Source organism: Mycobacterium sp. PSTR-4-N, from assembly GCF_022348085.1.
In the GTDB taxonomy this organism is placed as follows: domain Bacteria; phylum Actinomycetota; class Actinomycetes; order Mycobacteriales; family Mycobacteriaceae; genus Mycobacterium.
In genome coordinates this window covers 55720-112043 of the sequence record NZ_JAKRFN010000022.1, presented here as the reverse complement: position 1 = coordinate 112043, position 56324 = coordinate 55720, and the positions used below count along the sequence as shown (strand labels likewise).

52 protein-coding genes (1 of these 52 running past the window's edge) are annotated in these 56324 nt (G+C 68.7%); 29 read left to right on the top strand and 23 right to left on the bottom strand.

What is annotated here, in order from left to right:
* Window positions 1–169: 169 nt before the first annotated feature.
* Complete coding sequence (locus tag MHN84_RS23925; protein ID WP_241206998.1) at window positions 170–1297, bottom strand: adenylate/guanylate cyclase domain-containing protein; 1128 nt, start codon at window positions 1295–1297, stop codon at window positions 170–172.
* Between the two features lie 32 nt (window positions 1298–1329).
* Between MHN84_RS23925 and MHN84_RS23920 the strand changes: the two genes are divergently transcribed.
* The 3 genes from MHN84_RS23920 to MHN84_RS23910 are packed head-to-tail and all read left to right on the top strand — an operon-like array spanning window position 1330 to window position 2747.
* On the top strand, window positions 1330–1842 hold the full coding sequence (locus MHN84_RS23920) for a DNA-deoxyinosine glycosylase (RefSeq protein ID WP_241206997.1): 513 nt from the start codon (window positions 1330–1332) through the stop codon (window positions 1840–1842).
* A 4-nt stretch (window positions 1843–1846) separates the two neighbouring features.
* On the top strand, window positions 1847–2284 hold the full coding sequence (locus MHN84_RS23915) for an HIT family protein (RefSeq protein WP_241206996.1): 438 nt from the start codon (window positions 1847–1849) through the stop codon (window positions 2282–2284).
* A gap of 4 nt (window positions 2285–2288) precedes the next feature.
* Complete coding sequence (locus MHN84_RS23910; RefSeq protein ID WP_241206995.1) at window positions 2289–2747, top strand: nitroreductase family deazaflavin-dependent oxidoreductase; 459 nt, start codon at window positions 2289–2291, stop codon at window positions 2745–2747.
* On the opposite strand, the gene MHN84_RS23905 is transcribed toward MHN84_RS23910, so the two are convergent.
* A complete protein-coding gene (locus MHN84_RS23905) occupies window positions 2744–3793 on the bottom strand; it encodes an LLM class flavin-dependent oxidoreductase (RefSeq protein WP_241206994.1) in 1050 nt (349 codons plus the stop codon). The genes MHN84_RS23910 and MHN84_RS23905 overlap by 4 nt on opposite strands.
* Before the next feature lie 15 nt (window positions 3794–3808).
* Window positions 3809–4651 (bottom strand): uracil-DNA glycosylase, encoded by an 843-nt coding sequence (locus MHN84_RS23900; protein ID WP_308192987.1) that lies wholly within the window; start codon window positions 4649–4651, stop codon window positions 3809–3811.
* A gap of 128 nt (window positions 4652–4779) precedes the next feature.
* Here MHN84_RS23900 and MHN84_RS23895 point away from each other — a divergent pair, with 128 nt between their 5' ends.
* From MHN84_RS23895 to MHN84_RS23880, 4 genes are all read left to right on the top strand, one after another.
* Window positions 4780–5457 (top strand): sensor domain-containing protein, encoded by a 678-nt coding sequence (locus MHN84_RS23895; RefSeq protein WP_241206993.1) that lies wholly within the window; start codon window positions 4780–4782, stop codon window positions 5455–5457.
* Window positions 5458–5485: 28 nt separating this feature from the next.
* Window positions 5486–6721, top strand: a complete 1236-nt coding sequence (locus tag MHN84_RS23890; RefSeq protein ID WP_241206992.1) for an MFS transporter — start codon at window positions 5486–5488, stop codon at window positions 6719–6721.
* A gap of 10 nt (window positions 6722–6731) precedes the next feature.
* The gene (locus MHN84_RS23885) at window positions 6732–8099 is read left to right on the top strand and encodes an FAD-binding oxidoreductase (protein WP_241206991.1); all 1368 of its coding nucleotides are present in this window, start codon (window positions 6732–6734) and stop codon (window positions 8097–8099) included.
* A 99-nt stretch (window positions 8100–8198) separates the two neighbouring features.
* Window positions 8199–8993, top strand: a complete 795-nt coding sequence (locus tag MHN84_RS23880) for a DUF1906 domain-containing protein (RefSeq protein WP_241206990.1) — start codon at window positions 8199–8201, stop codon at window positions 8991–8993.
* On the opposite strand, the gene MHN84_RS23875 is transcribed toward MHN84_RS23880, so the two are convergent.
* A complete protein-coding gene (locus MHN84_RS23875; protein ID WP_241206989.1) occupies window positions 8987–9277 on the bottom strand; it encodes a hypothetical protein in 291 nt (96 codons plus the stop codon). The two genes, MHN84_RS23880 and MHN84_RS23875, sit on opposite strands and share 7 nt — an antisense overlap.
* Here MHN84_RS23875 and MHN84_RS23870 point away from each other — a divergent pair.
* Window positions 9276–10055 (top strand): IclR family transcriptional regulator, encoded by a 780-nt coding sequence (locus tag MHN84_RS23870; protein ID WP_241206988.1) that lies wholly within the window; start codon window positions 9276–9278, stop codon window positions 10053–10055. The two genes, MHN84_RS23875 and MHN84_RS23870, sit on opposite strands and share 2 nt — an antisense overlap.
* A 6-nt stretch (window positions 10056–10061) precedes the next feature.
* Here MHN84_RS23870 and MHN84_RS23865 read toward each other — a convergent pair whose 3' ends face one another.
* Genes MHN84_RS23865 through MHN84_RS23855 form a run of 3 tightly spaced genes read right to left on the bottom strand, consistent with a single transcriptional unit; the run spans window position 10062 to window position 13597 of the window.
* Entirely contained in the window at window positions 10062–10994 is a 933-nt protein-coding gene (locus tag MHN84_RS23865; RefSeq protein ID WP_241206987.1) for a hydroxymethylglutaryl-CoA lyase, read from the bottom strand.
* Window positions 10991–12184, bottom strand: coding sequence for a CaiB/BaiF CoA-transferase family protein (locus tag MHN84_RS23860; RefSeq protein WP_241206986.1), 1194 nt, complete (start codon window positions 12182–12184; stop codon window positions 10991–10993). Before MHN84_RS23860 ends, MHN84_RS23865 begins: the two co-directional genes overlap by 4 nt.
* A gap of 12 nt (window positions 12185–12196) precedes the next feature.
* On the bottom strand, window positions 12197–13597 hold the full coding sequence (locus MHN84_RS23855; protein WP_241206985.1) for a GntP family permease: 1401 nt from the start codon (window positions 13595–13597) through the stop codon (window positions 12197–12199).
* 234 nt (window positions 13598–13831) lie between these two features.
* Here MHN84_RS23855 and MHN84_RS23850 point away from each other — a divergent pair, with 234 nt between their 5' ends.
* Window positions 13832–15073 carry a cytochrome P450 gene (locus tag MHN84_RS23850; RefSeq protein WP_241206984.1) on the top strand — a complete coding sequence of 414 codons (1242 nt, stop codon included), beginning with the start codon at window positions 13832–13834 and terminating at the stop codon, window positions 15071–15073.
* Window positions 15070–15636, top strand: coding sequence for a TetR/AcrR family transcriptional regulator (locus tag MHN84_RS23845; protein WP_241206983.1), 567 nt, complete (start codon window positions 15070–15072; stop codon window positions 15634–15636). The genes MHN84_RS23850 and MHN84_RS23845 overlap by 4 nt, the downstream gene beginning before the upstream one ends.
* Here the strand turns inward: MHN84_RS23845 and MHN84_RS23840 are convergent.
* Window positions 15620–16756 carry an acyltransferase gene (locus MHN84_RS23840; protein WP_241206982.1) on the bottom strand — a complete coding sequence of 379 codons (1137 nt, stop codon included), beginning with the start codon at window positions 16754–16756 and terminating at the stop codon, window positions 15620–15622. The genes MHN84_RS23845 and MHN84_RS23840 overlap by 17 nt on opposite strands.
* Before the next feature lie 6 nt (window positions 16757–16762).
* Entirely contained in the window at window positions 16763–18463 is a 1701-nt protein-coding gene (locus MHN84_RS23835) for a DEAD/DEAH box helicase (RefSeq protein ID WP_241206981.1), read from the bottom strand.
* Between the two features lie 49 nt (window positions 18464–18512).
* Between MHN84_RS23835 and MHN84_RS23830 the strand changes: the two genes are divergently transcribed.
* From MHN84_RS23830 to MHN84_RS23815, 4 genes are all read left to right on the top strand, one after another.
* On the top strand, window positions 18513–19103 hold the full coding sequence (locus tag MHN84_RS23830) for an LppP/LprE family lipoprotein (protein ID WP_374238414.1): 591 nt from the start codon (window positions 18513–18515) through the stop codon (window positions 19101–19103).
* 61 nt (window positions 19104–19164) lie between these two features.
* The gene (locus MHN84_RS23825; RefSeq protein ID WP_241206980.1) at window positions 19165–22581 is read left to right on the top strand and encodes a TM0106 family RecB-like putative nuclease; all 3417 of its coding nucleotides are present in this window, start codon (window positions 19165–19167) and stop codon (window positions 22579–22581) included.
* Window positions 22578–23954, top strand: coding sequence for an FAD-binding oxidoreductase (locus tag MHN84_RS23820; protein ID WP_241206979.1), 1377 nt, complete (start codon window positions 22578–22580; stop codon window positions 23952–23954). Before MHN84_RS23825 ends, MHN84_RS23820 begins: the two co-directional genes overlap by 4 nt.
* 10 nt (window positions 23955–23964) lie before the next feature.
* Entirely contained in the window at window positions 23965–25356 is a 1392-nt protein-coding gene (locus tag MHN84_RS23815) for an NAD(P)/FAD-dependent oxidoreductase (protein ID WP_241206978.1), read from the top strand.
* Here the strand turns inward: MHN84_RS23815 and MHN84_RS23810 are convergent.
* Both MHN84_RS23810 and MHN84_RS23805 read right to left on the bottom strand, forming a co-directional pair.
* The gene (locus MHN84_RS23810) at window positions 25353–27005 is read right to left on the bottom strand and encodes an MFS transporter (protein ID WP_241206977.1); all 1653 of its coding nucleotides are present in this window, start codon (window positions 27003–27005) and stop codon (window positions 25353–25355) included. The genes MHN84_RS23815 and MHN84_RS23810 overlap by 4 nt on opposite strands.
* Window positions 27006–27079: 74 nt before the next feature.
* Entirely contained in the window at window positions 27080–28363 is a 1284-nt protein-coding gene (locus tag MHN84_RS23805) for a multidrug effflux MFS transporter (RefSeq protein ID WP_374238413.1), read from the bottom strand.
* A 154-nt stretch (window positions 28364–28517) separates the two neighbouring features.
* Between MHN84_RS23805 and MHN84_RS23800 the strand changes: the two genes are divergently transcribed.
* Both MHN84_RS23800 and MHN84_RS23795 read left to right on the top strand, forming a co-directional pair.
* Complete coding sequence (locus MHN84_RS23800; RefSeq protein WP_241206976.1) at window positions 28518–29261, top strand: hypothetical protein; 744 nt, start codon at window positions 28518–28520, stop codon at window positions 29259–29261.
* Window positions 29262–29504: 243 nt separating this feature from the next.
* Window positions 29505–33278 carry a multifunctional oxoglutarate decarboxylase/oxoglutarate dehydrogenase thiamine pyrophosphate-binding subunit/dihydrolipoyllysine-residue succinyltransferase subunit gene (locus tag MHN84_RS23795; RefSeq protein WP_241207008.1) on the top strand — a complete coding sequence of 1258 codons (3774 nt, stop codon included), beginning with the start codon at window positions 29505–29507 and terminating at the stop codon, window positions 33276–33278.
* Between the two features lie 108 nt (window positions 33279–33386).
* On the opposite strand, the gene MHN84_RS23790 is transcribed toward MHN84_RS23795, so the two are convergent.
* Window positions 33387–33752 carry a DUF732 domain-containing protein gene (locus MHN84_RS23790; protein WP_374238412.1) on the bottom strand — a complete coding sequence of 122 codons (366 nt, stop codon included), beginning with the start codon at window positions 33750–33752 and terminating at the stop codon, window positions 33387–33389.
* A 137-nt stretch (window positions 33753–33889) separates the two neighbouring features.
* Here MHN84_RS23790 and MHN84_RS23785 point away from each other — a divergent pair, with 137 nt between their 5' ends.
* Entirely contained in the window at window positions 33890–34711 is an 822-nt protein-coding gene (locus MHN84_RS23785) for an SDR family oxidoreductase (RefSeq protein WP_241206975.1), read from the top strand.
* 1 nt (window position 34712) lies between these two features.
* On the opposite strand, the gene MHN84_RS23780 is transcribed toward MHN84_RS23785, so the two are convergent.
* The 4 genes from MHN84_RS23780 to MHN84_RS23765 all read right to left on the bottom strand — a co-directional run bounded on the left by MHN84_RS23780 (window position 34713) and on the right by MHN84_RS23765 (window position 39475).
* Window positions 34713–36584 (bottom strand): S9 family peptidase, encoded by a 1872-nt coding sequence (locus tag MHN84_RS23780; RefSeq protein ID WP_241206974.1) that lies wholly within the window; start codon window positions 36582–36584, stop codon window positions 34713–34715.
* A 103-nt stretch (window positions 36585–36687) separates the two neighbouring features.
* The gene (locus tag MHN84_RS23775; RefSeq protein WP_241206973.1) at window positions 36688–37332 is read right to left on the bottom strand and encodes a TetR/AcrR family transcriptional regulator; all 645 of its coding nucleotides are present in this window, start codon (window positions 37330–37332) and stop codon (window positions 36688–36690) included.
* 149 nt (window positions 37333–37481) lie between these two features.
* Window positions 37482–38309 (bottom strand): glycine betaine ABC transporter substrate-binding protein, encoded by an 828-nt coding sequence (locus MHN84_RS23770; RefSeq protein WP_241206972.1) that lies wholly within the window; start codon window positions 38307–38309, stop codon window positions 37482–37484.
* Window positions 38310–38332: 23 nt separating this feature from the next.
* Window positions 38333–39475, bottom strand: coding sequence for an NADP-dependent malic enzyme (locus tag MHN84_RS23765; RefSeq protein ID WP_241207006.1), 1143 nt, complete (start codon window positions 39473–39475; stop codon window positions 38333–38335).
* 183 nt (window positions 39476–39658) lie between these two features.
* On the opposite strand from MHN84_RS23765, the gene corA reads away from it, so the two are divergent.
* A complete protein-coding gene (gene corA / locus MHN84_RS23760; RefSeq protein WP_241206971.1) occupies window positions 39659–40765 on the top strand; it encodes a magnesium/cobalt transporter CorA in 1107 nt (368 codons plus the stop codon).
* Between the two features lie 3 nt (window positions 40766–40768).
* Here the strand turns inward: corA and MHN84_RS23755 are convergent, their stop codons facing one another.
* Together MHN84_RS23755 and MHN84_RS23750 are read right to left on the bottom strand one after the other, a co-directional pair.
* A complete protein-coding gene (locus MHN84_RS23755) occupies window positions 40769–41353 on the bottom strand; it encodes a suppressor of fused domain protein (RefSeq protein WP_241206970.1) in 585 nt (194 codons plus the stop codon).
* Between the two features lie 2 nt (window positions 41354–41355).
* Window positions 41356–41871, bottom strand: coding sequence for a general stress protein (locus tag MHN84_RS23750; RefSeq protein WP_241206969.1), 516 nt, complete (start codon window positions 41869–41871; stop codon window positions 41356–41358).
* Between the two features lie 133 nt (window positions 41872–42004).
* Between MHN84_RS23750 and MHN84_RS23745 the strand changes: the two genes are divergently transcribed.
* Window positions 42005–42586 (top strand): DUF4190 domain-containing protein, encoded by a 582-nt coding sequence (locus MHN84_RS23745; protein ID WP_241206968.1) that lies wholly within the window; start codon window positions 42005–42007, stop codon window positions 42584–42586.
* Between the two features lie 17 nt (window positions 42587–42603).
* On the opposite strand, the gene MHN84_RS23740 is transcribed toward MHN84_RS23745, so the two are convergent.
* Entirely contained in the window at window positions 42604–43572 is a 969-nt protein-coding gene (locus tag MHN84_RS23740) for a CoA ester lyase (RefSeq protein ID WP_241207005.1), read from the bottom strand.
* Between the two features lie 25 nt (window positions 43573–43597).
* Here MHN84_RS23740 and MHN84_RS23735 point away from each other — a divergent pair, with 25 nt between their 5' ends.
* The 4 genes from MHN84_RS23735 (at window position 43598) to MHN84_RS23720 (ending at window position 48007) form a co-directional block, all read left to right on the top strand.
* Window positions 43598–44893 (top strand): magnesium transporter MgtE N-terminal domain-containing protein, encoded by a 1296-nt coding sequence (locus MHN84_RS23735; protein WP_241206967.1) that lies wholly within the window; start codon window positions 43598–43600, stop codon window positions 44891–44893.
* On the top strand, window positions 44890–45432 hold the full coding sequence (locus MHN84_RS23730) for a DUF1003 domain-containing protein (RefSeq protein WP_241206966.1): 543 nt from the start codon (window positions 44890–44892) through the stop codon (window positions 45430–45432). Before MHN84_RS23735 ends, MHN84_RS23730 begins: the two co-directional genes overlap by 4 nt.
* Window positions 45433–45523: 91 nt before the next feature.
* On the top strand, window positions 45524–46813 hold the full coding sequence (locus MHN84_RS23725) for a lytic murein transglycosylase (protein WP_241206965.1): 1290 nt from the start codon (window positions 45524–45526) through the stop codon (window positions 46811–46813).
* A gap of 36 nt (window positions 46814–46849) precedes the next feature.
* Complete coding sequence (locus tag MHN84_RS23720; RefSeq protein ID WP_241206964.1) at window positions 46850–48007, top strand: Mrp/NBP35 family ATP-binding protein; 1158 nt, start codon at window positions 46850–46852, stop codon at window positions 48005–48007.
* 4 nt (window positions 48008–48011) lie between these two features.
* Here MHN84_RS23720 and tatB read toward each other — a convergent pair whose 3' ends face one another.
* The 4 genes from tatB to sigE form a co-directional block, all read right to left on the bottom strand.
* A complete protein-coding gene (gene tatB, locus MHN84_RS23715) occupies window positions 48012–48422 on the bottom strand; it encodes a Sec-independent protein translocase protein TatB (protein ID WP_241206963.1) in 411 nt (136 codons plus the stop codon).
* 6 nt (window positions 48423–48428) lie between these two features.
* The gene (locus tag MHN84_RS23710) at window positions 48429–49916 is read right to left on the bottom strand and encodes a S1C family serine protease (RefSeq protein WP_241206962.1); all 1488 of its coding nucleotides are present in this window, start codon (window positions 49914–49916) and stop codon (window positions 48429–48431) included.
* 95 nt (window positions 49917–50011) lie between these two features.
* Entirely contained in the window at window positions 50012–50419 is a 408-nt protein-coding gene (rseA, locus tag MHN84_RS23705; protein ID WP_241206961.1) for an anti-sigma E factor RseA, read from the bottom strand.
* Window positions 50420–50505: 86 nt separating this feature from the next.
* Window positions 50506–51318 (bottom strand): RNA polymerase sigma factor SigE, encoded by an 813-nt coding sequence (sigE, locus tag MHN84_RS23700; RefSeq protein ID WP_374238411.1) that lies wholly within the window; start codon window positions 51316–51318, stop codon window positions 50506–50508.
* Window positions 51319–51497: 179 nt separating this feature from the next.
* Between sigE and MHN84_RS23695 the strand changes: the two genes are divergently transcribed.
* From MHN84_RS23695 to MHN84_RS23670, 6 genes are all read left to right on the top strand, one after another.
* Window positions 51498–52178, top strand: a complete 681-nt coding sequence (locus tag MHN84_RS23695) for an O-methyltransferase (RefSeq protein ID WP_241206960.1) — start codon at window positions 51498–51500, stop codon at window positions 52176–52178.
* Window positions 52179–52303: 125 nt separating this feature from the next.
* Window positions 52304–52960, top strand: coding sequence for a TetR/AcrR family transcriptional regulator (locus tag MHN84_RS23690; protein WP_241206959.1), 657 nt, complete (start codon window positions 52304–52306; stop codon window positions 52958–52960).
* Window positions 52953–53867 carry an ABC transporter ATP-binding protein gene (locus MHN84_RS23685; protein WP_241206958.1) on the top strand — a complete coding sequence of 305 codons (915 nt, stop codon included), beginning with the start codon at window positions 52953–52955 and terminating at the stop codon, window positions 53865–53867. Before MHN84_RS23690 ends, MHN84_RS23685 begins: the two co-directional genes overlap by 8 nt.
* Entirely contained in the window at window positions 53864–55507 is a 1644-nt protein-coding gene (locus MHN84_RS23680) for an ABC transporter permease (protein ID WP_241206957.1), read from the top strand. Before MHN84_RS23685 ends, MHN84_RS23680 begins: the two co-directional genes overlap by 4 nt.
* Before the next feature lie 2 nt (window positions 55508–55509).
* Window positions 55510–56184 (top strand): isoprenylcysteine carboxylmethyltransferase family protein, encoded by a 675-nt coding sequence (locus MHN84_RS23675; protein ID WP_241206956.1) that lies wholly within the window; start codon window positions 55510–55512, stop codon window positions 56182–56184.
* Window positions 56185–56199: 15 nt separating this feature from the next.
* On the top strand, window positions 56200–56324 hold the 5' portion of the coding sequence (locus MHN84_RS23670; protein WP_241206955.1) for a DUF4126 domain-containing protein. It continues 466 nt past the right edge of the window; 125 of the gene's 591 nt are visible here — the first part of the coding sequence; it begins with the start codon at window positions 56200–56202; its stop codon lies beyond the right edge, outside the window.

Here is a 56324-nt window from a genome sequence, read left to right as displayed (position 1 = left end):
ATCAACGCCACCACCAGGCTCGTCAACGCCCGCGGCTACGGCCACCACTCCGCCCAAACACTGGCCGCAATGATCTACCTCTGCCGCGGCGGACTACACCCCCAGCTACCCACAAAAACATGAGGAGACGCACACTAGTGCGAAGGTCTGACAAAAATGGCGCCGCTGACTACTCCCCGTCCGGCTCCGCCCGGCGGGCGCGGAACAACTTCACGTCGGCCTTGAAACCCTTCAGATGCCGCGCGCCCGCGAACGACCACGTGAACCGCTCGTCGTCGCCGATCGCCTCGCGGGCACTCTCGGATACCAACACCGATCCCGGTCGAGCCGCGCTGGTGACGCGGGCCGCGAGATTCACCGGACTGCCGAACCAGTCCCCCTCGCGACTCACCGCCATCCCGGTCGCCAGTCCGACGCGCAGGCGCGGGAAATCCCCGTCGTCGTCAGTTGCGTCGACCAGTCGGAGCACCGCCTCCAGCAGCGCTACCGGCTCCGGACTGACCAGCATCACCTCGTCACCGATTGTCTTGATGAAGCGGACCGGCGCGACCGCGACCTCACGCGTCATATCGGCCAGCCGCTGCGCCAACCTTTCGAGATCCTCCGGCGGTAGTGCCTCACCGAGCTTGGTGAATCCGACAAGATCGGCGAACGCGATCGTGACCTCCCGCGCCCCCGGAAGATGGTGCCCCTCCGCGCGTTCGGTGGCGTTGACGGCCTCGGTCTCGATCGCGTGCCGCAACTGCAGCAGCAGCACGTCCTGGATCAGCGGTCCGAGCAGCGGCGCCAACTCCGAGACGAGCTTCTCCGATGCCTGCGCGATCTCCAGTTCCGTTGCGGCCGGCCGCAACACGGCCGCCAACGCCGCATAGCGCATCGCCTCGGCCGCCCGCGCCACTCCGTCTCCGAGCAGCCGGGTGATCTGCACCAGTTCGTCGGGATCGATACCCGCGGCCAGGAAGTCCCGAGTGGATTTGGCCGCCTCGGCGTCGGCGCGCAACAGTACCGCCGCGTCCGCGTCCTCGATGCGCGGCAGGCCCATCGCCCGCTGAATCCGCTCGAACAGCGCGAGGTCGACGTCGTACTTCTCAGCCGCTTCCCGCGCCGACACGTACACGCCGTCGTCGCCGATCACCCGCCGCGAGGCGAGCAGCATGGGCGACGAGCTGGCCCGGATCTGCTCCACGCTGACCCCACGCTTCAACAGCCACGGGATCAGCTCGGCCCGCTCGGCGCGCGCATCGCCCTCCAGCCCGTCGAGCAGCCCGCTCGCCTCCACATCGACGTCATCGGCCACGCGCTCAACCTACCGTGCGCTACACAGGAACCATGGCGTCTCCGATCGTGCACAGCTTTCCACCGCTCGTCGGGGACCGTCCCGAGGTCGTCATCCTCGGAAACATGCCCGGTGTCGTATCGCTGGAACAGCACCGGTACTACGCCCATCCGCGCAACGCGTTCTGGCGAATCACCGCCGCCCTCTTCGGATTCGACGCACACGCACCCTACGACGAGCGCGTCCGTCGACTCACCGACGCCGGTGTGGCCGTGTGGGATGTGCTCGCGTCGTGTCGCCGGCCCGGCAGCCTCGACTTCGCCGTCGAGCCGGCCAGCATGGTGGCCAACGATTTCGACGCGTTCTTCGCCGCACACCCCCGCATCGATCGCGTGTACTTCAACGGGGCTGCCGCGGCGAAGAACTACCAGCGCCTCGTCCATACGACGAAGTCTTTGCCCACTACGCGACTCCCGTCCACCAGCCCCGCGCACACCGCACCGTTCGAGACCAAGCTGGCTGCCTGGCGCCAGATCATCGAGCCAATGGCACAGTCGCTACCGTGAGCGGATGTCCTGCGTCTTCTGCGCCATCGTCGCCGGTGAGGCCCCGGCCATCACGATCCACGAGGACGACGACCTCCTGGCGATCCTCGACATCCGCCCGTTCACCCGTGGCCACACCCTGGTGATCCCGAAACGGCACACCGTCGACCTGACCGACACCCCGCCCGCGACGGTGGCCGCGATGGCGACGCTGGGTCAGCGCATCGCCAGGGCGGCGCGGGCGTCCGGCCTGCACGCCGACGGCAACAACATCGCGATCAACGACGGCAAGGCCGCCTTTCAGACGGTGTTCCACATCCATCTGCACGTGGTCCCGCGCCGCGACGGCGACAAGCTGTCGTTCGCGAAGGGCATGCTGGTGCGCCGCGACGGCGACCGGGAAGAGACCGGACGACTCCTGCGCGAGGCACTGGCGCAGATCGACGCCGCCGAGTTGGATTGACCAGATGAACATCTCCCAGTGGGTCGAGCAGAACGTCGGCATCCGGCTGCTGATGCTGCACGACTCCCTTTACAAGCGCACCAATGGTCGTATCGGCCATCGCATTCCGCTGCCCGGCGTCCCGCCGAGCCTGCTGCTGCACACCGTGGGCGCCAAGACCGGTAAGCACCGCACCAACACGCTGTCGTACTTCCCCGACGGAAGGCATTACTACGTCGTGGCTTCCAAGGGTGGCGATCCCCGCGCGCCCGGCTGGTATCACAACCTCAAAGCGAACCCCGACATCGAGATCAACTTCGGGCCGAAGAAGCTGGCCGTGACGGCGACACCGGTGCTCGCCGACGATCCGGACTATCCGCGACTGTGGGAATTGGTCAACCGCGACAACAGCAACCGCTACAACGGCTACCAGCGCCGCACCAGCCGCAAGATCCCCCTGGTCCGACTAACGCCGAAGAGCTAGAACAGCTCTTTGGCGAGCAGTTCAAGCGTGGCCTCCCGCGCCGGCGAGGTGGCTGGGTCCACGCCGCGGTGTGCGGAAGCGACGGGGTGAACCATCACCTCGTCGACGTCGAACGCGGACGCGAGCTCGCGGACCTGCGCGGCGGCCTCCGAAGGGCTTCCTACAACCGCTTGCCGTAGACCGTGGTCGATGACGGACTGGGCGCGCGGACCCAGATCGACCGCCTCGGCGTCCTCCACCAGATCGACGGCCGCCAGCGGTGCTCCGGTGCGCAACCGCGCCATCATCTGCAGGTTGGGCAACACCAATCGCAGTGCCTCATCGCGGGTTTCGGCCACCACCGCGTTGACGGTCAGGAACGTGACCGGCTCGGGCGTCAACTCGCTGGGCCGGAACTCGTCGCGATAGGTCTGCAGCGCCTCCGCGGTGCCCTGGCCGGAGAAGTGGTGCGCGAACACATAGGGCAGACCCTTCGCCGCGGCGAGGTGCGCCGAGTACATCGATGAGCCCAGCAGCCACAACCTGGGCTCCGATGCGGCCGCCGGCGTGGCTTTGAGGATGTAGTTGTCCCTCATCAGGTCGCGCGGCAGAGCGACGCGCACTCCCTTACGGCCCATCAGCGCGACGACATCGTCGAGGTACTCGGGGAATGCCTCGATGTCGCGATCGTCGCGACCCGCGGCACCACGCAGCGCCATCGACGTGACGGGATCGGAGCCCGGGGCACGGCCGATGCCCAGGTCGATGCGGCCGGGGTGAGCGGCCTCGAGCAGCGCGAACTGCTCGGCCACCGCCAGCGGCGCATGGTTGGGCAGCATCACCCCGCCCGAGCCCAGCCGCAGCGCCGACGTGTGCGCAGCCAGGTGTGCCAGCAGGACCGGGGGGCTGGTCGCCGCGACCGACGGCATGTTGTGGTGCTCGGCCACCCAGTACCGGGTGTAGCCGAGGCGATCGGCGGCCTGGGCCAGGCGCGTCGTCGCGGCCAGCGCATCCGAGGTGGTCTGGTCGGAGCGGACGGGGACGAGGTCGAGGACAGAGAGACGCATTGAACGTGTAACGCCTCAGGGCCCCGCGACGTTCCCTTCTGTGCGGGCGCGGATGAAGATCTCGTCCATCATCGCCGGGGTCAACCGGCCGGTGAAGGTGTTCTGCTGGCTGGGGTGATAGCAGCCCAGCAGCACGATCTCGCCCTGCGGGGGGTGCAGGGCCGCCGTCAAGCCGTGCCCGAACTTGGGGGCGGGAGTTCCGACGGTGGCGCCCGCGCGACGGATCATCGCCAGCGCCGCCTGCCACGCGATGCCACCGAGTGCGACGATCACCCGGACGTAGGGGCCGACCAGGCGCCACTCCGCGTCCAGCCACGGCGCGCACGTGTTGCGCTCGACCGGGGTGGGCGCGTTGCCCGGGGGCGCGCACCGGACCGCAGCGGCGACGCGAATATCGTTGAGCGACAGCCCGTCTCCGCTGTCGACGGCCACCGGCTGATTCGCCAGCCCGGTGCGGTGCATGGACGCGAACAGGAAGTCGCCGGATCGGTCACCGGTGAAGACGCGGCCGGTGCGGTTGGCGCCGTTGGCCGCGGGGGCGAGCCCCACGACCAGGATGGCCGGCCGCGTCGAACCGAACCCGGGCGCGGGCCTGCCCCAGTACGGCTCCTCGGCGAACGACTTCCGCTTGACCACCGCCACCTCTTCGCGCCACGCCACCAGGCGGGGGCACGCCCGGCACACCGACACACCGGCATCCACCTGCTTCACCGTCGTGGCTGCGGACGCGAGTGCGGCCACCTCCGCCGGCGACCCGGCCACCGGCGTGCGCGTTGTCGCGGGATCTCCCGGCCATCCCGAGCCAGGGCGCACCGGCGACTCGAACGGTCGGCCCGTGCGGGGGTGAGGCAACCTCACCGGTCGACCAGTTCGTTACCAGAAAGCACAGTTCATCGTTACCACGAAACACCGTTTACCTCACCTGTCCGGCGGGCAGTACGGCTCACCATGGATCGCCTGGGAACCCGAGCGAGGTGGGGAGAATCATGCGACGAGCGAAAGCGGCCGTCATCGGCATCTGCATCCTGGTGACGGGGTGCGGTGCGACCGTCAGCAACGCCGAGTCGCCCGCGCCCAGAACGATGATCCCGCGCCCGTTGACCGAGCGGGAGCTCCCCAAACTGCTGCTGACCCCCGAACAGGTGGCGCACACGATGGCGTCGCCCCCGATGACGGTGACCGAGTCGCAGTCGGCGATGTCGGACAACAGCGCGATCATGGCACCGCCGGAGTGCCTCGCGCTCGACGGTGCCGCCGAGGCGGCCGTCTATTCGGCCAGCGGCTTCACCGCCGAGCGGGATCAGAGCCTCAACGACGGCGACGCGTTCAAGCACTACACCAAGCAGGCCGTGGTGCTGTTCCCCTACCTCGAGAAGGCCGCCGAGTTCTTCGACGCGTCGGTCCAGCAGTGGCCGGCCTGCCATCAGTACACGCACACCCAGAGCGGAACGACGTGGACGGTGGGCGAGATCCGCAACGCCGACCACGTCCTGAGCACGGTGTCGACCCTCCAGGAGGCCGCCGCGCCGGGCTGGGGATGCGGACGGGCGCTCGCCCAGGCCAACAACGTGATCGTCGACGTCAACACCTGCAGCGCGAATCCGGCCGATACCGCGGTCGCGATCGCCCAGCAGATCGCGGCCAACGTCGCCGCGACGTGGTAGCCGACGAGGAGCTTGCTACCGTGCGGCGATGAGCCGGCGCGGCCCCCTGCTGCTGATCTTGTTCGCCGCATTGATGGCGGGCGCAGGCAACGGCATCTCGCTGGTCGCGTTCCCGTGGCTGGTGCTGCAGCGCACCGGCTCCGCGCTGGACGCCTCGGTGGTCGCGATGGCCGGGACGCTGCCGCTGCTGGCCGCGACGCTGATCGCCGGCGCCGCCGTCGACTTCCTGGGCCGCCGCCGCGTGTCGATGATCTCCGACGCCCTGTCCGCGCTGTCGGTGGCCGCGGTCCCGGTGCTCGCTCTGCTCTTCGGGGTGCAGACCATCAACGTCGCGGTGTTGGCCGGATTGGCTGCTCTCGGTGCGCTTTTCGATCCAGCGGGGATGACGGCGCGCGAGACGATGCTCCCCGAGGCCGCCCAGCGGGCGGGGTGGACGCTCGATCACGCCAATTCGTTCTACGAGGCGGTGTTCAACCTGGCCTACATCGTCGGGCCCGGAATCGGCGGTCTGCTCATCGCCACGCTGGGCGGGATCAACACGATGTGGGTGACCGCGGGCGCCTTCGTGCTGTCGATCGCCGCCGTCGCGGTGTTACGGCTCGAAGGGGCGGGGACACCCGATGCGTCGGCACGCGAAGGCGGAGTGTGGGCCGGCATCGTCGAGGGACTGCGCTTCGTGTGGCGTCACCGGGTACTGCGCACGCTGGCGTTCGTCGATCTCGCGGCGACGGGGCTCTACATGCCGATGGAGAGCGTGCTGTTCCCGAAGTACTTCACCGACCGCAACGAGCCCGCCCAGCTGGGCTGGGTGCTGATGGCCCTCAGTGTCGGTGGACTGGTCGGCGCGCTGAGTTACGCAGTGCTGTCGCGGTTCACCCGGCGCCGCACCGTGATGATGGTCGCGGTGCTGACCCTAGGGGTCGCGATGACGATCATCGCGTTCCTGCCGCCGTTGCCGCTGATCCTGGTGCTGTGCGCGGTCGTGGGCTTCGTCTACGGCCCGATCGCCCCGATCTACAACTACGTCATGCAGACCCAGGCGCCGCCGCATCTGCGCGGGCGCGTCGTGGGCGTGATGGGATCGCTGGCCTTCGCGGCCGGGCCTGTCGGACTGATCGTGGCCGGACCGTTGGCCGACTCCGCCGGACTGCAGGCGACGTTCCTGGCACTGTCGCTGCCGATGCTCGCGCTCGGCGTGGCCACGCTGTTCCTGCGGCCATTACGAGAGCTCGATCGCGGGTCGCAGCCCGGACAAAGCTCGTAGCATCGATCGAGTGGCTTCCGATGTGCTCGACGACCTGACCGCCTCGCTGCCCGAGGGCACCGTTGTCACCGACCCCGACATCGTGGCGTCGTATCGGCAGGACCGTGCCGCGGACCCGAGCGCCGGCACACCGATGGCCGTGGTGCGACCCCAACGCACCGAGGAAGTGCAGACCGTCCTGCGCTGGGCCAGCGCCCACCGTATTGCGGTCGTCCCCCGCGGGATGGGCACCGGATTGTCCGGCGGCGCAACGGCTCTCGACGGAGGGATAGTGCTCTCGACCGAGAAGATGCGCGACATCTCGGTCGACCCGGTCACCCGCACCGCCGTCGTCCAGCCCGGGTTGCTCAACGCCGAGGTCAAAAAGGCCGTGGCCGAGTACGGGTTGTGGTACCCACCCGACCCGTCGTCGTACGAGATCTGCAGCATCGGCGGGAACATCGCCACCAACGCCGGCGGCCTGTGCTGCGTCAAATACGGCGTCACCACCGACTACGTCCTGGGTATGCAGGTGGTGCTCGCCGACGGCACCGCGGTGCGACTCGGCGGTCCCCGCTTGAAAGACGTTGCGGGACTGTCGTTGACGAAGCTCTTCGTGGGCAGCGAAGGCACCCTGGGAGTGGTCACCGAGGTGACACTAAAGCTGCTGCCCGCACAGCACGGCGCCTGCACGGTGGTGGCGTCCTTCGATTCGGTCGAGGCGGCGGCGCGCGCCGTCGTCACGATTACCGGCACGATCCGGCCGTCCATGCTCGAGTTCATGGATGCCGTGGCGATCAACGCGGTGGAAGACAAACTGCGCATGGGACTGGACCGCAACGCCGCCGCGATGATGGTCGCCGCGAGCGATGATCGCGGACCCGCCGGCGCCCGTGATGCCGAGTACATGGCCGAGGTGTTCACCGAACACGGTGCCACAGAGGTCTTTTCCACTTCCGACCCCGAGGAGGGTGAAGCCTTCGTCGCCGCCCGGCGGTTCGCGATCCCCGCGGTGGAAGCCCGGGGGTCACTGCTGCTCGAAGACGTCGGCGTACCGCTGCCCGCGCTGGCCGATCTGGTCGGCGGCGTGGAGAAGATCGCCGCCAATCACGACCTGATGATCTCGGTGATCGCGCATGCCGGCGACGGCAACACCCACCCGCTGATCGTCTTCGATCCCTCGGATGCGGCGATGGAGCAGCGCGCTCAGCAGGCGTTCGGCGAGATCATGGACCTCGCGGTCTCGCTGGGCGGCACGATCACCGGCGAGCACGGGGTGGGCCGGCTCAAGAGACCGTGGCTGGCGGGCCAGCTCGGGCCCGAGGTGATGGAACTCAATCGGCGGATCAAGATCGCCCTCGATCCGCACGGCATCCTCAATCCCGGCGCTGCGTTCTGACGAGCCGGACATAACTCGAGTTACGCCGACATCGGTCGGAGGCTCAGCCCTCCCGCGTGGCACCACCGATATCAGGAGTCACACGGTTAACATCACGCCGTGTCTGATCTGCCCGACGCCCGGCGCACCCGAGCGGTGTCGCGGCGTGATGCACTGCGCTTCGCCGCCGCCGCGTCCGCCGGCCTGGGCGCCGCCGCCCTCGGTACGGGCGCCCCCACGGCGTCGGCAGCAGCCCCCACGCTGATCGACTTCGCCGCCGCACAGATTCCCGCCGAGGCCATCCGCGCCGCCGGCCACGCCGGAGTCGTCAACTACGTGTCGCTGTCGCGGCCCGGATCGAACTTCGGCGCCAAACCGATCACGCTGCCCTACGCGCGCTCGCTGAATGCGCAGGGCCTCGTGATCGTCAGCAATTACCAGTACGGAAAGCCCGGCGGTACAGCGCCGTCCGACTTCACGCGCGGGTTCGCCGGTGGCGTCGCGGACGCGAAAACCGGCTGGGGCCTACACACCGCGGCAGGAGGCGGACGCAGCGCGCCGATCTTCTTCACTATCGACGAGGACATCAGCCGCGACACCTGGACCACCGTGGCCCTGCCCTGGTTTCGGGGCATCAACTCGGTGATCGGAGTGCAGCGCACGGGCGTGTACGGCGGCATCGACGTGTGCCAATGGGCGATCGCCGACGGTGTCGTCGGCGCGTCCAGCGTGCCCGGGTACCGGTGGGCCTGGCAGACGAAGGCGTGGTCGGGCAACCGCATCCACCCGCAAGCCGTGCTCTACCAGCGCATCGTGGACACGGCGTCGAACCCGGGCCCGTTGGTCGGCGGCATGCGCGTGGACGTCAACGACGTGATGGCCCGCGATGTCGGGCAGTGGAACCTGCATCAGTGATGCCAGCTGCGTATCCCATCGATGAGGATGCGCAACAACCCTTCTCGGTGCACCGGATCGCGATCGCGTTGCTCGCGTATCCAGGCGATCGCTCCCGCCACGTCGATCACATTGCCGGGCTCGACATCCTCGCGCAGACGATCGAGCGCACGCAGGCTCCGACCGACACCTCCGGGGTGCGTCAGCGGATCCGAAGGCGGCGGCTCGCGGTATGGCGGCCGGAACGTGGCCATTGTGCTCAGGACGGCTGGTTGCAGCATCGTGGACCGGTAGATTCGAGACATGGCCCAGGGTGATGCCGCATCGAAGCAGCAGCCGCTGCTGGTTCTCGGGAAGATCACCGAGATCCTGGACGCCTTCACGCTGGAGCGGCCGGCGATGACGCTCGGTGAGATCCAGCAGGCCACCGGACTGCCCGCCTCCACGGTGCAACGACTGGTCAGCAATATGGCCACTCAGGGTCTGCTGGACCGCGCTGGTGACCAGATCCGCATCGGCGTCCGCGTCGCCTACTGGGCCGCAACGGCGACGAAGGATCTCGACGTGCTGTCGGTGGTCAATTCGGTGCTCAAGGAGATTCGCGACAAGACCGGCGAGACGGCATGTTTCTTCAAACCCGAACGGGACTTTCGGGTCTGCGTCGCGATCGCCGAGACGCACCATGCGCTGCGCCGCGAGATGTACGTCGGGCATATCATTCCCCTGCATGCTGGTTCGGCGTCACGGGTACTGCTCGCGTGGAATCCCGAACTCGCCGAACGGATTCTGGCGGGCCCGCTCGAGCAACTCGCGGACGGTACCGTCACCAGCCCGGACGAACTCCGTCAGCTCGTCGCACAGGCGAGAGCCGACGGGTACGCGATCACGGCTGGTGAGCGCGAGGACTCCGCGTCGGGGTTGTCGGCGCCCGTGTTCGACGCCGCCGGCGATATTCTGGGCGCGGTGACCATCAGCGGGCCGACGCTGCGGATGTCGCGAGCGCAGTGTGAGGAGTGGGTGGATCTCCTCGTCGGATACGCCGAACAGATCACCCGCACCATCGGCGGCCGCGTACCACGCTGACGGCGCTCAGCTGATCACCCATTCGAAGGCGTCGGCCTTCGATCGGGCACCCTGCACAGTCCGCGACCGGTTCGGCTCGTCCACGTCCTCGAGCAATCGCTCGGTCTCACCCACGAGAGCGGCCAGTACGTCCGGTGTGAACCACGACTGCCTCAGGGCGTACAGGATGTCCTCGGTGGAGGTGTTTCCGCTGGCCCCCGGTGCGAACGGGCATCCGCCGAGACCGCCGAGGGACCCGTCGACCATGGTGGCGCCGGCCTCGACGGCCGCCAACGTGTTGGCGACGCCGAGGCCCCACGTGTCGTGACCGTGGAACACGATGCGCCGCGGTGGAGTTGACGTGCGAACTGCGGCCACGAGAGAGGCGACCTGCGCGGGAACCGCTTGCCCGAGGGTGTCGCAGAGCACGATGTCGGCGGCTCCCTCGGTGCGCAGATCAGCGGCGATGTCGAGGACCCGTTGCGGATCGACCGGACCGTCGAAGGGGCATGTGAACGCCGTGGCGATACACAATTGGACCGCACCGCCGACTCGCTCGGCCCGCTCGATCGCCTCGGGCATAGCGGCGATGCTCGCCTCGGTGTCTCGGCCGATGTTCGCACGGTTGTGCGCGTCCGAAGCCGAGAAGCAGTACTGGAAGTTACGCGCCCCGGCTGCGGCGGCCTTTTCGACGTGCCGCGGTGTCGCGACCCACACCCAGCATCTCGACAGCTCGTCGGGAGTGAGTGCGGCGAGCACGTCGAGAGTGTCCGCCAGGGGCGGGACCAGTTCCGGGCGGGCCATGGACCCGATCTCGAGAGCGGGCACGCCCAGTGCGAGCAGGGTGCGGACCATCTCCACCTTGCGCTGGGTCGGCAGGCGCTTGCCCGTGAGTTGCAGACCGTCGCGCAGGGTCACGTCGCGCAGTTCGACGCCGGGCGCGTACTCGTAGCCGGTCACGCCACGCCTCGCGGGCGGCCGAGCAGGTCAGCGAGCACTTCGTCGGTGTGCGCACCGAGGTCGGGTCCCACGCTGCGGATGGCCAGCGATCTACCGCCGACGACGGGCACGACCCCCGGGAACCCGACCGATGTCGTCCCGTTCCCGGCGTCGACGTCGAACTCTTGAATCATGTTGCGCGCCCTGTATTGTTCGTCGGTACAGATGTCGGCGGCGGTGTAGATGGGACCGCTGGGCACACCCGCGGCATCCAGAGCGGCGAGCGCCTCGTCGCGCGGCAGTGTCCGGGTCCAAGCGGCGATGGCGTCGTCGAGTTCGTCGCGCCGGTCCCATCGCCTCGCGTTGGTCTGCAGCCCGGGGTCGTCGGCGAGGTCGGGACGTCCGATCAGACGCATGAAGCGACCGAAAATCGAGTCGCCGTTTCCGGCGATGATCACGCTGGAGCCGTCGGCGCACGGGTACGCGTTGCTCGGCGCAATGCCCTCCATACGACCGCCGACACGCCTCCTGGTGACGCCGTAGGCGAGGTGGTCGGGCACCAGCGACTCCATCACAGACAACACCGCCTCGTTGAGCGCCACATCGATGACCCGTTGGTGCAGTGGCACATTCGCGCGTTGCCTGTGTAGCAGTGCGGTGACCGTGCCGAACGCCGCATAGATACCCGCGATAGAGTCGCCGATCGACACACCGACCCGTACGGGCGGGCGATCGGGGTCGCCGACCAGTTCGCGCAGACCGCCGACTGCCTCGGCCACCGCCGCGAAGCCCGGCCGCTCCGACATCGGACCGGTCTGACCGAACGCCGAGATGCGCGTGATCACCAGATCGGGGTTCACCCGGTCGAGTTGCTCCGGTCCCAACCCCCACTTCTCCAGGGTGCCGGGCCGGAAATTCTCGAGCAGAACGTCGACGTGTCCGATCAGCTCCAGCACGGTGCGCCTGCCCTCGTCGGTCTTGAGGTCCAGCACGATCGACTTCTTGTTGCGGTTGATGGTGCGGAACAGCATCGACGTGTCGCCGGCGTAGAGCCGCCAGTTGCGCAGTTCGTCACCGGTCCCGGGACGTTCGACCTTGATGACCTCGGCGCCGAAGTCGGCGAGCATGCGCCCGGCCGTCGGCGCGGCGATGTAATTCCCGAGTTCGAGCACGCGGATGCCGGCAAGGGGTTGATAATCGTTGTCAGACATGACTTTCCGTTACTAGAAGACGAGGGACAGCGGCAGGATCAGCAGCAGGGCGACCACCGACGCGACGGACACTCCGACCGAGCAGGTCTTCAGCGTGCCGCGGGTGGTCTGCCCCATCAGCGACTGCAGAAGCCAGAACGTGTTGCTGGTGACGTGCACCAGGAACAGCGATCCGGCACCCGCGGCGAGTGCGATCAGGACAGGGTCGAGCCCGATGATCGGAGCGACCGGCGCGAGAATGCCCGCGGACGTGATGGCAGAGATCGTGACGGAGCCCACCGCGACGTGCAGGATGGCCGCGATGGCCCAGACCATCAGCAGCGGTGCGGCATGGGTGGCCTGGAAGTACTCACCGAGGATGTCTCCGAGGCCGGTGGCCTTGATCGTCGCGGCGAGCGAGCCCCCGACGCCGGTGAGGATCAGGATCTGTCCGCTCTCCTTGAATCCGGTGGCGATGGACTTCTCGACCGCCGCGGCGCCCAGCGCGTAGCGGGACACGAAGCTGGTGCCGACCAAACCGATGAGCAAAGCAATCACCGGCGACGACACGAACGTGACGAACGCATTGTGGATGTCGGCCGCCTGGAGTACGGCGCCGGTCGCAATCAGTGCGAGCGAGCAGAGCAGTGGCGCGAACAGGACGAGCAGTGGGGTCTGAGCGCGCACCCTGGTCTCGGCGGTGGTGGCCACTCCGCCCCCACCGACACTTCCCTCGACGGGCTCGTGGTCAGCGACGAGATCGGTTGCATCGTCTTCGGCTCCGAGGAACTCCCCTTCGTCACGCTCCTCGTTCCACCAACCGTGGTTGAACAGGAACGACATGATCGCCACCGAGATTGCGACGGTCGGGATCACGATGAGGACGCCGAACAGCAGCATCTTGCCCAGCGGTACGCCGAGCAGACCCGCGAGCGCGAGGGCGCCGACGCCCGGCACGGTCAGCACGATGCCACACTCGAGTCCAATTGCCATCGCCGCCGCCATGCGCGCCGTACCGTTGCGGCCGATCTTGCGAGCCAGGTTGCGGGCCAGTGGAGCGGAGATCACCAGCAGGACGTCGAGGAAGATCGACTGCAGAAATGTGGCGATCGTCAGCGACAGTGCATACGGCATGCGCTTGGCGCCGAACACCCGAAGCAGCGTCTCCACCAGACGCTGGATGGCTCCGGTGCGTTGCAGCATCGCGCCCATCAGCACGCCGAACGCGATCAGCAGGCCGACCTCGGCCATGATGTCGCCGAAGCCCGTCATGATCGACTCGATCGTCTTGTCCACGCCCAGCCCCGCCGCCAGGCCCAGATAGGCCGAACCGACAACGAGCGATACCACCGGGTTGAACTTGAACCTCACGATGAGCACCACAACGGCGACGATGGCGATCGCCGTGTGGGTGATGACAGCCGCTTGCGACATGGCTTCCTTTCCGTGGCGTCGACCTGAAACACATTTGCATTCCAGTGTGATGCCGGACACTTGCTTACTCACATTATGAACATGAACCCACTATGTAGGTCAACGCCGAATTGGAGGTTTCAGCCGGAAGGCTGCGCACCTACTGCTTTCTGGGATGGCTACGCACGTGTTGCCACCACGATTTCGCATCCCACACCCTTGACACAGGTCCGCGCGACGTCGTATTCATGAGACATGTCGACGGCGATGTCTCACGACGCTTTGGCCCAGTTCACCCTCGCCACCGCTGACACCTGGGCCGACCCCTGGCCGATGTACCGCGCGCTGCGCGACCACGACCCCGTCCACCACGTCGTTTCCGTCGACCGGCCGGACCACGACTACTACGTGCTCTCCCGGCACGCCGACATCTGGTCTGCCGCGCGCGACCACCAGACGTTCTCCTCGGCCCAGGGGCTGACCGTGAACTACGGCGAGCTCGAGATGATCGGCCTGGCCGACAATCCGCCGATGGTCATGCAGGACCCGCCGACGCATACCGAGTTCCGGAAGCTGGTGTCTCGCGGCTTCACCCCGCGCCAGGTCGAGGCGATCGAGCCGACGGTGCGCCAATTCGTCGTCGAACGCATCGAGGGGTTGCGTTCGCGCGGCGGCGGCGACATCGTCGCCGAACTGTTCAAGCCCCTGCCGTCGATCGTCGTCGCCCACTACCTCGGCGTGCCCGAAGCCGACCGCGGCAAGTTCGACGGCTGGACCGAGGCGATCGTCGCGGCCAACACCGCTGACGGCGGCATCGGCGGTGCACTCGACACCCTCGGCGACGCACTCGGCGAGATGATGGCCTACTTCACCGCCCTCATCGAGCGTCGCCGCGACGACCCCGCCGACGACACCGTCTCCCACCTGGTGGCCGCGGGAGTCGGCGCCGACGGAGACATCGCCGGCGTGCTGTCGGTTCTCGCATTCACGTTCACGATGGTCACCGGCGGCAACGACACCACCACGGGCATGCTCGGGGGCTCGGTGCAGCTGCTGCACCAGCGCCCCGATCAACGCCGACTCTTGGTCGACGATCCCGCCCTGATCCCCGGCGCCGTCGACGAATTCCTGCGACTCACCTCCCCGGTGCAGGGCCTGGCCCGCACCACCACCCGCGACGTCACGATCGGCGATCGCACCATCCCCGCGGGCCGCAAAGTCCTGTTCCTCTACGGCTCGGCCAATCGCGACGAACGCGAATACGGCTCCGACGCACAGGAACTCGACGTCACCCGCAATCCGCGCAACATCCTCACGTTCAGCCACGGAGCGCACTTCTGCCTGGGCTCGGCCGCGGCGCGTATGCAGTCCCGAGTCGCGCTGTCCGAGCTGCTGGCCCGTATCCCCGACTTCGAGGTCGACGAAGACGGCATCGTCTGGGCCGGTGGCAGTTACGTGCGCAGGCCGCTGTCGGTGCCGATCACGGTGACCCGGTGAGCGGCAGTGACTGGCTGGCCGCCCAGCGCATCGAGATCGCTGCCGACCGCATCCTCGACGCCGCAGGCGAGCTGTTCGCCGACAAGCCCGCCGCGACCATCGGAATGAACGAGATCGCCGCGGCCGCAGGCTGTTCCAGAGCCACGCTGTACCGCTACTTCGAGAACCGCGATGCGCTGCACACCGCGTACGTCCACCGGGAGACCCACCGGATCTACCGCGAGCTGACCGATCAGATCGCCGCGATCACCGATCCGGAGGAGCGGCTCGTGCGGGGCATGCTCGGCTGCCTGCGCATGGTCCGGGAGAATCCCGCGTTGGCATCCTGGTTCACGGCCTCTGCCCGACCACTCGGTGGGGAGATGGCCGAGCAGTCACCGCTGATCGCCGCGGTGACCCAGACATTCGTCGGCTCGCTGGGAGACGACGGTCGCGTCGAAGCGCGAGCCCGATGGCTGGTGCGGATCCTGACCTCACTGCTGCTGTTTCCCGGCCGCGATGACGCCGACGAAGCCGAGATGCTCGCCGAATTCGTCGTGCCGCGCGTCATCGCACGCGGGTGAACCGGTGCAGCAGCCACGCCAGCGGCACCGTGACCACCATCGTGCCCAGGAACAGCAGCCACACCGAACCGTTGTAGATCGGATACCGCAGGATCTCGACCATCACGACTTCCATCGTCACCAGATGGATCAAGAAGATCTCGTAGGAGATCTCACCGAGGAACACCATCGGCCGGCTCGCGAGGAGCTTCGCGTACAGACCGGTGTTGCCCAGCGCCAACGGGGCGACGACCAGCGTGGCGATCACCGCGTAGAACGCGCTCTTGGCCAACGCTTCCCACAGCAGCGCCGGCGACGTCGTCGGCTCCCCGCCGATGGGTGTGGACACGATGAGATAGCTGATCACCGCCACCGGCAGGCAGGCCATCGCATACGCGCGCACCCGCATCGCCGCCAGCACCGCGAGCACCATGCCGCCGACGAACCACGACAGATACCCGGGCAGCCACAGGCGCGCCCCATCGGGCAGGAACGACGTGGTGTGCACCAGCGTGAGCCACGCCGGTGACAGCGCCGCGAACGCGGCCAGCCCGGCCAGCAGCAGCCACGGCCGCCAGCGCCGACGGCTCAGCACGACCAGCAGCAGATAGGCCATCGGCGGCAGCGCCACATAGAACGCCGCCTCGACGGCCAGGCTCCACATCTGCGTAAGACCCTGGTGCAGAAACGAATACAGATAGTTGTCGGTGTAGATCTGGGTGAGGGTCAGATTACGTATCAGACCCTCCCAGGTGTGCCCGGGGTTCGGTCCGGCCGTGCGGAAGTGGTAGACCAGGTAGGCCGCCAGGACGGTGACCACGTACGCGGGCATGATGCGGCGCACCCGATGCCACGCATAGCGCCGGACCGACGGCGCGGATTCGCCCGCGGCGCAGGCGTTCACCCACGGCGCGAACAGCAGGAAGCCCGACAGCACGAAGAAGATCGGCACCCCGATCTCCATGCGGGAGAACACCAGCCCGACGTAACCCTGCCCGTAGTGGCCGGTGGTGTAGGCCGCATGGGTGAGCACCACCAGAAGTGCCGCCACGGCGCGGATGCCGGTCAGCGAATCCACCCGGCCGGTCGGGGTCACCGACTCCAGGCCGCCCTGGGCGTCGGCGTCTCGTGACAGCGTCATAGGGCGCTAGTGCGACTTGCGGCGTGCCTTCGGCCCGCGATCGGGTTCCAGATTGATCAGCTGACCTTGAATCCTGGTGTTCTCCAGCTTCTTCAGCGTCTCGCGCGAGAGGTTGGCCGGCAGCTCGACCAGCGAGTAGTCCAGCTTGATCGCGATGTGACCGAAATCGCTGCGATGCAGACCGCCCTCGTTGGCGATCGCGCCGACGATCGCACCGGGCATCGCCTTGTGCCGCTTGCCCACCGCGATTCTGTAGGTCGCCAGATCGCTGCGCCGCTCCCGCTGCTTGCGCGGGCCGCGATCGTCGCGGTCGGAACGGTCCGGTCGGTCCTTCTTGTCGCGGCGCTTCTCCGGCGGCGGCTCGGTCATCAGGAACGCTTCACCGTCGCGGCTCTGCAGCGCCAGCGCGGCGGCGATGTCGGCCATCGGCACGTCGTGGTCGCGCTCGTAGTTCTCGATCAACGTCCGGAACAATTCGATGCCCGGCGCGGCAAGCGCCTCGGTGATCGAATCGCGGAACTTCTGCACCCGCCGCTCGTTGACGTCCTCGACCGACGGCAGCTCGATCTCGACCAGCTTCTGCCGCGTCACCCGCTCGATGGCACCGAGCAGGTGTCGTTCGCGGGGTGTCACGAACAGCAGCGCGGTGCCCGACCGGCCCGCACGGCCGGTGCGCCCGATCCGGTGCACATAGGACTCGGGGTCGTGCGGAATGTCGAAGTTCACGACGTGCGAGATGCGCTCGACGTCCAAGCCGCGGGCGGCGACGTCGGTGGCGACCAGGATGTCGATCGAGCCGTCCTTGAGCGCGTTGATCGTGCGCTCCCGGACCGCCTGCGGGATGTCGCCGTTGATCGCGGCCGCCGCGAAGCCGCGGGCCTTCAGTTTCTCGGCCACCTCCTCGGTGGCCTGCTTGGTCCGGACGAAGACGATCATCGCGTCGCCCTGCTCGGTCTCGAGCAGCCGGGTCAGCGCGTCCATCTTCCGGGGATACGACACCTGCAGGTAGCGCTGGGTGATGTTCTCGGCCGTCTGGGTCTTCGACTTGACCGTGACCTCGACCGGGTCGTGCAGGTACTTGGCGGTGATCTTCTTGATCGCCGGCGGCATGGTCGCCGAGAACAGAGCGACCTGCTTGTACTCCGGGGTGTCGGCCAGGATCCGCTCGACGTCCTCCGCGAAGCCCATCTGCAGCATCTCGTCGGCCTCGTCGAGCACCATGTAGTCGAGGTGGCTGACGTCGAGCGTGCCCTTCTCCAGATGGTCGATCACCCGGCCCGGGGTGCCGACGACGATCTGGGCGCCCCGCTTGAGGCCGGCCAGCTGCGGGCCGTAGGAGCTGCCGCCGTACACGGGCAGCACGTTGACGTTCAGATGGGCGCCGTACCGGCTGAACGCCTCGGCCACCTGCAGCGCGAGCTCCCGCGTCGGGGCGAGCACCAGCGCCTGCGTGGCGCGGCTCGAGGTGTCGATCTTGCTCAGGATCGGGATGGCGAACGCCGCGGTCTTGCCGGTTCCGGTCTGGGCCAGTCCGACGACGTCGGAGCCGGCCAGCATCGCGGGGATGGTGGCCGCCTGGATCGGCGACGGCGATTCGTAGCCGACGTCGTTGACCGCCTGGAGCACAGAGGGGTGGATGTGCAGGTCGGCGAAGGTCGTGTCGCCTGACACATCCGTGCTGGCGGGGGTCACATCCGAGGAGGTCATCGTGATGGCAGTCTAGTGCCCTTTTCGGCTTCCTCCCGCCGCGCGCCTGATGGCCGGTGTCGAGGCGGGCCCGGTACGGTCGCCTGTTGTGAAGTGGGCAGCAGTGATGGGTGCCGCAGCCCTCGTCCTCACGGGCTGCGGTTCAGGTGATTCGACAGCATCGAAGACGCCGGGTCCGACGGTCTCGGAAACCTCGCCGGCTGCGCCGGCGCCCACCGTGGCCCCGGTCGGGCCGCCGCCAGGTCCGGCCCCCGCCGCGGATCCGTGCGCAGTCGACCTGGCCGCCCCGGAGATCGCGCGGGCGGTTTCCGAGCTCCCCCGCGATCCGCGCAGCAAGCAGGGGTGGCGCCCCGCGCCGGTGGCCGGCAACTACAACGAGTGCGCGCAGCTCTCGGCGGTGATCGTCACGGCCAACACCAATTCGGAGAACCCGAACACCCGCGCCGTGCTGTTCCACCGCGGCAAGTTCATCCCCACCGGTGTGCCCGACACCTACGGCTTCAACGGTCTGGACAGCACCGGCACCACCGGCGACACCGTCGCGCTGAAGTACTCCGGCGGCATGCCCGGGCTGGACAGCATCGTGAAGTTTCGCTGGAACGGCAGCGGGGTGGAGCTGATCGGCAACACGCCGCGGTGACGTCTGCCGGCGCGCTCGGTCGAACGGGTGGGGCGTCGGTGGGCTGTCCTACAGTGGCGGCGTGTTCGTCATCGACGGCCGAGTGGTCTACAGCGCCTCCGATCTCGCCGCGGCCGCCCGCTGCGAGTACGCGCTGCTGCGCTCGTTCGACGTCAAGCTCGGCCGCCCCACGGCGGCCACCGGGGACGACGAGATGCTCGCCCGCACATCGCAATTGGGTGACGAGCACGAGCAGCGACACCTCGATGAACTGCGCGCCGATGCAGAGATCACCGTCATCGGCCGGCCGGACCACACCCTCGCCGGCCTGACCGCGGCGGCGCAGCAGACGCTGCGGGCGATCGAGCGGCGGGCGCCGGTCATCTACCAGGCCGCGATGTTCGACGGCAGATTCGTGGGGTTCGCCGACTTCCTGTTGCTGGAAGAGTCTGAGCACGGCCCGCGCTATCGCCTGCGCGACACCAAGCTGGCGCGCTCGGTGAAGGTCGAGGCCCTGCTGCAGCTGGCCGCCTACGTCGACACGCTGGCCGCAGCGGGCGTGCCCGTCGCGCCGGAGGTCGACCTCCTCCTCGGCGACGGCGCCACCGTCAGCTACCCCGTCGACGAGCTGTTGCCGGTGTATCGGCCCCGCCGCGCCGCGCTCCAGCACCTGCTCGACCGGCACGAGGCCGGCGGCCTCCCGGCGGCGTGGGAAGACGAGTCCGTGCGCGCCTGTTTCCGCTGCGCGGACTGCGAGGAGCAGGTGCGCGCGCACGACGATCTGCTGCTGGTCGCGGGCATGCGGGTCAGCCAGCGTGCCCGGTTGCTCGACGCCGGCGTCGTCACGGTGCACGAACTGGCCGCACATAAAGGCCCCGTCGCCGACCTGTCCCCCCGCACCGTCGACGCGCTGACTGCGCAGGCCCGGCTGCAGCTCGCCGACCGGATCGACGGCAAGCCGCCGTACCGCGTCGTCGATGCGCAACCGCTGATGGTGCTACCCGACGCCGACAAGGGCGATCTGTTCTTCGACTTCGAGGGTGACCCGCTGTGGACCGCCGACGGCCACGAGTGGGGCCTGGAATACCTCTGGGGTGTGCTGACCGTCGCCGACGAGTTCTCCCCGCTGTGGGCGCATACCCGTGCCGATGAACGCGCGGCGCTGATCGCGTTCCTCGACATGGTGCGCAAGAGGCGGCGACGCTACCCGCGCATGCACATCTACCACTACGCGGCGTACGAGAAGAGCACGCTGCTGCGGTTGGCGGGCCGCTACGGAGTCGGCGAACGGGATGTCGACGAGCTGCTCCGCGAGGGCGTGCTGGTGGACCTCTATCCGTTGGTGCGCAAGAGCATTCGGGTCGGTACCGAGAACTACAGCATCAAGAGCCTGGAACCGCTGTACATGGGCAACGAGTTGCGCGACGGTGAGGTGACCACGGCCACCGCATCCATCACCGAATACGCCCGCTACTGCGAGCTACGGGATGCCGGCGACGCCGACGACGCCGCGACGGTGCTCAAGGAGATCGAGGAGTACAACCGCTACGACTGCCGCTCGACGCGCCGGCTGCGCGACTGGCTGGTGGCACGCGCCATCGAGGCCGGCGTGCCGCCGCGCGGTCCCGTGCCGGTCGACGGCGCGAGCGCCCAGACGGCCGAACCCGACGCGGTCGAACGCCGACTGCGCAAATTCGCCGGCGACGGTGTGGAACCGCGCACTCCGGAGCAGACGGCCGTCGCGATGATCGCTGCCGCCAAAGGTTTTCACCAGCGCGAGGACAAACCGTTCTGGTGGGGCCACTTCGACCGGGTGAACAATCCCGTGGAGGAGTGGGCCGACGCCAGCGGAGTGTTCCTGGTCGACGACCACACCATCGCCGAGGACTGGCACACACCGCCGAGGGCTCGGAAACCTCAGCGCCGCTTGACCCTTCGGGGCGAGATCGCCAACGGTGACCTGGACCGAGAGATGTACGCGCTCTACGACCCGCCCGCACCGGCGGGCCTGGCCGACGACCCCGACCGGCGGGGTTTCGCCACGGTTTCGGTGGTCGAGTGCGACAACGTCGACGCCCCCACCGAGGTGACCGTGATCGAGCGGCAACCCAAGGACGGCGACGTCTTCACACAGGTGCCGTTCGCGTTGACCCCCGGGCCACCGATCAGCACCAAACCGTTGGCGGAATCGATCGCCGCCACCGCGCGCGACGTCGCCGATGCGCTACCGCGGCTGCGCCCCAGCGCGATGACCGACCTGCTGCTGCGCCGCGCCCCGCGCACCCGCAGCGGCGCCGCGCTGCCGGGCTCCGGTGTCGTCGTCGACGACATCACCGCCGCGCTGCTCGACCTCGACGCGTCCTACCTGGCCGTGCACGGCCCGCCCGGGACCGGCAAGACGTTCACCGCCGCCCGGGTCATCGCCAGGCTCGTCAACGACCACGGCTGGCGGATCGGAGTGGTCGCGCAGGCCCACGCCGTTGTGGAGAACCTCTTCGCCGGCATCCTGCGGGCGGGGGTCGACGGTGCCCGGGTGGCCAAGAAGAAGTCCGCGGGCGCACCATGGCGGGACATCGACGAGAAGGACTACCCGGCGTTCATCGACGACCATGAGGGCTGCGTGATCGGCGGTACCGCGTGGGATTTCGCCAATGACCGGCGCGTGCCGGCGGCGTCGCTGGACCTGCTTGTCGTGGAGGAGGCCGGCCAGTTCAGCCTCGCCAACACGATCGCGGTGGCCCGGGCGGCACGCAATCTGCTCCTGCTCGGCGATCCGCAGCAACTACCGCAGGTCAGCCAGGGCACCCACCCGGAGCCCGTGGACGGCTCGGCGCTGGCGTGGCTGGTCGACGGCCACCACACGCTCCCACCCGAGCGCGGCTACTTCCTGCACTGCTCCTACCGGATGCATCCGCAGGTGTGCCGCGGAGTGTCCCGGCTGTCGTACGACAACCGGCTGCAGTCCCACGAACCGGTGACTGCTGCGCGCCGGCTCGCCGGCGTCGCCCCTGGCATCCGCACCCTGGCCGTCGAGCACCACGGCAACGTCACCGACAGCCCCGAGGAAGCCGCGGCGATCGTCGCCGCGATCGGCGGCCTGCTCGGCACGACCTGGACCGACGAGGACGGCACCCGCCCGCTCACCCAGGACGACGTCCTCGTCGTCACCCCGTACAACGCTCAGGTCGTGCAGGTGCGCAGCCATCTCGACGCAGCCGGGTTCGCCGACGTTCGCGTCGGTACCGTCGACAAGTTCCAGGGTCAGCAGGCACCGGTGGTGTTCGTGTCGATGACAGCGTCCTCGATCGACGAAGCCCCCCGCGGAATCGCGTTCCTGCTCAACAGGAACCGGCTCAACGTCGCGGTCAGCCGGGCGAAGTACCTGGCGGTGGTCGTGCGCTCGCCGCAGCTCACCGAGTACCTGCCCGGCACCCCGGATCGGCTCCTGGAGCTCGGCGCGTTTCTGTCCCTGTCCTCGTGTGATACACCGGGCCCATGACCGAAGCGCTGACCGAACGGCTCACTGCGATCGTCGGCGCCTCGCAGGTGAGCACCGACGCCGACGTGCTCGACGGCCGCAGCACCGATTACACCGGTCGCTACCGAGGCCGGGCCACGGTCTTGGTGCGCCCCGGGTCCGCCGACGAGGTCGCCGCGGTGCTGACGGCGTGCCGCGGCGCAGGGGTGAGCGTGACCGTGCAGGGCGGGCGGACATCCCTGGTGGCGGGCACGGTCCCCGAGCACGACGACGTCCTGCTGTCCACAGAGCGGCTGCGCGAGATCGGCGAGGTCGACACCGTGGAGCGCCGGATGCACGTCGGCGCCGGTGTGACGCTGGCAGAGGTGCAGCGGGCCGCGACAGCGGCCGGCCTGGTCTTCGGTGTCGATCTGGCCGCGCGTGATTCGGCGACCGTCGGTGGGATGGCATCCACCAATGCGGGCGGGCTGCGCACCGTCAGCTACGGCAACATGGGCGAACAGGTGCTGGGCATGGACGTGGTGCTGCCCGACGGGTCGATCGTGCACCGGCACAGCCAGGTACGAAGCGACAACACCGGATACGACCTGGCGTCGCTGTTCGTCGGCGCCGAGGGCACGCTGGGAGTGATCACCGGGCTGGACCTGCGGCTGCACCCGTCGCCGCGCCACCGCGTGACCGCGATCTGCGGGTTCGTCGAGCTGGACACGCTGCTCGCGACCGCGCGGGTGTTCCGCGACGTCGACGGGATCGCAGCACTCGAGCTCATCGACGCCAGGGCGACCGCACTCACCGCCGAGCATGCGGGTGTCGCGGCCCCGGTCGAGGGCGACTGGTTGTTGCTGATCGAACTGGCCGGTGATACCGACCTCACCGACCGGCTGGCCGACGCCCTGGCCGACGCGGAGCTGCGCGGGGAGCCCGCCGTGGGCGTCGACGCAGCAGCCCAGCAGCGGCTCTGGCAGGTCCGCGAGGCAGTCGCCGACGTGCTCGGCGTCTACGGTCCGCCGCTGAAATTCGATGTGTCGCTGCCACTCTCGTCGATCGCGGCGTTCGCCGCCGACGCGGTGGCGCTGGTCGCCGAGCATGCGCCCGACGCGATCCCGGTGCTGTTCGGGCATGTCGGCGAAGGCAACCTGCACCTCAACATCGTGCGGTGCGCACTGACCGGCGAGCCCGAGCACGCGCTCTACACGGCGATGATGGCGCTGATCGCGCGCCACGACGGCAACGTCAGCTCCGAGCACGGCGTGGGCACCCGCAAGCGCGACTACGTCGCCATGTCACGCACCGAGGCCGACATCGCGGCGATGCGGGCCGTCAAGGCAGCGTTCGATCCCACCGGGTACCTGAACCCCGCGGTGCTGTTCGGCCGAGAGTCCGGTGTCCCGTAGCGTGGCGGCGATGACGAGCATCGAGGCCGACTACCTGGTGATCGGCGCAGGCGCGATGGGGATGGCGTTCGTCGACACGATGCTCACCGAGACCGATGCGACGGTCGTGCTCGTCGACGAGAACCATCAGCCGGGTGGGCACTGGAACTGGGTGTATCCGTTCGTCCGACTGCACCAGCCCTCGTCCTACTACGGCGTGAATTCGCGGGCCCTGGGCAACGAGGACTGGATCGACCAATCGGGCCCCAACGAAGGGTTCTTCGAGCTGGCGACCGGCCACGAGGTGTGCGCCTACTACGACCAGGTGATGCGCCACCAGATGCAGCCGACCGGCCGGCTGTCGTACTACCCGTCCTCGCATTACCTGGGCGACAACAGGTTTCGTACGCTCGACGGAACCGAACACCAGGTGACGGTGCGACGCCGCGTGGTCGACGCCACCTACCTGCTGACCGTGGTGCAATCGATGCGCTCGGCGCCGTTCTCGGTGGCCGACGGCCTCGACGTCGTCACCCCCAACGATCTGCCCCGCCGGGCCGCCGGCCGTGAGCACTACACGATCGTCGGCGGCGGCAAGACCGGCATGGATTGCTGCCTGTGGCTGCTGCGCTCCGGTGTCTCCCCGCAGCACATTCGCTGGATCATGCCGCGGGACTCCTGGCTGATGAACCGGGCCCACATCCAGCCCGGTGGGCAGTTCGTGAAGTCCTTCCGGGAATCGATCGCCTCGCGGATGAGCGCCATCGCCGAGGCGACCTCGCTGGACGACCTGTTCGAACGCCTCGAAGCCGACGGCAACCTGTTCCGGCTGGACCCCGCCGTCACGCCCACGATGTACCACTGCGCGATCGTGTCTTCACGCGAGCTCGAGCAGTTGCGCCTCATCGACGACGTGGTGCGGCTGGGCCACCTCGAACGCGCCGAGCACGACCGGATCGTGTTGCGTGACGGCGAGATCGAGGTCTCCACCCCGTCGTTGTACGTGGACTGCACGACACAGGGCTTGCCGCGTCCGCCGTCGGTACCGGTGTTCGACGGCGAGAAGATCACGCTGCAGAGCGTGCGGGGATGCCAGCAGGTGTTCAGCTCGGCGTTCATCGCCCACGTCGAGGCCGCGTACCCCGACGACGGCGTCCGCAACGATCTGTGCGCACCCATCACACATCCCGACGCTCCGGTGGATTGGCTGCGAATCCTGCTGGCCGACAACACGGCTCAGGTGCGATGGCTGAAAGACCCGGAGCTGATGGACTGGCTGAAGGCCGCCCGGCTGAACGTGCTGCGCGACCTCTTCCCCGATTTCGGCGACAAGGTCCGGGTGCGGGATCGCGCGTTCAGCGCTCTGACCACGGCGCTGACCAAGACCAACGAACAGCTCAGCGCGCTGATGGAGCGCGGCTAACCGCGCGCGTGCCGGCCCCCACCGCCGTCGGTCATCCGCTCCAGCACATCGGTGTCGTCGGCGTCGGGATCGTGGCTCCAGTCGACGACGTACTCGACGTAGTCATCGTCATCGACCCAGTCATCGGACCATTCCCGGCCGTCGTCGGCGGCGGCACGGGCATCAGTGCCGGTGTCGGCTGCAGCAGGCGCCCAGCGGCGGCCCACCGCACCGGTCAGGAACAGCGCCGCCACCACCCCGAAGAGCGCGATGAACGCCGGCAACAGCATCGCCTGCGACATGGCCGCGGAGAACGGGGCGTGCAGGAACCCGGGCAGCTGCCCGACGCCGGCCTCCGGCGAGCCCGTACCGGCGGCCGCACCCGGCATCTCCGCCGACAGCCGCGACGACAGGAACGCGGCCATGCCTGCACTGCCCAGCACGGAGCCGACCTGCCGGGTGGTGTTGTACACCCCGGAGCCGGCACCGGCCACATGCGGCGGCAGGTTCCGGGTGGCCGTCGCGGCCAGCGGCGACCAGATGAACGCCATCCCCACGCCCATCAGGGTCAGCGGCACGACCAGCCGCCAGATCGGAGTCGTCGGCGTCATGTCGATCGACAACCAGGTCAGCGCGATGGCCAACACCGAGAAACCGAAACCGATCACCGGGCGGGGATGCGCGCGATCGACGATCTTGCCGACCATCGGGGCGAGCACGCCCGTGGCGACCGCCATCGGTGCGGTCAGCAGCGCCGCACGCGTCGGCGTGAGACCGCAGACGGCCTGGGCGTAGAACATCAGCGGCAGGATCATCGACGTCGCGACGAACCCGATCGTCGCGACCCCGAGGTTGGACATCGAGAAGTCGCGGTCGCCGAAGATCGCCAGCGGGATGAGCGGCTCACCACGGGTGACCGACTGCCACACCACGAAACAGGCCATCACCGCGATCCCCACCCCGATCGCCGCCCAGATCCACGGCGCCCAGCGATGGGCCTGGCCCTCCTGCAGAGCGAACACGATCAGGAACAGACCGACCGCCGACAGCACCACACCCAGCACGTCGATCTGTTTGCTCTGTGTGGGCAGCGCGGGCACCAGCCGCAGCGCCAGCACGAGGCCGAGCACACCCACGGGCACGTTCACGAAGAAGATCCACTGCCAGCCCAGGTGGTCGACCAGCACGCCGCCGGCCAGCGGGCCCACCAGCGTGGCCACCCCCGCCGTCGCGCCCCACACGCTCATCGCTACACCCCGCCGATCAGCGGGGAACGTCCTGGTGATCACCGACAGCGTCTGCGGGGTGAGCAGTGCGGCACCGAGGCCCTGCAGCACCCGGGCGGCCACCAGCATGCCGATGCTGTCGGCCAGCCCGCACCACAGGGAGGCCAGCGTGAAGACCGACAGACCGACCAGGTAGACGTTGCGCGGGCCATAGCGATCCCCGAGTCGACCCGACACGAGCAGCGGCACGGCGTAGGCCAGCAGGTAGGCACTGGTCACCCAGATGACGGCGTCATATCCGACGTCGAGGGCCGTCATGATCGCCGGGTTCGCCACCGCGACGATCGTCGCGTCGACGAGGATCATGAAGAAGCCGACGAGAAGCGCCCACAGCGCGTGCCAGGGGTTGGCGCCGCCGGTACGCGGCGTCACGACATCGAGCATGGTGGAAGACAATCAGCCATCAGTGGGGGTGGGGACTCGAGGTGGGACATGACCGCGCCGACGCTACGCGATGATCACGACACGTCGGGTGCCGGCGAACGGTGCGCGCCCGTCAGCAGCAGGGCCACCAGCGCGATCACCACACCAGCGGCCATCACCGCGGCCATCGCGAGCTCGTCGTTGCCCAGCACGCCGACCACCGGCGCAACCGCTGCCCCCAGGCCGAACTGGACCGCGCCGAGCAGCGCCGCGGCGGTGCCCGAGGCGTCGGGGTGCCGCGTCAGGGCCACCGCCGGTGCGTTCGGGATCACCAGGCCCATCGCCGCCAGGATCGCCCACACCGGCACGACGAAGCCGACCAGCCCGCCCACATGCGCGGCCGCCAGCGCGATGAACACGACACCGAACAGCGAGGCCGCGGCCAGCGCCCACACCATGATCTGCTGGGGGGAGAACCGGCGCAGCAGCACGACGTTGAACTGCGTCGACCCGATCAACGCGATCGCGCCGGCGCCGAAGACCAGAGCGAACGCCGTCTGATCGATGCCGTAGCGGCCCTGCAGCACGAACGAGGCGCCAGCGATGTAGGCGAACAGGCCCGACATGCCCAGAGCGGCCACCAGGACCAGAATCACGAACCGGGTGTCGCGCAGCAGTTCCACATAGGTGCGTGCGATGCCGCCGACCCTCAGGGGGCGGCGGTGCGCGATCGGCAGGGTCTCGGGCAGAGCCAGCACGGCCATCACCAGAATCGCGCCCGCCAGCACCACCAGCGCGGCGAACACCCAGTGCCAGGACGCGTTGAGCAGAACCGCCGCGCCCAACGACGGGGCGAGGACCGGCGCCACGCCCAGGACCAGCATCAACCGGGACATCACCGTGGCGGCCACGTTGTCCTTGTACAGATCACCGACCACCGCGATCGCGACCACCATGGCCGCCGCGGCACCGACACCCTGCAGACCCCGCGCGATGCCGAGCAGCGCGATGTTCGGCGCGAACAGGCACAGCAGCGACGCCACCATGTGCAGCACGATGCCGCCGATCAACGGCCTGCGGCGGCCCAGCGAGTCCGACAGCGGTCCGATGATCAGCTGCCCCAGCGCCAGACCGGCCAGCGTGCCGGTCAGCGTCAACTGCGCCACCGACGACGACACCGACAGCTCGTCGGCGATCCTCGGCAGCGCGGGCAGGTACATGTCGATGGTCAGCGGGCCGAGCGCGACCAGCAGGCCCAGCACCACAATCATCCGCAGGCGGCTCGGGGCGGTCACCGTTCCCACCGCCGGCTGACGAGCCGGCCCACGGCCCATCTCGGTCTCCAGCGGTGTCACGTCCACGTCTGGGGATACTGCCATGGAATTGATTAGCGCCGCTTTCCAGTTGTTTCTTCCCCGCACAGCGAACAGTGACCGCCGTCACCTCCGGACACCCCGCTCGGGCGGTGATTCGTTTTCCGGGTGTTTCCAGGGCTTAACCTGGGAACAGGTCCACTCGACGAAAGGCCGTTCGATGAGTGCATGGTCCCGGGCCAAGAGCAAAGAGCCCGCAGTACGCGAGGACGATCCCAGCGCAGCCGCCAAGGCGCTGAGCAACATCATCGAACGCGGCGCCCGGGTCCAGGCACCGGCCGTGCGTGCCTATGTCGCGCGCCTGCGTGAGGGCAACCCCGGCGCCGGCCCCGCCGAGATCATCACGAAGCTGGAGAAGCACTACACGGCCGCGGTGATGGCCAGCGGGGCTGCCGTCGGCTCCGCGGCCGCCTTCCCCGGCATCGGCACGCTGGTCGCGATGTCCGCGGTCGCCGGGGAGACCGTGGTGTTCCTGGAAGCCACCGCGGTGTTCGTACTGTCCGTCGCGGAAGTGCACGGCATCCCCGCCGAGGAACGCGAGCGTCGGCGCGCGCTGGTGCTCGCCGTGCTCGTCGGCGACGACAGCAAGGGCGCGATCGCCGACCTGCTCGGCCGCGGCCGCACCAGCGGTGGCTGGTTGTCCGACGGCGCCGCCTCCCTGCCGCTGCCCGCGGTGTCGCAGCTGAACAACCGCCTGCTCAAGTACTTCGTCAAGCGCTACACCCTCAAACGGGGTGCGATGATGTTCGGCAAGATGCTGCCGGTCGGCATCGGTGCCGTCGTCGGGGGCGTCGGCAATCGGATGATGAGCCGCAAGATCGTGGCGAACGCCCGCGACGCGTTCGGAGCGCCGCCGCCGCGCTGGCCGTCACCGCTGCATCTGCTTCCCGCGCCGCCCAACTGACGGTCGGCGTTCACCCCGTGGTCATGTCCGAAATGACCACAACGACCCATACAGACGTTGCCTGGTCGCCCCGGTCGCCGAAGCGCTAGCCTTGATGCGGCGGAATTGCGGGTGACCGCACACCGGGTTCATTAAGGGGTGGCCGGCTGCCGCGGAGCACTGGCCGGAAACGAAGAATTGAGGCGAACAGCAGCCGTGAATTCACCTTCACCATTCGGTCAGAACGAGTGGTTGGTCGAAGAGATGTACCGCAAGTTCCGCGAGGATCCCTCGTCGGTGGACCCGAGTTGGCACGAGTTCCTCGTCGACTACTCCCCCGAACCCACCACCGACGCCGCCGCCAGTACCCCTGCGCGCGCGAACGGTTCGCCGGCTCGGTCCTCCGGTCCGATGAGCCCACCCGAACCCGCCAAGGCGCCGCCGCCGAAGAGCAGCAACGGCACCGCGCAGGCCGCGCCGAAGCAGAAGGCTCCCGAGCAGAAGGCCCCCGAGAAGCCCGCCGACCCGGCGCCCCCGAAGACTCCGGAGAAGAAAAAAGAGTCCGCGCCGTCCGACAAAGCCCCGGAGAAGGCTGCGCAGAGCAAAGAACCGGCAGCCAAGACGGCCGATACGGCTGCCGGCAGCGACGAGACGCAGGTGCTGCGCGGCGCCGCAGCGGCCGTCGTCAAGAACATGTCCGCATCGCTCGATGTGCCGACCGCCACCAGCGTGCGTGCCATTCCGGCGAAGGCGATGATCGACAACCGCATCGTCATCAACAACCACCTCAAGCGCACCCGCGGCGGCAAGATCTCGTTCACCCACCTGCTGGGCTACGCGATCGTGCAGGCGGTCAAGAAGTTCCCGAACATGAACCGGCACTTCGCCGAGGTCGACGGCAAGCCCAACGCGGTGACACCCGCGCACACCAACCTGGGGCTCGCGATCGACCTGCAGGGCAAGGACGGTAAGCGCGCGCTGGTCGTCGCATCCATCAAGAACTGCGAGAGCATGCGATTCGGTCAGTTCATCGCGGCCTACGAGGACATCGTGCGCCGGGCCCGCGAGGGCAAGCTGACCGCCGAAGACTTTGCCGGCGTGACGATTTCGCTGACCAACCCGGGCACCATCGGCACCGTGCACTCGGTGCCACGCCTCATGCAGGGCCAGGGCGCGATCATCGGCGCCGGCGCGATGGAGTACCCGGCGGAGTTCCAGGGCGCCAGCGAGGAACGCATCAACGAGGTCGGCATCGGCAAGTTGATGACGCTCACGTCGACCTACGACCACCGCATCATCCAGGGTGCTGAGTCGGGTGACTTCCTGCGCACCATCCACCAGTTGCTGCTCGACGACGAGTTCTACGACGAGATCTTCCGGGAACTCGGTATCCCCTACGAGCCGGTGCGGTGGCGCATCGACAACCCGGACTCGATCGAGGACAAGAACGCCCGCGTCATCGAGCTGATCGCCGCCTACCGCAACCGCGGCCATCTGATGGCCGACATCGACCCGCTGCGGCTGGACAACACCCGCTTCCGGAGCCACCCGGATCTCGACGTCAACACTCACGGCCTGACGCTGTGGGACCTCGACCGCGAGTTCAAGGTCAACGGCTTCGCCGGCCAGACGCACAAGAAGCTGCGCGACATCCTCGGGCTGCTGCGCGACGCGTACTGCCGCCACGTCGGTGTGGAGTACACCCACATCCTCGAGCCCGAGCAGCAGCAGTGGCTGCAGGACCGCATCGAGATCAAGCACGAGAAGCCGACGGTCGCCGAGCAGAAGTACATCTTGAGCAAGCTCAACGCCGCAGAAGCATTCGAGACGTTCCTGCAGACCAAATACGTTGGCCAGAAACGCTTCTCGTTGGAAGGCGCGGAGACCGTCATCCCGATGATGGACGCCGCGATCGACCAGGCCGCCGAGCACGGGCTGCACGAGGTCGTCATCGGCATGCCGCACCGCGGCCGGCTCAATGTGCTGGCCAACATCGTCGGCAAGCCCTACAGCCAGATCTTCACCGAGTTCGAGGGCAACCTGAACCCGTCGCAGGCGCACGGCTCCGGCGACGTGAAGTACCACCTCGGCGCCACCGGCACCTACATCCAGATGTTCGGCGACAACGACATCGCGGTGTCTCTGGTCGCCAACCCCAGCCACCTCGAGGCCGTCGACCCGGTGCTCGAAGGCATCGTCCGCGCCAAGCAGGACATGCTCGAGAGCGGCGAGGTCGCCGACGGCGGCGCCGGTGATTTCACCGTCGTGCCGATGATGCTGCACGGGGACGCGGCGTTCGCCGGGCAAGGTGTGGTCGCCGAGACGCTGAACCTCGCGCTGCTGCGCGGGTACCGCACCGGCGGCACGATCCACATCATCGTCAACAACCAGATCGGCTTCACCACGTCGCCGTACGACTCGCGCTCGTCGGAGTACTGCACCGACGTGGCGAAGATGATCGGTGCGCCGATCTTCCACGTCAACGGCGACGACCCCGAGGCCGCGGTCTGGGTCGCGAAGCTCGCCATGGACTTCCGCCAGAAGTTCAAGAAGGACGTCGTCATCGACATGCTGTGCTACCGCCGCCGCGGGCACAACGAGGGCGACGACCCGTCGATGACGCAGCCCAACATGTACGACGTCATCGACACCAAGCGCGGGGTCCGCAAGACCTACACCGAAGCGCTGATCGGCCGCGGCGACATCTCGATGAAAGAAGCCGAGGACGCGCTGCGCGACTACCAGGGCCAGCTCGAGCGGGTGTTCAACGAGGTCCGTGAGCTCGAGAAGCACGCGGTGGAGCCCAGCCACTCGGTGGAATCCGACCAGATGGTGCCTGCGGGCATGAAAACCGCGGTCGACAAGTCGCTGCTGCAGCGCATCGGCGACGCGCACCTGGCCTTCGACGAGGACTTCAACGTGCACCCCCGCGTCAAGCCGGTGCTCGAGAAGCGCCGCGAGATGGCCTACGAGGGCAAGGTCGACTGGGCGTTCGGTGAGCTGCTGGCCCTGGGCACGTTCCTGGCCGAGGGCAAGACGATCCGGATGACCGGACAGGACACCCGCCGCGGCACGTTCACCCAGCGGCACTCGGTGATCATCGACCGCAAGACCGGCAAGGAGTTCACCCCGCTGGACCTGCTGACCGTGGACTCCGACGGCAACCCGACCGGCGGCCGGTTCATGGTCTACGACTCGGCGCTCTCCGAGTACGCCGCGGTCGGCTTCGAATACGGCTACTCGGTGGGCAACCCCGACGCGCTGGTGCTGTGGGAAGCCCAGTTCGGCGACTTCGTCAACGGCGCGCAGTCGATCATCGACGAGTTCATCAGCTCCGGTGAGGCCAAATGGGGTCAGCTCTCCGACGTGGTGCTGCTACTGCCGCACGGTCACGAGGGTCAGGGCCCCGACCACACCTCGGGCCGAATCGAGCGGTTCCTGCTGCTGTGGGCCGAGGGATCGATGACGATCGCGATGCCGTCGACGCCGGCGAACTACTTCCACCTGCTGCGCCGTCACGGCCTCGACGGCATCCACCGGCCGCTGATCGTGTTCACGCCGAAGTCGATGCTGCGCAACAAGGCGGCGGTGAGCGATCTCAAGGAGTTCACCGAGCAGAAGTTCCGGTCGGTGCTCGAGGAGCCCACCTACGACGAGGGTGACGGCGACCGGTCCAAAGTCACCCGCATCCTGTTGACCAGCGGCAAGCTGTACTACGAGCTGGCGGCGCGCAAGACGAAGGACAAGCGCGAGGACGTCGCGATCGTGCGTGTGGAGCAGCTGGCGCCGCTGCCTCGGCGTCGGCTGGCCGAGACGCTGGACCGCTACCCGAACGCCAAGGAGAAGTTCTGGGTGCAGGAGGAGCCGGCCAACCAGGGTGCGTGGCCCACGATGGGCCTGACGCTGCCCGAGCTGCTGCCCGACCACCTCGCCGGGATCAAGCGCATCTCGCGGCGGGCGATGTCCGCGCCGTCCTCGGGCTCGTCGAAGGTGCACGCCGTCGAGCAGCAGGAGATCATCGACGAGGCGTTCAGTTAGGTCCGGTTCGGCGAGCGAGCTGGGGGCACCTCCCGCGAGCGAGCGCGTTTGTACACCGACGCGCCGCGGACCGCGTGCATCTGCGCGCGTTCGCGGCGCGCCGAGCGATCACCGGATGAACGAGAACGGCACCCCGTCGGTGAGCGCGCTGACGGCACGCGGGCACATGATCTGGATGGCCAGGCCGGTGAACATCGTCGCCGGGCCGAGCGGGCGACCGAGCTCGTCGGCGACCTTCGCCGCCACGTTCGCGGCGTTCTGACCCGGCTCGGCGAGCATGGGGCACACCTGCTCGCCCACGCGGACCGCGGTGGCCGGATCGATGTCGCCCAGCCGGTAATGGTCCAGCGCGGAGAGGAAGACATCGACGCCGGTATCGGCCTGGGCTGGGGCGGCGGCGATGGTGGCGGTGGCCGGTGCTGCGACGGCGAGGGCGGCGACCAATGCGGCGAACACGGTATTGCGAGACTTCACGTTCTGATTGTCGCAGCCGACGCCTCGAGCATTACGCCGTGCGGTACGCAGCCGCTGACAAGCCCCCATCTACCCGGAACCGGCGGTACCGCTAGGGTGATCTGCAATTGCACCTCGGCATGTGATGGGAGTGGGCTATGCAAGGCTTTGCCGGAAAGGTGGCCGTCGTGACCGGCGCCGGCTCGGGCATCGGTCAGGCGCTGGCCATCGAACTGGGCCGCTCCGGCGCCAGCGTGGCGATCAGCGACGTCGACACCGAAGGTCTGGCCGCCACCGAGGAGCGGCTCAAGGCCATCGGTGCGCCCGTCAAGACCGACCGCCTCAACGTCACCGAGCGCGAGAGCTTCCTCCTATACGCCGACAGCGTCGCCGAGCACTTCGGCAAGGTCAACCAGATCTACAACAACGCGGGCATCGCGTACACCGGCGACATCGAGATCAGCCAGTTCAAGGACATGGAACGGGTGATGGACGTCGACTACTGGGGCGTCGTCAACGGCACCAAGGCCTTCCTGCCTCACCTCATCGCCTCCGGCGACGGGCACGTCGTCAACGTCTCGAGCGTGTTCGGGCTCTTCTCCGTACCCGGCCAGGCCGCCTACAACGCGGCGAAGTTCGCGGTGCGCGGGTTCACCGAAGCTCTGCGCCAGGAGATGGCGCTGGCGGGTCATCCCGTCAAGGTCAGCTGCGTGCACCCCGGGGGCATCAAGACCGCGATCGCCCGCAACGCCACTGCCGCCGAGGGTCTCGACGCCGGGGAGCTGGCCAAGAAGTTCGACAAGAACCTGGCCAAGACCAGCCCCGAACGGGCAGCGCAGATCATTCTCGATGGGGTGCGAAAGAACAAGGCGCGCATCCTCGTCGGCAACGACGCGCGGATGTTCGAGTACGTCATCCGATTCGTCGGCGCGGGCTACCAGGGGATGTTCCCGCGCGTGGTGGCGCGCCTGACGAAATAGCTCACGTCCGGCCGCCCAGGTGCTCGGCCAGGAAGTCCGACACCTTCTCGTACATCTCGATCGTGCTCTCCGGGTTGACGGCGCCGTGGCCTTCGGTGGACTGGACCAGGTAGTCGACGTCGGCGCCGCGGGCGCGCAGCGCGTCGACCAGGTTGTCGGACTCCGCCTGGACGACGCGAACGTCGTTGGCGCCCTGGATCACCAACAGCGGGGTGCGGACCTGATCGACCCGGGTGATCGGCGAGCGTGCCTTCATATCGGCCAGTTGCTCGGGATCGTCGGGATCTCCCACGTAGGCGTGCCAGTTGTTGGCCAGGTGCGGACGCGCGATGGGTGGCAGGGTGCGCATGAAGTTCGCGAGATCCGAGATGCCGACGTAATCGATGGCTGCCGTGAAAACGTCGGGGGTGAAGGTGATTCCGACGAGCGCGGCATAGCCGCCATAGGAGCCGCCGAAGATCGCGACGCGGTCGGGGTCTGCGTAATCCTCGTCGACAGCCCAGGTGACGCCGTCGATCAGATCGTCGTGCATCTTGTGAGCGAACTCTCCGATCGCAGCCTTCAGGAAGGCCTTGCCGTACCCGGTGGAGCCGCGAAAGTTGACCTGCAGCACGGCATATCCGCGATTGGCCAGCAGTTGGACGCCGGCGTCGAAACCCCAGGAGTCCCGGTACCAGGGTCCGCCGTGGACGACCAGAACCAGAGGCAGGCCCCGCGGCTCGACGCCGACGGGCAGCGTCAGGTAGCCGTGCAGTGTCAGGCCGTCGCGGGCGGTGAGGGTGATCGGCCGCATCGGGGCCAGGGTGGCCGGGTCCAGGTGCGGTAACGGCCGGAACAGCAGCCTGCTGCCCCCTGTCTCGTGGTCGTACAGGTAGGTGGCGCCCGGGTCGCGATCGTGATTGAAGCTGACCACCCAACGCCGGCCGCCCTCATCCGAGGACAGACGTCCGAGATCGCCATCGGAAAGCTTTTCCAGATTGGCGAGCACCTCGCCGAAAGACGGATCGAGCGCGCGAATCAGTTGCCGCTCAGCGTAATACCGCACGGCCAGCAGCTCGCCGGTACGCCGATCGCAGATGAGGGGTCCCGGCAGGACAGGGCTGACCGCCGAGCGCGGATCGAGGTCGTACTCCGGGTGGCTGTCGACCTCGGTCTCGACGCCGGTCTCGAGATCGACGCGAACGAGACGGGTGCGGTCGCTGCCGCGGTTGGACCCCATCCACACCCCCGTGCCGTCAGGTGTGATGGCCAAGGGGTGGATACCGACGGGGTGATCGCTGCCGTCGAACGTCGCGATGCACTGCAGGGCCTGCCCGTCCCAGCGCGACAACTCGAGATCGCCGTCGGGGGTCAGGGACGTGGCGAACAGCTCGGCGCTGTCATTGCTCAGCCAGCTGTTCACGTGGCCGGGGTTTTCGGCGAGCAGCGTGAGCTCTCCGGTCGCGACGTCGAGTTCGTGCACGTCGAGCAGTGTCGCTTCCCGGTTGTTCATCATCACCGTCGTCGCGCCGCCTTTGACTTCACGGACCGGGAGTGCCATGACGCCGGGGAACGGTGTCAGGTCGACGGGAGGTGACCCGGGATGGTCGAGATCGACGCGGAATATGTGCCAGTTCTCGTCGCCGTCGTCGTCCTGCAGATAGATCAGCCATCGGGGGTCGTCGGTCCACTCGTAGTGCAGGACGCTGCGGTTGTCGTCGGCGGTCACGCAGCGCGGCGCGTAGTCCCCGTCGAGATCTTCGACCCAGACGTTCAGGCGATTTCGCCACGGCGCGAGGAACGCGATCCTGGTGCCGTCGGGTGAGATCGTCGCGGCGGCTCGGGTGGGCGGGCTGAGGAGGTCGGCGACGGGGATCAGGTCTGGTGCAGACATGGCTTCTCTTCCTGGTTGCGGGCGCACGAGGTCGGCCCGTCGAAATGATGCATGTTCGACGGTCAATGATGTTGTGACAGAACTGTTTTCGAATGATCCAGGGTCAGTGCGGCACAGGTCCACCCAACTGACCGTTGGTGGCGTCTTTGATCGCACGGTCGATCATCGCCAGGGCTTGCTGCTGGGTGATCTTCTCCTTCTCGACGATGGCCCGGTGGCCGACGTCCTCGTCGATGACCCGAAAGGCCGCGGTGACCGCTGCTGAGAAGAGCCGGGCTTTCAGGTCGTTCTCGTCGAGACCGAGCCGGCCGGCGATGATCGGGACGAAGGCGTGCTCCATCTCGTCATGCACCATCAGGTACGCCGTGCGTAATGCCGGTTCGGTGAGCGACAGGGTCGTGATCCGCAGAGCACTGATCTCGTCGGCGACATCCTGCGGACTCAGCGGGTGCTCGGTGTAGGTGAGCGCCATGTGCTCGGCGAGCGACAGTTCGGGCGGCCACCGGCGGGCCAGATCGATGAAGCGTTGCGCCGACAACGCCAGCACGGGCTCCACGCAACTCTCCTTGGACCGGAAGTACCGCCAGATCGTCCGCGTCGACAGCCCTGCGGCAGCAGCGATGTCGTCACCGCTGGTGGCCGACACCCCGCGCTCCCAGAACAGAGCGCACGCATGCCGGGACACCTCGAGTCGGGCGCGAGCCTGCTTGTCGTTGGCCGCGCCCGCCGGGATAGTGGCGGTCACCATCGAGCTCCTGTCACTTAGTGTCACAGCCGAGTGTGTCACTTAGTGACAGAGCGGTCAAGGCGCGTGATCTCGATCGGCGCGAGCGCGCGCTGCAGGCCAGGGATTACGGCGTGTCGGTGTGCAGACCCGCGCGCTCGCCGAACGGACCGTCAGTTGCTGGTGCCGAGGGGGTGCGCCTCGAGCCACTGCGCGGCCACCCGGCCCGGCTCGGCGCCCTCGGCGATCTCGCGCCGCATGTCGGCCAGCGATCCCGTGTCCAGCACACCGGCGATCTCGTTGAGCGCCAACACCTGCGACTCGCTCAACACGTTGCGCCGGTACAGCGGCACCAGGTTCTCGGCCCGGATCAGCGAGGTCTTGTCCGACAGCACCACCACGTCAGACGGCACGCCCGGCGCAGCCGTCGACGTCCAGGCCAGGCTCACCTCGCCGGCCACAAGCGCCGCGAACATCGTTGCCGCGTCGTCGAATTGACGTGCCCGCGGCAGCGTGCACGTACCGATCGACGTCGGCCACGACGAGCCCTTCACTGCGCCGACCGCGAGATCGGGACACCGCCGGGCCAGTGCCGAGACATCCTCACCGGCTGTTCGCGCACCCGAGGAGGTCATCGCCACGGCGGGCTTGTCCTCCGCTGCCACGGTGTAGTCACCGGCAGCCACCCCCTCCGGCAGCGCGGCCAGCAACGATCGGTACACCTGAACGTCCGAGCGCGCCGGCGCATCCGGGTCGAACCGTGCGAGGAGCCGACCGGTCCAGCCCGGCACCACGGTGGCCTCGCCGGAATCCAGGCCCGCGAGCGGATCGTCGACGACACGCACCTGGGCTGCACTGCCGTAGAAACCCAGCGCCGAGGCGTACAGGTGCGCGACGAGCTCGGCCTCGGGTCCCGCGGTGGTCGCCACCGGGATCGGCGGCGGCGCAGGTCGCCCAGCGCAGGCGGCGACGCACCACACCAGGGTCAGTGCGGCGATCAACCGCCTCGTCCTGCGCAGCAGTCTCAGTCCTCGGATGCCGCGGCGACGGCTGCTGCGACCGCCGGACCCACTCGCGGATCCAGCGCGCTCGGCACGATGTGGTCGACGGCCAGATCGTCACCGACGACGGAGAAGATCGCCTCCGCAGCGGCCATCTTCATCTTCTCGGTGATCCGGCGAGCGCCCGCGTCCAGCGCGCCGCGGAACACGCCGGGGAAGGCCAACACGTTGTTGATCTGGTTGGGGAAGTCACTGCGACCGGTGGCCACGACGGCGGCGTACCTGCGCGCCACGTCGGGGTGGATCTCCGGATCGGGGTTGGACATCGCGAACACGATGCCGCCCGGCGCCATCGTCGCGATCAGCTCTTCGGGCACCAGACCGGCCGAGACGCCCATGAACACGTCGGCACCCGCGAGCGCTTCGGCCATTCCGCCGCGTAGCTCCCGCGGGTTGGTTCGCGTCGCGAGATCGGCCTTGAACGGGTTGAGATCGTCGCGTCCGGAGGACACGATGCCTTTGCTGTCGAGCACGGTGATGTCCCGAATACCGCTGGCGAGCAGGATGTTCGCGCACGCGATGCCCGCGGCGCCCGCCCCGGAGATCACCACCTTCATGGTGTGCATGTCGCGGTCGAGCACCTTGGTCGCGCCGAACAGTGCCGCCAGCACGACGATCGCCGTGCCGTGCTGGTCGTCGTGCATCACCGGGCAGTCCAGTGCCTCGATCACCCGCTGCTCGATCTCGAAACACCGGGGCGCCGAGATGTCCTCCAGGTTCACCGCACCGAAGGTGGGCCGCAGCCGGATCAACGTCTCGACGATCTCGTCGGGGTCGTTCGTGTCGAGCACGATCGGGATCGAATCCAGCCCGCCGAAGGCTTTGAACAGCGCGCTCTTGCCCTCCATCACCGGCAGCGAGGCCGCAGGTCCGATGTCGCCGAGCCCGAGCACCGCGCTGCCGTCGCTGACGACGGCGACCAGGCGGTGCGCCCAGGTGTACCGCGCCGCCAGCGTCGCGTCGGTGGCGATGGCGCGACTGACCTGGGCCACTCCCGGGGTGTAGGCGATCGACAGGGCACGCTGGGTGTCCAGCGGCGAGCTCAGCGCCACCGAGAGTTTGCCGCCCTCGTGCGCATCGAAGATGTCGGCGTCGTCGACCACCACCTGCGGGGTGCGCGCCGGGGCGTCACGTTCTGGGGAAACCGCACTGTCCACCACGGGCGTCAGGGTAACCGACCACCGGGGCTTCACAGGACCGAGTTGCGCGCCGGTGCGCAGAATCGATCAGCTTCTGCGCGTAGCATCCGTTGAGCCGAGCCAGGCTGATGTGCGGAGGGAGGTCGGCCGATGCCATCGTTTCGCGCGCTACCGCCGTCACTGATGCGACAGGGCGGCCGCCCGCGTCCCGATCACCCCGATGCGCGCAGCATCCATGTCCCGGTCGCGCGGGCGATGGTCGACTGTGGCGTGTACTGCGAGGGAAATCGCTTGCCCGGCAAGTACACTCACGCGGCAGCCTTGAACAAGGTGCACGAGATCGAAGCCGAGGGCCGACCGGCGTTCGTGTGGATCGGGTTGCACGAACCCGACGAGCATCAGATGCAGGCGGTGGCCGACGTGTTCGGGCTGCACGAGCTCGCGGTCGAAGACGCCGTGCACGCCCACCAGCGCCCGAAGCTCGAACGCTACGACGCCACGCTGTTCCTGGTGCTCAAGACGGTGACGTACGTCGACCACGAGTCCATCGCCAACGCGCGCGAGATCGTCGAGACCGGCGAGGTGATGATCTTCGTCGGTTCGGACTTCGTGGTGACGGTGCGCCACGGCGAGCACGGCGGCCTGGCCGGGGTGCGCAAGCGCCTGGAGGCCTCACCTGCCGCGCTGAAGCTGGGGCCGTATGCGGTGATGCACGCGATCGCCGACAGCGTGGTCGACACCTATCTCGACGTCACCGACTTGATCGAGACCGACATCGACGCGATGGAAGAGGACATCTTCTCGCCGCGCCCGCTGACCGACATCGAGTCCATCTATCTGCTCAAACGCGAAGTCGTCGAGCTGCGTCGCGCCGTCAGCCCGTTGGTCACCGACCTGGAACGCATCGGCACCAACCACGACGATCTGGTCAACGTCGAGATCCGCCGCTACATGCGCGACGTTCTCGACCACACCATCAAGGCCGCCGACCGGATCGCCAGCTTCGACGAACTGCTCAGCTCGCTGGTGCAGGCCGCGCTGGGCAAGGTGGCGATGCAGCAGAACGTCGACATGCGAAAGATCTCGGCTTGGGTGGCCATCGCGGCAGTACCCACCGCGCTGGCGGGGATCTACGGGATGAACTTCGACCACATGCCCGAATTGCATTGGACCTGGGGCTATCCCGCTGTCCTGCTGCTGATGGCCGTGGTGTGCCTGGGGCTGCATCGCACCTTCCGGCGCAACAACTGGCTCTAGATCTCAGGCCGGGCTCGCCGCGCGGCGGCGAGGATCGGTCACATCCACCCCGTCCTGCTGCCACGCCTCCCGCATCGCGCCGGCCCCCTTCAACCGCACCCAGGCGGCCTCCGTCGGCGTGATCGGCACCGCGGACAGCATTGCCACCGGCGACGCCGGCTCGGCCAGCTCCACGTCGTCGACATCGCTGCGCCCCAGCAGAAATGCGGTGAACGGCGCCCCTTCCCACAGCGGCGTCTCCAAGTCGACCAGCGCGCCGGGCTCGAGCACCAGCCCCTCGACGGCGGGCGCCGCGGCGACCACCGCGACGGACCGGGCCAGCCCCGTGGGTGCCGGCCCCCGCAGGGCCACCACCACCTCGGCGCGGGGCCCGCGCACCGGATCGACCATCGCCGCGGCCGGATCCACCATCGGATGCGACGAACACCCCAGCGACACGTAGTGAGCAGCGCCGTCACCGCCGGCATCGAAGCGCAGCACGGCGATGCGATCGGCACCGAGAAAGGTCACCGAGGCCTCCGCCGGCTCGCCGGAGCTCGCGAAGTGTTCCAGCACCCGCGCCCGAACCGCGGCGGTGACGTCGATCATCGTCAGATCTTCAGGCGGGCGAGCAGATCTCGGCCCTGCTCGGCGTTCTGCGGGTCACACAGCACGTCGTAACGGCCCGCCACCAACTGCATCGTCGAGCTGAAGTCGCGGGTGCCGCGCGCCATCGCGTAGGGCACCGCGGAGGTGATCAGACCGAAGAACACACCGGCGATCAGACCGGTGATGAGGGAGCCCCACGGGCTCGGGCTGAAGAACCCGAGTATCAGACCGATGAACAGGCCCAGCCACGCGCCGCTGAGCACGCCGCCGCCGAGCACCTTGGGCCAGGACAACCGGCCGGTGACGCGCTCGACCTGCATCAGATCCACCCCGACGATCGTGACCTGCTCGACCGGGAACTGCTGATCCGACAGGTAGTCCACGGCACGCTGCGCCTCGGCGTAGGTGGGATAGGAACCGATCGGCCACCCCTTCGGCGGGGTGGGCAGCCCGACCGGGCGGCCACGTCCGGCAGGCGACGCGCCCGGGGTCTGGCCTGGCTGAAAAGGGCTGGTCATGTCCTTGCACTCCTGAGTCTGGCAATTCGGTCAGGGTATAACCTCATCGCTCGATCAACGTGCCGGAGCGGGCAAAGGTGCCCGGTTCCGATGGTCCGGTCCGCCGGCGTCCCCTTAGGCTAGGTTGATTCCCATGACAAGTCAGGACGACGACGAACGCCGGTCCGACCGTTCCGACTCAGCCGGATCCGAGCCCGCGTCGGGGAGCTACGAGGCGCCGCCGATCGAGCAGTCGGGGACGCCGACGGACTACCCGCCCGCGTACAACCCGCCGCCGTCGTACCCCGCCCCGACGGACTATCCGCCGCCCCCGCCCGGTTACGGCGCGCCCTATCCGGACCCGAATGCGGGTGGCACCTATCCGGGCCAGGGCTACGGTGCGGCGGGTCCTGCGTATCCACCGCCGCCTCAGTACGGCACCGCACCCGGTGGATATCCCCCGCCTCCGATGGGCTACCCCGGCGCCGACTACGGCTACGGGCCGCCCGCCCCGCAGGGCACCAACACGATGGCGATCGCCTCGCTGGTCGCCTCGATCCTCGGGGTGTGCTGCGGTATCGGGTCGATCGTCGGCATCGTCCTCGGCATCCTGGCGATCAACCAGATCAAGGAGACCCGCCAGGCCGGGCACGGGCTGGCCGTCGCCGGTATCGCCGTCGGCGCCGTCACGTTGGTGATCAACGTGGTCGTGGGCATCACCGCGCTCAACGTCTGAGCCGGGGGCCGAGCGGTTTAGCTGGCAGTGCCGGCGGGCGGGACGAACCGCTCGCCGGTGCGCCGCATTCCCGCCGCCCGACCCTTCCCGGCGATCACCAAGGCCATCTTGCGGCTGGCCTCGTCGATCATCTCCTCCCCGAGCATCACCGCGCCGCGGGCACCGCCCGCCCGAGAGGTGTGCCACTCGTAGGCCTCGAGGATCAGCTCGGCACGGTCGTAGGCCTCCTGGCGCGGGCTGAAGATCTCGTTGCCCGCGGCGATCTGGTCGGGATGCAACACCCACTTGCCGTCGAAACCCAGCGCGGCGGCGCGTCCGGCGACCCGGCGGAACGCCTCGACGTCGCGGACCTTCAGATAGGGGCCGTCGATCGCGTTGATCCCGTTGGCCCTCGCGGCAATCAGAATGCGCATCAGGACGTGGTGGTAGGCGTCGCCGACGTCGTAGCCCTCGGGCTGCTCGCCCACCTCGAGCGTGCGCATGTTCAGGCTCGCCATCAGATCGGCAGGCCCGAGGACCAGTGCGTGCATCCGCGGTCCGGCGGCGATCGCATCGACGTTGGTCAGCCCGCGCGCGTCCTCGATCTGCGCCTCGATACCGATGCGCCCCACCGGCAACCCGTGTGAGGCTTCCACTTGGGACAGCAGCAGATCCAGCGCGTGCACGTGGGCGACGTCGGTCACTTTCGGCAGCACCACGACGTCCACGGCCGCGCCGGCCCTGCCGATGACCTCGATCACATCCGTGTGCGTCCACGGGGTGGTCCAGTCGTTGACCCGAACTCCGCGCAGTTGATCGCCCCACCCCGGCTCGGCCAGAGCGGCCGCGACAGCCTCGCGCGCTTGCGCTTTCGCGTCCGCGGCCACCGCGTCCTCGAGGTCGAGGAACACCTCGTCGGCGGGCAGCGTCTTGGCCTTGGCGATCATCTTCGCGCTGCTGCCCGGCACGGACAGGCATGTTCGGCGGGGTCGATACCGGTTTTGCACAACCACACTCTCTACTCTGACACTCATGGTGTCGGTCAACAGGGTCTACGCGGCCCGGCTCGCGGGAATGGTGGTGCTGGGTCCCGACGGCGAATCGATCGGCCGCGTGCGTGACGTGGTGATCAGCATCAGCCTGGTCCGTCAACAGCCCCGCGTGCTCGGGCTCGTCGTCGAATTGCTCTCGCGCCGAAGAATTTTCGTGCCGATTCTGCGGGTCACCGCGATCGAGCCCGGTGCGGTGACCCTGGCGACGGGCAGCGTGTCGCTACGCCGCTTCTCCCAGCGACCGGGAGAAGTGCTGGTGCTCGGGCAGGTCATCGAGACCCGGGTCCGCGTCGATGACCCCGACCTGACCGAACTCGCCGGGATCGATGTCGTCGTCGTCGATCTCGGCATCGAACAGACCCGGTCGCGGGATTGGATGGTCACCAAGGTCGCGGTTCGTCCACAGCGGCGGCTCGGCCGGCGCAGCAACGTGCACACCGTGGACTGGATGCACGTGCAGGGCCTGACGCCGTCGGGGTTGGCCATGCCGGATCAGGGCGTCGCGCAGCTACTCGAGCAGTTCGTCGGGCAGCGTCCCATCGAGGTGGCCGACGCGATCCGTGAGCTGCCGGCCAAGCGCCGCTACGAGGTGGTCAACGCGCTCGACGACGAGCGACTCGCCGACGTCCTGCAGGAGCTGCCCGAAGACGAGCAGGTTTCCGTGTTGCGGCAGCTGAAGACCGATCGCGCCGCCGACGTGTTGGAGGCGATGGATCCCGACGACGCGGCCGACCTGCTGGGCACCATGACCCCGGCTGACGCCGAGCAGTTCCTGCGGCGGATGGACCCCGAGGATTCCGAGGACGTGCGCCGTCTGCTCAGCCACTCCCCCAACACCGCGGGTGGCCTGATGACCTCCGAACCGGTGGTGCTCGCACCCGATACCACCGTCGCCGAAGCCCTTGCGCGCGTGCGCGATCCGGACCTCACGCCGGCGCTGGCGTCCCTGGTGTTCGTCGCTCGCCCGCCGACCGCGACGCCGACGGGCCGCTACCTGGGGTGTGTGCATCTGCAGCGGCTGCTGCGCGAGCCGCCCGCGGCGTTGGTCAGCGGCATCGTCGACACCGACCTGCCCAGCCTGGGCGCGGAGGACTCCCTCGGTGCGCTCACCCGGTATTTCGCCGCCTACAACCTGGTGTGCGGACCCGTCGTCGACGACGAGAATCACCTCCTGGGCGCGGTGTCGGTCGACGACGTGCTCGACCACCTCCTGCCCGATGACTGGCGCGAGCGTGAGGCCGAACCCGTGATCATGACCGCGGAGAAGGCGACATGAGCGACTCGTCGGCACGTCAGCGGCTGGACACGCCGCGCGTCTCCCGGTCCCTGACGCCCCGGCTCGACGTCGAGGCCGTCGGTCGCGTCAGCGAGAGCATCGCGCGGTTCCTCGGCACCGGGCGGTACCTGGCGATCCAGACGATCGTCGTGATCGTCTGGATCCTGCTCAACGCCGGCATGTTCGCCTGGCAGTGGGATCCGTACCCTTTCATCTTGCTGAACCTCGCGTTCTCCACCCAGGCGGCCTACGCCGCGCCCCTGATCCTGCTGGCACAGAACCGGCAGGAGAACCGCGATCGGGTGGCGCTCGAGGAGGACCGGCGACGCGCCGAGCAGACCAAGGCCGACACCGAATACCTGGCCCGCGAACTGGCCGCGCTGCGCCTGGCCGTCGGCGAAGTCGCCACCCGTGACTACCTGCGCCGCGAACTCGAGGAGATCCGCGACCTGATCGCCGAGTTGCGGCCCGCGGACGGCGTTGCCGAGCCCGAATCGAGCAAAGCCGAAGCCGGCGAGAGGCGCTCCCGCAGATCCTGACGACACGGCTGTGGCCAATGCTGTAACACAGTCGTGGCCCAACCGATATGGTGACTGGGTTCACAGGCCCCCACACAGCAAGGACGGTTGCGTGCACATAGGCGGACGAGCGGCTCTCGGAGCGGCGAGATGCCGGGCGGGGCGCCTGGTCCGCATGCCGGCGTTCGGCGTTGCGGCAGTGCTGACGCCACTCGTGCTGGCCGGCGCCGTCGGCGCCTCGGCGCCCTCTCCGACCCGCGACACCGCGGTGCTGCCGATGGCGGCGGTCGCCTCCTCGTCGAGCTCCTCGGGCGTTTCCGTCGTGGCGGTCGCGAAGACCCCCACCCCGATGAAGATCGCCGCGGCCACCGTGTCGGCCCCGCCGCCGGCAGTCGTCGTGAGCGCCCCCGGCACGCTTCGGATTCCGTCGATGGCCCTGGCGGCCTACCGCAACGCCGAAGCCAAGATGGCCGCGACCGCGCCCGGCTGCGGGGTGAGCTGGAACCTGCTGGCCGGCATCGGCCGCATCGAATCGATGCACGCCAACGGTGGCGCGACCGACGCCCGCGGCACCGCGGTGCGACCGATCTACGGCCCCAGTCTGGACGGCACACTGCCCGGCAACGAGGTGATCGTGCAGAGCCGCAGCTCCGAGCGTGTGGTCTATGCCCGCGCGCTGGGCCCGATGCAGTTCCTGCCCGGCACCTGGTCGCGCTACGCCGCCGACGGTGACGGCGACGGCAAGGCCGATGTCCAGAACGTCTTCGACGCCTCGCTGGCTGCGGCGCGCTATCTGTGCAGCGGCGGCCTCAACCTGCGCAACCAGCCCGACGTGCTGGCAGCGATCCTGCGCTACAACAACTCGATGGCCTATGCGCGCAACGTGCTGGGTTGGGCCGCGGCGTACGCGACCGGCGTGGTGCCGGTCGACCTTCCGCCGATCACGGGCGAGGTGCCTGCCCTCGGTGACAGCCATCTGGACCGTCCCGAGGGACTGGGGCCCGGGTTGCCGCTCAACGCCGCGGGTCTGCCGGCCAACGACCCGCTGGCGCTGCTGCAGCTGGGGCAACGGACCGATGTCGCCGCACTGATCAACACCAACGTCCCCGGGTTCGCCCCCGGACAATCGCTGGGACCGCTGCCCGGTCCGGCGCCCGTGGCCGCACCGCAGCCGGTACCCGCACCGCCGCCGGCCTGGGTACCGCCGTGGGTGACCCCGCCGCCGGCCCAGCAGCCGCAGTGCGCGGTGTTCTGCATCAATGACACTCCCGCGCCGCCGCTGATGCCGGCAGCCCAGCCCGCGCCGCCGCTGATGCCGGCCCAGCCTGCTCCCCCGCCCGCTCCCGGTCTGCCGCCGGGCCTGGGGCCGGCCCCGGGACCCGCGCCCGGGCCGGTCGGCTGACAGCTGGCATGGGCCCGCGGCCTACACTCGCGGGTGATGTCTGCCCACACCCCTGACGCGACCGGCCCCGATCTCACGAAGGCCGTACGCGCCGCCCTGACCAAGGTCATCGACCCCGAACTCCGGCGCCCGATCACCGACGTCGGCATGGTCAAGGACGTCACCGTCGACGCCGACGCGTCCGTGCACGTCGAGATCTACCTGACCACGTCGGCGTGTCCGAAGAAGACGGAGATCTCCGAGCAGGTCACCCGAGCGGTCAGCGATGTGCCCGGCACCGGATCGGTCCGGGTGAGCCTCGACGTGATGAACGACGAGCAGCGCGCCGAGCTGCGCAAGCAGCTGCGCGGTGACTCCCGCGAACCGGTGATCCCGTTCGCCCAGCCCGGCTCGCTGACCCGGGTCTACGCGGTGGCCTCCGGCAAAGGTGGCGTCGGCAAGTCCAGCGTCACCGTGAACCTGGCAGCCGCCATGGCGGCGAAAGGGTTGTCCGTCGGGTTGCTCGACGCCGACATCTACGGCCACTCCGTGCCCCGGATGATGGGCACCACCGATCGCCCCACCCAGGTCGACTCGATGATCCTGCCGCCGGTGGCCCACGACGTGCGGGTCATCTCGATCGCGATGTTCACCCAGGGCAACACGCCCGTGGTCTGGCGCGGGCCGATGCTGCATCGGGCGCTGCAGCAGTTCCTCGCCGACGTCTACTGGGGTGATCTGGACGTGCTGCTGCTGGACCTGCCGCCCGGCACCGGCGACATCGCGATCTCGGTCTCCCAGCTGATCCCGGGTGCGGAGATCCTGGTGGTGACCACCCCGCAGCTCGCCGCGGCCGAGGTCGCCGAGCGCGCCGGCGCGATCGCCCTGCAGACCCGTCAGCGCATCGCGGGCGTCGTCGAGAACATGTCGGGACTGCTGATGCCGGATGGGTCGACGATGCAGTTGTTCGGGGAGGGCGGCGGTCGTCAGGTCGCCGAGAGCCTGACCCGATCGGTGGGGGCCGACGTGCCGCTGCTGGGTCAGGTGCCGCTGGATCCGGCCCTGGTGTCCGCAGGTGACACCGGCACGCCGCTGGTGTTGAGTGCACCGGAATCGCCGGCAGGCATCGCGTTGCGCACGATCGCCGACGCGCTGTCGATCCGCAAACGCGGACTGGCGGGGATGTCGTTGGGCCTCGACCCGGCGGGCCGCTGACCGTCTAGGTCGCGTCCGGGTCGAACCGGGTGGCGCCGGGCTGCTGCCCGAAGGCGCCCGGGCCCGGCCCGGACTGCGGCTTCTCCGGCGGGGTCTGCGGTGTGTCAGGCGTGGTGGGCGAGTCGAATCGCCCGGTGAAGATCGAGTCGTCGCCGTCGAGCAGGTGTTTGGTGAGCGCGGCGCGCGGCGTCATCCCGCGCAGCTTCTGCAGTTCCGACAGGGGCTCGCGCAGGTCGTCGAACTCGGGTCCGAGATCCTCACGCAGCTGGCTGGTCGCGCCGGAGATGTAGTCCCGCGCCTGCCGCACCGCGCCGGAGGTCCAGCGGATGGCGCCGGGCAGCCGCTCGGGCCCCAGGATCACCAGGCCGGCGATCACCAGGACCAGCATCTCGCCCCAACCCACGTTGGCGAACATCGCTGCCTAGGTGCTGTTGTCGGGGCCGGGGGTGACGGTCAGCGTGACCCGCCGTCCGTCGCGCATGACCTCGATCGGCGCGGGTTGCCCGATCGTGAGTTGCCGGACGGCGACGACGAACTCGTCGGCGTCGGCGACGTCGCGGTCACCGACCTTGACGACGACGTCGTTCTCCAGGATGCCGGCCCGCTCGGCGGGACCACCGGCGGCCACGTTGGCGATCTGGGCGCCCTTGGCGGCGTCGTTGCTGACCGAACGTGCGGTCAGGCCGAGCGTCGGATGGGCGATCTTGCCGTTCTGGATCAGGGTCTCGACGACCTGCTTGACCTCGTTCACCGGGATGGCGAAGCCGAGCCCGCTGGCACTGTCCGACAAGGACTTTCCGGCGGTGTTGATGCCGATGACCTCGGCGTTCATGTTGATCAGCGGTCCGCCGGAGTTGCCGTGGTTGATCGACGCGTCGGTCTGTACACCGTCGATCACGGTGTCGGTGTCCGAACCGTCGCCGGAGAGCGGCACGGGCCGGTGTAGTGCGCTGATGATGCCGTGGGTGACCGTGCTCCGCAGGCCCAGAGGAGCGCCCGCGGCGATCACCTCATCGCCGACGCGCAGCTTCTCCGAGTCGCCGAGGCGGGCCACCACGAGGTTGTCGACGTTGTCGACCTTGAGGACCGCGAGGTCGGTCTTGGGGTCGCGGCCGACGAGGTTGGCCGGCACCTCCTTGCCGTCGTTGAAGACGACGGACATCTTGAACTTGCTCGGATTGGTCGCCGCCTCGGAGATCACGTGATTGTTGGTGACGATGTAGCCGCGACCGTCGACGATGACGCCGGAGCCTTGCGCGCCCTCGGTGTCGCTCTTCGCCTCGATCGTCACCACCGAGTCCGCGACCGCTGCGGCCACCCTCGCGAACTCGCCCTGCGGCGGCTCACCGTTGTTGCTGGTCTCCAACGTCACCTTGGACGTGGTGAACGCCTCGACGACCTCGGCGGTCTTACGACCGACAACCCCGCCGGCGATACCGATCACCAGGGCCACGATCCCGAGCACCACGAGTGCGATCCAGGACACCTTGCCGCCGAAGAGAACGTCGCGCACGCCCAGCTTGCCCGCGGGAGGGCTCGCCACGGCCGGGGCGGTCTGCGTGACGGCCGGGGTGCCCAATGCGACCGGGGCGCCGGGATTGCGCCACGGATCATCGGCGTCGTCGCCCGCGCCGTCCCGCTCGGCGTCCAGTGCGCCCGCGTCGGTCGGGTGGCGCTGCAGCGAGTCACCGCCCGGGTAGGGGCGGCCGAAGGCTTCGGCCAGCACGGGGTCCGGCGGCTGATCCTTCGGGGCGTATTCGCCCTGGTCGCGGCTCTGCCCGCGACCGAGGAACGATCCGTTCACTCCGTCGGGCCGGCCGAAGGCGCGCTTGGCGGCCGGATCGACCGGAGGCCGCGACACCGGGCGCGGCTCGAGGCGCCCCCGACCGCTCTGGTCCAGATTGGTCACGCGTAGATAGCCCTTCTCGTCACCGTGTTCAGCACCTGCACATCTGCGACGCCAGCAATCACCGACGCCCGTGCCGGGACGGCGTCGTCCTCACCCTACCGACGCTTCCGGCGGGTACGCGGTACGCCGTCGGCCAGCTGCGGGGTGTCGACGGGCGCGGAATCCGGCTCGGAGTGTTGCACCGGTGCGTGCTGGGGAATCTGGGAGAGCAGGCTCAGCAAAGAGCTCGGCATCGCCACCGGGCAGGCGTCGCGCAGAACTTCCCTGGCCTGGCGTTGACTGTCGACCTCCATGGCGCATTCCGGGCACATCGACATGTGGTGCGCGGCGCGCAGGTGCGCGCTCATCCTCAGTTCGCCGTCGACGAAGGCAGCGACGGCCTCGGTGGACAGGTGCTCGGTGCTGCCGAACTGACGGGGCCCCACGGGTGCGTCACTCTGCGACGCCAGTTGCGTGGGAAGCCAGGAGAAGGCGCGACGGAACGCATGTCCGGGATCGAACACCACCCGACTCCTCTCCGGTCATGGACGCAGGTCTGCTTCGAATGTAGCGCGGGTTCCTGTGCATCCGCGCGCAGCGCCGGCCGACATCAGGCCGATCTGGCCGAACCCCGCATGCTCGTGGTGTCGGCCGTGACGTCGCTGTGCCGGGCCAGGTACTCGCGCAGCGCCTGGCGGCCACGGTGGATGCGGCTACGGACGGTGCCGAGCTTGACGCCCAACGTCGCACCGATCTCCTCGTAGGACAGACCCTCGATGTCGCACAGCACCACCGCGGCGCGGAATTCCGGGGCCAGCGAGTCGAGCGCAGCCTGCAGGTCGGGGCCGAGCCGCGAGTCGTGGTAGATCTGTTCCGGGTTCGGCTCGTCGGCCGGCACCCGCTCGTAGTCCTCGGGCAGCGCCTCCATGCGGATGCGGCCGCGCCGGCGAACCATGTCGAGGAACAGGTTCGTGGTGATGCGGTGCAGCCACCCCTCGAACGTGCCGGGCTGATAGTTCTGCACTGATCGGAAGACCCGGATGAACGTCTCCTGGGTCAGGTCCTCGGCGTCGTGCTGATTGCCCGACAGACGGTAGGCCAGCCGATACACCCGATCGGCGTGCTGACGGACGAGCTCGTCCCAACTCGGCATCGCGGAGTGGTCGCCGGTGGCGTCGAACACGGCGGTGCCGGTGAGCTCGTCGCTCGGCTCCACCCACTCGGCCTCGGTGAACTGTTCCAGATGGGCCATGGACACCGGCGCGGAGACGGGTGCGGGGTGAGTGGTCGTCGGATCCTCCAGGTCGTGCTGATCGATGCGCGGAACGGGCCGGGGCTCGTAGCGCTCGGACGAGACAACGCGGCGCGCAGAGACATTCTTCCCGCGGTCGGCGATCCCGTCGCGGTGCGCGGCGTCTGTCATGCGAACACGTTCTCCCGTCGTGGTGAGCCAGGCATATGAGCAAACTGAACATTTCCTGAGAAACCTCGCTACCCGTTTTCGACCAGCAGAAACGCCGACGCGGCCCATGGCCGGCGGCCGTCGCGCGCGGCGGGCGTGTCGGGGTTCCCGCGCCGCAGCCGACGCTCTACGCTGCGGGCATGTCGAGCACCGACGAGCCCACCGCCGGCGCCGGCGATTCCCCGGCCGCACCGAGTGCCGCCGAGGCGATCGTCAATCACGCCGAGCACTCCATCTCCGAGGACGCGATCGTCGCTGCCGCGCGGGAACGGGCAGTCGACATCGGAGCGGGTGCGGTCACCCCTGCCGTCGGTGCGTTGTTGTGCGTTCTCGCGAAGCTGACCAGCGCCAAGGCCGTCGTCGAGGTCGGCACCGGTGCCGGGGTCAGCGGGCTGTGGCTGCTCTCCGGCATGCGCGATGACGGCGTGCTGACCACGATCGACGTCGAACCGGAGCATCAGCGGATCGCCAAGCAGGCGTTCACCGAGGCCGGCGTCGGCCCGGGTCGCACCCGGTTGATCAGCGGGCGTGCCCAGGAGGTGCTGACCCGCCTGGCCGATGAGTCCTATGACCTGGTGTTCATCGACGCTGCTCCGAGCGACCAACCTCAGTTCGTGGCCGAGGGGGTCCGCCTGCTGCGGCCCGGCGGTGCGATCGTGCTCCACCGCGCCGCCCTCGGCGGACGGGCCGGCGACGCCACCGCCAAGGACGCCGAGGTCAGCGCCGTGCGGGAGGCGGCCCGGCTGATCGCCGAGGACGAACGGCTGACGCCGGTGCTGATCCCCCTCGGCGACGGCTTGCTCGCGGCCGCCCGCGACTGAGACTCCCCTTTTTCAGGGCGAGCAGACGCGAACTCGAGTGATTCCTCGGCGTGTCCGCTCGAGTTCACGTCTGCTCGCGGGAAAAGCCTTGACCCTCGACTAAACGTGCGTTTAGCATGTTGAACATGCGTTCAGCCGATGATCTGACCGCGGTGGCCCGCATCCGTGATGCCGCCATCGACCTGTTCGGCCGCGACGGATTCCGCGTCAGCGTGCGAGCGATCGCAGCGGCCGCCGGCGTGAGCCCCGGCTTGGTCATCCACCATTTCGGGAGCAAGGACAACCTGCACCGCGCCTGCGACGACCACGTCGCCGAGACCATCCGAACCGCCAAGTCCGAGACCATCCAGGCCTCCGACCCGGCGACGTGGCTCGCCCAGATGGCCGAGATCGAGCACTACGCGCCGATGATGGCCTACCTGGTACGCAGTCTGCAGTCCGGCGGAGATCTGGCGAAGTCGTTGTGGCGCACGATGATCGACAACACCGAGCTGTACATCGAAGAGGGCGTGCGTGCGGGCACGATCAAGCCGAGCGTCGACCCCCACGCGCGCGCCCGGTTCCTGGGGATGGCGGGCGGCGGCGCGTTCCTGCTCTACCTGCAGCTCCACCCCGACCCCTCCGATCTGCGTGCGGTGCTACGCGACTACAGCGAGGAGATGGTGCTGCCGGCGCTGGAGCTCTACACCCACGGCCTGATGACCGAGTCCACGATGTACGACGCCTTCCTCGCCAGGCGCCGACAAGGCCTACCGTTCACGCAAGGAGACGCTGATGAGTGAGCATGCTGCGATCGAGGTGCGGTCCCTGACCAAGACGTTCGGTACGGTTCGAGCCCTCGACGGTCTCGACCTCTCCGTCGCCGAGGGCGAGGTGCACGGCTTCCTCGGCCCCAACGGGGCCGGCAAGTCCACCACCCTTCGCGTCCTGCTCGGCCTCGCCCGCGCCGACGCAGGAACGGTGCGCGTTCTGGGCGCTGACCCCTGGACCGACGCGGTCGACCTCCACCGCCAATTGGCCTATGTGCCGGGCGATGTCACCCTGTGGCCGACGCTCACCGGCGGCGAGACGATCGACCTGCTGGCCCGCATGCGGGGCGGCCTCGACACGAAACGCCGCGATGAGCTCATCGAGCGGTTCAGCCTCGACCCCACGAAGAAGGCGCGGACCTATTCCAAGGGCAATCGCCAGAAGGTCTCGCTGGTCTCGGCGTTCTCCTCGCATGCGCGACTGCTGCTGCTCGACGAACCGAGCACCGGGCTGGACCCGTTGATGGAGAACGTCTTCCAGCAGTGTGTCGGCGAGGCCCGCGATCGCGGCGCCACCGTGCTGCTGTCCAGTCACATCCTCGCCGAGACCGAAGCACTGTGCGACCGCGTGACCATCATCCGAGCCGGCCGCACCGTCGAGAGCGGCACCCTGAACTCGATGCGACACCTGTCGCGCACCTCGATCACGGCTGAACTATTGCGTGCCCCAGTCGGTCTGGACTCGATCCAGGGTGTCGACGACGTCTCCGTCGACGGCACGACCGTTCGGGCGCACGTCGACGGCGAGAGCCTGGCGCAGGTGATGAAAGTACTCGGCGAGGCAGGGGTGCGCAGCCTGGTGAGCCAGCCACCCACGCTCGAAGAGCTGTTCCTGCGCCACTACGACACGGACGACACCGCAGATCGGGTGCACGCATGACCACGCTGCTCGAGCGTCCCCATCCGGCGCACCAGGCACCCAGCAGGGGCACGGGCCTGACCGGCACCCTGGCCCTTCTGCGGCTCTATGCCCGCCGCGACCGAATCGTGTTGCCGCTGTGGGTGTTACTGCTCTCGCTCCCACTGTCGACGGTGTACATCGGCGCGACCGAGGCCGTGTATCCCACCGCCGCGGACCGCGCGACGCTGGCAGCGTCGATCATGGCCAGCCCCGCACAGCGCGCGCTCTACGGGCAGGTGTTCAACGACAGCCTCGGCGCAGTCGGCATCTGGAAGGCCGGCATGTTCCACACGTTGATCGCGGTCGCGGTGATCCTCACCGTGATCCGGCACACCCGCGCCGACGAGGAAGCAGGCCGCGCCGAATTGCTCGATTCCACGGCCGTCGGCCGCTACGCCGGGCTGACGGCGGCGGTGCTGCTCGCCGCGGGCGCGTCGATCGCGACCGGGGTCATCGGCGCCGCCGGCCTGCTCACCCAGAACGTACCGGCGACCGGGTCGCTGGCCTTCGGCGCGGCTCTGGCCTGCTCGGGTCTGGTGTTCACCGCGGTGGCCGCCGTGACGGCCCAGCTCTCGCCGAACGCCCGCGTCGCGCGCGGCGCCGCACTCGCCGTCCTCGGTGCAGCGTTCACGCTGCGAGCGGTGGGGGATGCCGGCAGCAGAGCGTCGCTGCTGACGTGGCTCTCGCCGGTGGGCTGGTCGCTGGAGGTCCGACCGTATGCCGGTGACAGATTCGCGGTCCTGGCACTGCACCTCACCCTGACCGTCGCGCTGCTCGCACTGGCCTACCTGCTCCTGTCCCGGCGCGACGTCGGCGCGGGCTTGCTCGCCGAACGCGCGGGGCCGCCCCGGGCATCCCGAGCGCTGGGTGGCGTGTACGGGCTGGCGTGGCGTCTCGACCGCGGAGCGCTGCTGGTGTGGACCGTGGGCTTGAGTCTCTACGGCCTGCTGATCGGCAGCATCGTGCACGGTATCGGCGAGGAGATGGGCGGCAGCCAGACCGCCCGCGACATCGTGGCACGCCTCGGCGGATCCAGCGCGATCGAACAGGCATTCCTCTCCGTGGCGTTCAGCATGCTCGGCATGATCGCCGCGGCCTTCGCGGTCTCTCTGGCCCTGCGGGCACACCAGGAGGAGGGCAGTCAGCGCGCAGAAGCGGTGCTCGCTGGTGCCGTGAGCCGAACGCGTTGGCTGACAAGCCATGTGGTGTTCGCCATCGGCGGCCCGGCCGTCGCGCTGCTGGTGGCCGGGCTCGTCACCGGGGTGACCTACGGAGCCGCCGTCGGCGACATCGGCGCCACGCTTCCCACCGTGCTCGGCACCGCGGCCGCCCAGCTACCCGCCGCGTGGCTACCCGCTACGATCGCCGTCGCGCTGTTCGGACTCGCGCCCCGCTGGGCGCCGGTCGCCTGGGGGCTGCTCGTGGCGTTCGTCGCGGTGTTCATGATGGGCTCGCTGGCCAACGCCCCGCACTGGCTGCTCGACCTCGAACCGTTCAGCCACGTCCCCCACGTCGGCACCGGGGAGTTCACCATCGTGCCGCTGGTGTGGCTTCTGTGCCTCGACGCCGCAGCGCTTGCATTCGGAGTCATCGGGTTTCGCCGACGCGACCTCCGCTGACCGTGAAGCTCGTCCTGCAGGCCCTCGCATCGGCGGTCGTCGGGATCCTGTGTCTGGGGCTGGCCCTGTTCCTGCCGGCCGGCACCGTGCACTACTGGCCCGGTTGGGGGTTCATCGCGGTGTTCACCGCGTGCTCGGTGCTCTCCGGTGCGTACCTCGCGGTGCGACAGCCCGACGCGTTGGCCCGTCGCGTCAAGGCCGGACCGACCGCCGAAACCCGCCCCGCACAGCGGATCATCATCAGCCTGATGCTGGTGGCGGTCATCGCGACACTCGTCGTCGGTGCGCTGGACTGGCGGTTCGGCTGGTCCACGGTTCCCGTCGGGCTCGTCGTCCTCGGCGACATCATGGTCGCGGCCGGGCTGCTCGGCGCGCAACTGGTTGTCGTACAGAACAATTGGGCCGGAGCCAGTATCACCGTCGAGCAAGGCCAACCGCTGGTGTCGACCGGGCTCTACGGTCTGGTCCGCCATCCGATGTACAGCGCGACGCTGGTGATGATGGCCGGTACTCCGCTCGCGCTCGGGTCACTCTGGGGGTTGGCGGTCGTGGCGCTGACCGTGCCGCTGCTGGCGGCGCGAATCCTCGACGAGGAGAAGGCGTTGCGCGCGGGCTTGGCCGGCTACGCCGAGTACACGCAGCAGGTGCGCTTTCGGCTGATCCCCCACCTCTGGTGAGCCCATACTGAGCTCATGGAGCTGCTGACCGGGTTCGGGCTGGCGAGCGCAGCGGGGCTCAACGCCTACATCCCGCTGCTGGCATTAGGACTGCTGGCCCGGTTCACCGATCTGGTCACGCTGCCGCCGGCCTGGGCATG

Coding starts and splice junctions, on each gene's coding strand:
- MHN84_RS23815 (WP_241206978.1), top strand. CDS start 23,965: ATGACGAGCATCGAGGCCGACTACCTGGTGATCGGCGCAGGCGCGATG.
- MHN84_RS23835 (WP_241206981.1), bottom strand. CDS start 18,463: ATGACCTCCTCGGATGTGACCCCCGCCAGCACGGATGTGTCAGGCGAC.
- MHN84_RS23895 (WP_241206993.1), top strand. CDS start 4,780: ATGCGACGAGCGAAAGCGGCCGTCATCGGCATCTGCATCCTGGTGACG.
- sigE (WP_374238411.1), bottom strand. CDS start 51,318: ATGACAGACGCCGCGCACCGCGACGGGATCGCCGACCGCGGGAAGAAT.
- MHN84_RS23780 (WP_241206974.1), bottom strand. CDS start 36,584: ATGTCTGCACCAGACCTGATCCCCGTCGCCGACCTCCTCAGCCCGCCC.
- MHN84_RS23680 (WP_241206957.1), top strand. CDS start 53,864: ATGACCACGCTGCTCGAGCGTCCCCATCCGGCGCACCAGGCACCCAGC.
- MHN84_RS23720 (WP_241206964.1), top strand. CDS start 46,850: ATGTCTGCCCACACCCCTGACGCGACCGGCCCCGATCTCACGAAGGCC.
- corA (WP_241206971.1), top strand. CDS start 39,659: ATGCCATCGTTTCGCGCGCTACCGCCGTCACTGATGCGACAGGGCGGC.
- MHN84_RS23695 (WP_241206960.1), top strand. CDS start 51,498: ATGTCGAGCACCGACGAGCCCACCGCCGGCGCCGGCGATTCCCCGGCC.
- MHN84_RS23750 (WP_241206969.1), bottom strand. CDS start 41,871: ATGACCAGCCCTTTTCAGCCAGGCCAGACCCCGGGCGCGTCGCCTGCC.
- MHN84_RS23870 (WP_241206988.1), top strand. CDS start 9,276: ATGGCCCAGGGTGATGCCGCATCGAAGCAGCAGCCGCTGCTGGTTCTC.
- MHN84_RS23730 (WP_241206966.1), top strand. CDS start 44,890: ATGAGCGACTCGTCGGCACGTCAGCGGCTGGACACGCCGCGCGTCTCC.
- tatB (WP_241206963.1), bottom strand. CDS start 48,422: ATGTTCGCCAACGTGGGTTGGGGCGAGATGCTGGTCCTGGTGATCGCC.
- MHN84_RS23920 (WP_241206997.1), top strand. CDS start 1,330: ATGGCGTCTCCGATCGTGCACAGCTTTCCACCGCTCGTCGGGGACCGT.
- MHN84_RS23905 (WP_241206994.1), bottom strand. CDS start 3,793: ATGCGTCTCTCTGTCCTCGACCTCGTCCCCGTCCGCTCCGACCAGACC.
- MHN84_RS23735 (WP_241206967.1), top strand. CDS start 43,598: ATGGTGTCGGTCAACAGGGTCTACGCGGCCCGGCTCGCGGGAATGGTG.
- MHN84_RS23840 (WP_241206982.1), bottom strand. CDS start 16,756: ATGACGCTGTCACGAGACGCCGACGCCCAGGGCGGCCTGGAGTCGGTG.
- MHN84_RS23805 (WP_374238413.1), bottom strand. CDS start 28,363: ATGGCAGTATCCCCAGACGTGGACGTGACACCGCTGGAGACCGAGATG.
- MHN84_RS23915 (WP_241206996.1), top strand. CDS start 1,847: ATGTCCTGCGTCTTCTGCGCCATCGTCGCCGGTGAGGCCCCGGCCATC.
- MHN84_RS23795 (WP_241207008.1), top strand. CDS start 29,505: ATGTACCGCAAGTTCCGCGAGGATCCCTCGTCGGTGGACCCGAGTTGG.
- MHN84_RS23830 (WP_374238414.1), top strand. CDS start 18,513: ATGGCCGGTGTCGAGGCGGGCCCGGTACGGTCGCCTGTTGTGAAGTGG.
- MHN84_RS23910 (WP_241206995.1), top strand. CDS start 2,289: ATGAACATCTCCCAGTGGGTCGAGCAGAACGTCGGCATCCGGCTGCTG.
- MHN84_RS23890 (WP_241206992.1), top strand. CDS start 5,486: ATGAGCCGGCGCGGCCCCCTGCTGCTGATCTTGTTCGCCGCATTGATG.
- MHN84_RS23745 (WP_241206968.1), top strand. CDS start 42,005: ATGACAAGTCAGGACGACGACGAACGCCGGTCCGACCGTTCCGACTCA.
- MHN84_RS23685 (WP_241206958.1), top strand. CDS start 52,953: ATGAGTGAGCATGCTGCGATCGAGGTGCGGTCCCTGACCAAGACGTTC.
- MHN84_RS23775 (WP_241206973.1), bottom strand. CDS start 37,332: ATGGTGACCGCCACTATCCCGGCGGGCGCGGCCAACGACAAGCAGGCT.
- MHN84_RS23755 (WP_241206970.1), bottom strand. CDS start 41,353: ATGATCGACGTCACCGCCGCGGTTCGGGCGCGGGTGCTGGAACACTTC.
- MHN84_RS23800 (WP_241206976.1), top strand. CDS start 28,518: ATGAGTGCATGGTCCCGGGCCAAGAGCAAAGAGCCCGCAGTACGCGAG.
- MHN84_RS23860 (WP_241206986.1), bottom strand. CDS start 12,184: ATGTCTGACAACGATTATCAACCCCTTGCCGGCATCCGCGTGCTCGAA.
- MHN84_RS23850 (WP_241206984.1), top strand. CDS start 13,832: ATGTCGACGGCGATGTCTCACGACGCTTTGGCCCAGTTCACCCTCGCC.
- MHN84_RS23820 (WP_241206979.1), top strand. CDS start 22,578: ATGACCGAAGCGCTGACCGAACGGCTCACTGCGATCGTCGGCGCCTCG.
- MHN84_RS23785 (WP_241206975.1), top strand. CDS start 33,890: ATGCAAGGCTTTGCCGGAAAGGTGGCCGTCGTGACCGGCGCCGGCTCG.
- MHN84_RS23810 (WP_241206977.1), bottom strand. CDS start 27,005: ATGCTCGATGTCGTGACGCCGCGTACCGGCGGCGCCAACCCCTGGCAC.
- MHN84_RS23875 (WP_241206989.1), bottom strand. CDS start 9,277: ATGTCTCGAATCTACCGGTCCACGATGCTGCAACCAGCCGTCCTGAGC.
- MHN84_RS23855 (WP_241206985.1), bottom strand. CDS start 13,597: ATGTCGCAAGCGGCTGTCATCACCCACACGGCGATCGCCATCGTCGCC.
- MHN84_RS23690 (WP_241206959.1), top strand. CDS start 52,304: ATGCGTTCAGCCGATGATCTGACCGCGGTGGCCCGCATCCGTGATGCC.